The sequence below is a fragment of the Lysinibacillus sp. NPDC094177 genome (genome assembly GCF_050279145.1).
Classification (GTDB): Bacteria; Bacillota; Bacilli; order Bacillales_A; family Planococcaceae; genus Lysinibacillus.
Window position 1 is genome coordinate 115343 of the sequence record NZ_JBNNTW010000001.1, and the last position, 44867, is coordinate 160209.

At 38.7% G+C, this 44867-nt stretch carries 40 protein-coding genes, 1 pseudogene and 2 riboswitches; of the genes and pseudogenes, 10 read left to right on the forward strand and 31 right to left on the reverse strand.

Annotation, left to right across the window (positions count from 1 at the left end):
* The first annotated feature begins 596 nt into the window (after positions 1-596).
* Together proC and namA are read left to right on the forward strand one after the other, a co-directional pair.
* Complete coding sequence (gene proC / locus ACQKNC_RS00585) at positions 597-1403, forward strand: pyrroline-5-carboxylate reductase (protein WP_427422972.1); 807 nt, start codon at positions 597-599, stop codon at positions 1401-1403.
* A gap of 195 nt (positions 1404-1598) precedes the next feature.
* Positions 1599-2609: an NADPH dehydrogenase NamA gene (gene namA, locus ACQKNC_RS00590; protein ID WP_427422973.1), complete on the forward strand. Its 1011-nt coding sequence runs from the start codon at positions 1599-1601 to the stop codon at positions 2607-2609.
* Between the two features lie 165 nt (positions 2610-2774).
* Here the strand turns inward: namA and ACQKNC_RS00595 are convergent.
* Together ACQKNC_RS00595 and ACQKNC_RS00600 are read right to left on the reverse strand one after the other, a co-directional pair.
* Positions 2775-2966 (reverse strand): annotated as a pseudogene (locus ACQKNC_RS00595) (Imm51 family immunity protein); the annotation flags it as partial.
* A gap of 36 nt (positions 2967-3002) precedes the next feature.
* Entirely contained in the window at positions 3003-3884 is an 882-nt protein-coding gene (locus tag ACQKNC_RS00600; protein WP_427422974.1) for a LysR family transcriptional regulator, read from the reverse strand.
* Positions 3885-4007: 123 nt separating this feature from the next.
* Between ACQKNC_RS00600 and ACQKNC_RS00605 the strand changes: the two genes are divergently transcribed.
* Positions 4008-5039 carry a DUF2332 domain-containing protein gene (locus ACQKNC_RS00605; RefSeq protein ID WP_427422975.1) on the forward strand — a complete coding sequence of 344 codons (1032 nt, stop codon included), beginning with the start codon at positions 4008-4010 and terminating at the stop codon, positions 5037-5039.
* A gap of 257 nt (positions 5040-5296) precedes the next feature.
* Here ACQKNC_RS00605 and gcvPB read toward each other — a convergent pair whose 3' ends face one another.
* Genes gcvPB through ACQKNC_RS00620 form a run of 3 tightly spaced genes read right to left on the reverse strand, consistent with a single transcriptional unit; the run spans position 5297 to position 9085 of the window.
* A complete protein-coding gene (gene gcvPB / locus ACQKNC_RS00610) occupies positions 5297-6871 on the reverse strand; it encodes an aminomethyl-transferring glycine dehydrogenase subunit GcvPB (RefSeq protein ID WP_427422976.1) in 1575 nt (524 codons plus the stop codon).
* Positions 6872-6892: 21 nt separating this feature from the next.
* A complete protein-coding gene (gene gcvPA, locus ACQKNC_RS00615) occupies positions 6893-8284 on the reverse strand; it encodes an aminomethyl-transferring glycine dehydrogenase subunit GcvPA (RefSeq protein ID WP_427422977.1) in 1392 nt (463 codons plus the stop codon).
* Between the two features lie 24 nt (positions 8285-8308).
* Entirely contained in the window at positions 8309-9085 is a 777-nt protein-coding gene (locus tag ACQKNC_RS00620; RefSeq protein WP_427422978.1) for an SDR family NAD(P)-dependent oxidoreductase, read from the reverse strand.
* A 183-nt stretch (positions 9086-9268) separates the two neighbouring features.
* On the opposite strand from ACQKNC_RS00620, the gene ACQKNC_RS00625 reads away from it, so the two are divergent.
* On the forward strand, positions 9269-10651 hold the full coding sequence (locus ACQKNC_RS00625) for a sigma-54 interaction domain-containing protein (RefSeq protein WP_427422979.1): 1383 nt from the start codon (positions 9269-9271) through the stop codon (positions 10649-10651).
* Between the two features lie 516 nt (positions 10652-11167).
* Here ACQKNC_RS00625 and ACQKNC_RS00630 read toward each other — a convergent pair.
* From ACQKNC_RS00630 to cdaS, 4 genes are all read right to left on the reverse strand, one after another.
* A complete protein-coding gene (locus tag ACQKNC_RS00630) occupies positions 11168-12223 on the reverse strand; it encodes an LLM class flavin-dependent oxidoreductase (protein ID WP_427422980.1) in 1056 nt (351 codons plus the stop codon).
* Positions 12224-12236: 13 nt separating this feature from the next.
* Positions 12237-13178, reverse strand: a complete 942-nt coding sequence (locus tag ACQKNC_RS00635; protein WP_427422981.1) for a ring-cleaving dioxygenase — start codon at positions 13176-13178, stop codon at positions 12237-12239.
* A 53-nt stretch (positions 13179-13231) separates the two neighbouring features.
* Positions 13232-13675, reverse strand: coding sequence for a MarR family winged helix-turn-helix transcriptional regulator (locus ACQKNC_RS00640; RefSeq protein ID WP_427422982.1), 444 nt, complete (start codon positions 13673-13675; stop codon positions 13232-13234).
* 98 nt (positions 13676-13773) lie between these two features.
* Positions 13774-14394, reverse strand: coding sequence for a sporulation-specific diadenylate cyclase CdaS (gene cdaS, locus ACQKNC_RS00645; protein ID WP_427422983.1), 621 nt, complete (start codon positions 14392-14394; stop codon positions 13774-13776).
* A 267-nt stretch (positions 14395-14661) separates the two neighbouring features.
* Here cdaS and ACQKNC_RS00650 point away from each other — a divergent pair, with 267 nt between their 5' ends.
* On the forward strand, positions 14662-15102 hold the full coding sequence (locus ACQKNC_RS00650) for a hypothetical protein (RefSeq protein ID WP_427422984.1): 441 nt from the start codon (positions 14662-14664) through the stop codon (positions 15100-15102).
* A gap of 31 nt (positions 15103-15133) precedes the next feature.
* Here the strand turns inward: ACQKNC_RS00650 and ACQKNC_RS00655 are convergent, their stop codons facing one another.
* The 20 genes from ACQKNC_RS00655 to ACQKNC_RS00750 all read right to left on the reverse strand — a co-directional run bounded on the left by ACQKNC_RS00655 (position 15134) and on the right by ACQKNC_RS00750 (position 34786).
* Positions 15134-15364: an acyl-phosphate glycerol 3-phosphate acyltransferase gene (locus tag ACQKNC_RS00655; protein WP_427422985.1), complete on the reverse strand. Its 231-nt coding sequence runs from the start codon at positions 15362-15364 to the stop codon at positions 15134-15136.
* Positions 15365-15461: 97 nt separating this feature from the next.
* Positions 15462-17456, reverse strand: a complete 1995-nt coding sequence (locus ACQKNC_RS00660; RefSeq protein ID WP_427422986.1) for a methyl-accepting chemotaxis protein — start codon at positions 17454-17456, stop codon at positions 15462-15464.
* Positions 17457-17810: 354 nt separating this feature from the next.
* Positions 17811-18743 carry a ribonuclease Z gene (rnz, locus tag ACQKNC_RS00665; RefSeq protein WP_427422987.1) on the reverse strand — a complete coding sequence of 311 codons (933 nt, stop codon included), beginning with the start codon at positions 18741-18743 and terminating at the stop codon, positions 17811-17813.
* A 99-nt stretch (positions 18744-18842) separates the two neighbouring features.
* A complete protein-coding gene (locus ACQKNC_RS00670) occupies positions 18843-19679 on the reverse strand; it encodes a class I SAM-dependent methyltransferase (protein ID WP_427422988.1) in 837 nt (278 codons plus the stop codon).
* Positions 19676-21175, reverse strand: a complete 1500-nt coding sequence (locus ACQKNC_RS00675) for a cobyric acid synthase (RefSeq protein ID WP_427422989.1) — start codon at positions 21173-21175, stop codon at positions 19676-19678. Before ACQKNC_RS00675 ends, ACQKNC_RS00670 begins: the two co-directional genes overlap by 4 nt.
* Positions 21176-21523: 348 nt before the next feature.
* Entirely contained in the window at positions 21524-22060 is a 537-nt protein-coding gene (locus tag ACQKNC_RS00680) for a cob(I)yrinic acid a,c-diamide adenosyltransferase (protein ID WP_427422990.1), read from the reverse strand.
* 14 nt (positions 22061-22074) lie between these two features.
* Positions 22075-22635: a nitroreductase family protein gene (locus ACQKNC_RS00685; RefSeq protein WP_427422991.1), complete on the reverse strand. Its 561-nt coding sequence runs from the start codon at positions 22633-22635 to the stop codon at positions 22075-22077.
* Positions 22636-22673: 38 nt separating this feature from the next.
* Complete coding sequence (gene cobA, locus ACQKNC_RS00690; RefSeq protein ID WP_427422992.1) at positions 22674-23441, reverse strand: uroporphyrinogen-III C-methyltransferase; 768 nt, start codon at positions 23439-23441, stop codon at positions 22674-22676.
* Positions 23438-24076 carry a precorrin-2 dehydrogenase/sirohydrochlorin ferrochelatase family protein gene (locus ACQKNC_RS00695; protein WP_427422993.1) on the reverse strand — a complete coding sequence of 213 codons (639 nt, stop codon included), beginning with the start codon at positions 24074-24076 and terminating at the stop codon, positions 23438-23440. The genes cobA and ACQKNC_RS00695 overlap by 4 nt, the downstream gene beginning before the upstream one ends.
* The gene (locus ACQKNC_RS00700) at positions 24069-25436 is read right to left on the reverse strand and encodes a cobyrinate a,c-diamide synthase (protein WP_427422994.1); all 1368 of its coding nucleotides are present in this window, start codon (positions 25434-25436) and stop codon (positions 24069-24071) included. Before ACQKNC_RS00700 ends, ACQKNC_RS00695 begins: the two co-directional genes overlap by 8 nt.
* Positions 25437-25447: 11 nt before the next feature.
* Positions 25448-26569 carry a cobalt-precorrin 5A hydrolase gene (locus tag ACQKNC_RS00705; protein ID WP_427422995.1) on the reverse strand — a complete coding sequence of 374 codons (1122 nt, stop codon included), beginning with the start codon at positions 26567-26569 and terminating at the stop codon, positions 25448-25450.
* The gene (gene cobM, locus ACQKNC_RS00710; RefSeq protein ID WP_337989697.1) at positions 26562-27347 is read right to left on the reverse strand and encodes a precorrin-4 C(11)-methyltransferase; all 786 of its coding nucleotides are present in this window, start codon (positions 27345-27347) and stop codon (positions 26562-26564) included. Before cobM ends, ACQKNC_RS00705 begins: the two co-directional genes overlap by 8 nt.
* Positions 27347-28054, reverse strand: a complete 708-nt coding sequence (cobI, locus tag ACQKNC_RS00715) for a precorrin-2 C(20)-methyltransferase (RefSeq protein ID WP_427422996.1) — start codon at positions 28052-28054, stop codon at positions 27347-27349. The genes cobM and cobI overlap by 1 nt, the downstream gene beginning before the upstream one ends.
* Entirely contained in the window at positions 28047-29267 is a 1221-nt protein-coding gene (gene cbiE, locus ACQKNC_RS00720; RefSeq protein WP_427422997.1) for a precorrin-6y C5,15-methyltransferase (decarboxylating) subunit CbiE, read from the reverse strand. Before cbiE ends, cobI begins: the two co-directional genes overlap by 8 nt.
* Entirely contained in the window at positions 29224-30357 is a 1134-nt protein-coding gene (locus ACQKNC_RS00725) for a cobalt-precorrin-5B (C(1))-methyltransferase (protein WP_427422998.1), read from the reverse strand. Before ACQKNC_RS00725 ends, cbiE begins: the two co-directional genes overlap by 44 nt.
* Positions 30357-31016: a precorrin-8X methylmutase gene (locus ACQKNC_RS00730; protein ID WP_197143136.1), complete on the reverse strand. Its 660-nt coding sequence runs from the start codon at positions 31014-31016 to the stop codon at positions 30357-30359. Before ACQKNC_RS00730 ends, ACQKNC_RS00725 begins: the two co-directional genes overlap by 1 nt.
* Before the next feature lie 12 nt (positions 31017-31028).
* A complete protein-coding gene (cobK, locus tag ACQKNC_RS00735; protein WP_427422999.1) occupies positions 31029-31790 on the reverse strand; it encodes a precorrin-6A reductase in 762 nt (253 codons plus the stop codon).
* Positions 31787-32725 carry a sirohydrochlorin chelatase gene (locus tag ACQKNC_RS00740; protein ID WP_427423000.1) on the reverse strand — a complete coding sequence of 313 codons (939 nt, stop codon included), beginning with the start codon at positions 32723-32725 and terminating at the stop codon, positions 31787-31789. Before ACQKNC_RS00740 ends, cobK begins: the two co-directional genes overlap by 4 nt.
* Before the next feature lie 14 nt (positions 32726-32739).
* Positions 32740-34410 carry a precorrin-3B C(17)-methyltransferase gene (gene cobJ / locus ACQKNC_RS00745; protein WP_427423001.1) on the reverse strand — a complete coding sequence of 557 codons (1671 nt, stop codon included), beginning with the start codon at positions 34408-34410 and terminating at the stop codon, positions 32740-32742.
* Between the two features lie 4 nt (positions 34411-34414).
* Positions 34415-34786: a (2Fe-2S) ferredoxin domain-containing protein gene (locus ACQKNC_RS00750; protein ID WP_134019700.1), complete on the reverse strand. Its 372-nt coding sequence runs from the start codon at positions 34784-34786 to the stop codon at positions 34415-34417.
* 138 nt (positions 34787-34924) lie between these two features.
* Positions 34925-35109: riboswitch (cobalamin riboswitch) on the reverse strand.
* 420 nt (positions 35110-35529) lie between these two features.
* Positions 35530-35714: riboswitch (cobalamin riboswitch) on the forward strand.
* Positions 35715-36031: 317 nt separating this feature from the next.
* Between ACQKNC_RS00750 and ACQKNC_RS00755 the strand changes: the two genes are divergently transcribed.
* From ACQKNC_RS00755 to ACQKNC_RS00775, 5 genes are all read left to right on the forward strand, one after another.
* On the forward strand, positions 36032-36778 hold the full coding sequence (locus tag ACQKNC_RS00755) for an energy-coupling factor ABC transporter permease (protein ID WP_427423002.1): 747 nt from the start codon (positions 36032-36034) through the stop codon (positions 36776-36778).
* Position 36779: 1 nt separating this feature from the next.
* Positions 36780-37052, forward strand: coding sequence for an energy-coupling factor ABC transporter substrate-binding protein (locus tag ACQKNC_RS00760; RefSeq protein ID WP_049664351.1), 273 nt, complete (start codon positions 36780-36782; stop codon positions 37050-37052).
* Between the two features lie 5 nt (positions 37053-37057).
* Positions 37058-37831 carry a cobalt ECF transporter T component CbiQ gene (gene cbiQ / locus ACQKNC_RS00765; RefSeq protein WP_427423003.1) on the forward strand — a complete coding sequence of 258 codons (774 nt, stop codon included), beginning with the start codon at positions 37058-37060 and terminating at the stop codon, positions 37829-37831.
* A complete protein-coding gene (locus ACQKNC_RS00770) occupies positions 37828-38664 on the forward strand; it encodes an energy-coupling factor ABC transporter ATP-binding protein (protein WP_427423004.1) in 837 nt (278 codons plus the stop codon). Before cbiQ ends, ACQKNC_RS00770 begins: the two co-directional genes overlap by 4 nt.
* Positions 38665-38920: 256 nt before the next feature.
* Positions 38921-42418, forward strand: coding sequence for a S8 family peptidase (locus tag ACQKNC_RS00775; RefSeq protein WP_427423005.1), 3498 nt, complete (start codon positions 38921-38923; stop codon positions 42416-42418).
* Between the two features lie 374 nt (positions 42419-42792).
* Here ACQKNC_RS00775 and ACQKNC_RS00780 read toward each other — a convergent pair whose 3' ends face one another.
* Positions 42793-43920, reverse strand: a complete 1128-nt coding sequence (locus ACQKNC_RS00780; protein WP_427423006.1) for a DUF4261 domain-containing protein — start codon at positions 43918-43920, stop codon at positions 42793-42795.
* Between the two features lie 306 nt (positions 43921-44226).
* Positions 44227-44673, reverse strand: a complete 447-nt coding sequence (locus tag ACQKNC_RS00785) for a YfmQ family protein (RefSeq protein ID WP_427423007.1) — start codon at positions 44671-44673, stop codon at positions 44227-44229.
* Positions 44674-44867 lie beyond the last annotated feature (194 nt).

Below are 44867 nucleotides of genomic sequence, written 5' to 3' on the forward strand. Positions count from 1 at the left end.
ATAATCAAATTATTTTTGTGCGTTGATGAAGCCAAGTACGTATTTGGTGAAGGTGTATTAGAGAGTGTTACATTTGCTGAAAGTAACATCACCCGCTCCCATTACCGAACCTACTTCTGAGCAGTTATGAAAACATAACCGTTTCCCTTGCGATAAAAGGGCTGTGAGTTGTGCCAATTGGCAAACAAAGGTGGTACCGCGGAAACAAAAGCGTTTTCGTCCTTCTATATAAGGACGAAAACGCTTTTTTATCTTCATCCAGCAAATCTTTTCTGTGCGAAAGCGAAGCGGCAGCTACAGAAGACTACCACTTTTAAAGATGGTGAGATGAATGCAGATGTGGTTCCTCTTCAGTGAGTGTCCAAACACTTACTGAAATAGAGGAACTCAGTCTAAGAGCGCCACGTCCTGTGGCAATTTATCTGTGCGAAAGCGCAGCGACAGCAACACACGACTGAGTGACCAACATCATGTTGGCCTAAAGCCTCCGGCGGATGTCACGAATTTTCAAAGGAATGAATTGTGCTAGCACAATTCAAAATCCGTACGCAATTACGCCAAGGCGAAATTGATTTTAAGAACTGGAGGTTTTTATCATGAAAAAAATACTATTTATTGGTGCAGGCTCTATGGCAGAGGCATTGATTCAGGGTTGGATTAAACAAAAGGTATTTATAGCACAAGAAATTTACGTCACCAATCGCTCAGACAAAGAACGTTTACACTTTTTACATGACACATATGGTGTGAATTGCAATTTTAGCCATGATATTTATCAGCAGGCTGATTTAATTATTTTAGCGATGAAGCCTAAGGATGCCATTGCAGCGATGCGTGAGTTAAAGCCTAAAATTAAAGAGCAATCAGCTGTTCTTTCTATTTTAGCTGGTATTGCCATTACTACTATTACAGAACATTTAGGTGCTCGTCCAGTCGCACGCGTTATGCCTAACACCTCTGCCACTATTGGGATGTCTGCAAGTGGGATTGCCTTTAATGATAAAGTGACAGCAGAACAACGCTCCATTTTCTTACAGCTCTTAGAGGCAGTTGGTTCAGTTATCGAGGTAGATGAGGATCAATTACATGCTGTAACAGCGCTCTCTGGGAGTGGCCCAGCTTATATTTATTATTTAATGGAAGCATTTGAACGGGTTGGGACGATGGTGGGTCTCTCGAAGGATACAGTACGACTATTAATGACGCAAACACTTGCTGGTACTGCGGAAATGCTGAAGCAATCCGTCGATGAACCTGATGTATTACGTCATAAAGTAACAAGTCCAGGCGGTACAACAGAAGCTGGCATTAAGGCTCTAGAACAATATCAATTTAATGAAGCCATTGAAGCATGTATTAAAGAAGCAGAAGCTCGATCTCGTTCACTTGCAAATAGTAAATAATGTGTGCAAAATAAAGTGAAACTTTAATCAGTAGGGCTTTCTTCATCCCACTGATTTATTAGTTGAACGAATCGGGCTTTTACGGGCAATTTATCTCCCATCTAACTTCTTTGCTTTTGCTAAATTTTGAGGTAGACGTATTACTGCCCGTTATAGAGGGAAAAAGTATATCACTAGGCATTAGGGGGCTTTCAGTTGACTAAATTATTTGAACCGTATCAATTACAAAATATCTCTTTAAAAAATCGCGTTGTTATGGCACCGATGTGTATGTACTCGGCACAGGATGATGGACTTGTTACTCCATTCCACCAAGTCCATTATGCAACGCGGGCTGCAGGGCAAGTTGGTTTAATCATTGTCGAAGCTACTGGTGTTGTACCAGAGGGTCGTATATCTAGTAACGATCTAGGAATTTGGGATGACGCTCATATCGAAGGTTTAAGTCAATTAGTTCAAGGAATGAAGGCATACGGAGCAAAAACCGGCATACAGCTTGCACACGCTGGACGAAAAGCAACTGTAGATGGAGAAATATTTGCTCCATCAGCCATTGCATTTAGCGATACTTATAAAACGCCAACTGAGATGACATTAGAAGACATTGAATATGTTGTTGAAGCATTTAAACAAGCAGCTGTCCGTGCAGCAAAAGCAGGCTTTGATGTTCTTGAAATCCACGGGGCACATGGCTATTTAATTAGTGAATTTTTATCACCAGCAACGAATAAACGCAATGACCAATTCGGTGGCTCTCAAGAAAATCGTTATCGATTATTACGTCAAGTCATAGATGCTATACGTAGTGTTTGGGAAGGTCCTTTGCTTGTTCGTGTTTCCGCTGAAGACTACGCAGAAGATGGTACAACATTGGATGACTTTATCGTCTTCAGTCGTTGGATGAAATCACAGGGTATCAATTTAGTGGATGTTTCTACAGGTGGTGTCGTGCAAGCACATATTAATGTTTTTCCTGGCTACCAAGTGCCTCATGCTGAAGCGATTAAGCATGGTGCCGATATTCCAACTGGAGCAGTCGGCCTTATTACGACAGCCATTCAAGCAGAGGAAATTTTACAAAACAATCGCGCTGACTTAATTTTCCTAGCACGCGTTCTCCTGCGCGAGCCATATTGGCCACTACATGCTTCCAAGCAATTAGGAGAAGACGTTAAACCACCAGTGCAATACGTACGCGGCTGGTAGAAATAACGATATACTGACAATTCATCAAAAAAAAACAGCTTGTTGATTTATGCTAACAAGCTGTTTTCATTTTAATAAAGAGGATTTTGTTTATTTCTTCATCACTTGCCTTCATTAGCGCATGTTTCGCCCTATAAAATCTTAAACAATATGAAAATAATACCTTTAATCCAATTCTGCACGAGAAAATAAATCCGTAATAGTAGATTCATCTTCACATGTATTTTTAAATGAAATAGCAAATTTCTCTAACGCTTTTTTATCTGAGGAATAAGCACAAAACATACTAGCTTCGGAATCAAAATTGACAATACCTTTTAATTCGGGCATTTTTCCAAGAAAGACAATCGCCAAAGATTCCCAATCATAAACCTAATTACATTTATAAAAATTTCACAAATAATCCCTCGTCTGAAATAGACTTAATAATTTTTCTGGAACCTGTACTGACTCCTTATAAAAAAGGTAGACAGGAACGCCAGGCAATGCAATTTCATCGAAAGGAACGATATTAAATCGCCCTTCCATACGCTCCCTTCTAACAATCATCCGTGGCAAGAATGATATACCGAGCCCGTCTTTTATTAAGCGCTTGACAACATAAGATTGAGATATGGAAACTTGCTTCGTAACTACATATTTTTCCTGTATTTTATGTAATAAATCCCCCCAAATGGTCGGATGATGGTGCGTAAATAATGTGTAGGTTTGAAATAATTCCTCATAATCAATATAAGCCCCTGTCTCATCATCAAAAGCATCCAGTGGAATAACCAATTCTAAAGGACTCTCTACAAGAAGCTCTTGACGCCAATGTCGATAACGAGTTGGGAATAAGGAAATACCAATTTGTGCCTTATCACTATTTATTAAATCTTCAATTTTTGCTGAATCCTCCACTAGAATAGATATTTCGATAGAAGGATTTTCATTGATAAACTGATAAATAACATGGGGCAATATCGTTTCCACCATTAAAGGGGTCATAGCTATAACTAGCTTTTCTTCAATTCCTTTTGTTGCTAACTGAAAACGTTCAAAACTTTTTTCCCATTGATGGATAATTTGCTGAGCTTCTATCAGAAAGAGCTGTCCTGCCTCTGTTAATTGCACACGATTTTTTTCACGTTTAAATAATTTTACATTCAAAAATTGTTCTAACTGATGAATATGAACTGTGATACTTGGCTGCGATAAATGTAGTTTTTCTGCTGCTAATCTAAAATTACAATATTTAGCTGCTACTATAAAAGACTGTATCCATTTATAATCCAAAACCTCACCTCTATCATTAATGTTATTAATCAACTTCATTAACTATATTTAATTTACTAAATTATCCAATAATAATAAACTCTAAATTAGATAGATAAATTTTTCACAAAGGGGAGAAATAAAATGTTAGCTCAATTAAGTAAACAATTCCGTACTTTTGCAAAAAATGAATGTGAAAACTCAAGTCCACTGTATGAACATTTAGCAACTAAGATTGCTGATGATGAAGAAATATTAAAAATTGCGACATTTATACCTCAAGGACAACCTGTACCTAATTTATTATTAGCTGGGGTTCAATATTTGCTATCATTATCAAAAGACGAATTAGTTTATTTTTATCCATCCTTAATAACAACACCAAAGCCAATAAATGATGTGTATCCTGTTTTTAAGGCTTTCATCTTGTCCCATTCAGAAGAATTGAAGACTTTATTTCAAGAAAAACTAGTCCAAACTAATGAAATTCGCCGTTGTTCTTACCTATATCCGATGATGACAGAAATTTATGAACGCCATCAAAAGCCATTAGCTTTCATAGAAATTGGTGCAAGTGCAGGGCTTCAACTTGGACTGGATCAATACAATTACTGCTATAATCAAGAGCTTCACATAAACAATTCTAATAGGGATTTTGTTTTGTCCTCAGAAAATCGAGGACAACCGCTCCCAACTTCCATTACAAATTCTCCAGTTGTTTGTAAGCGAGTTGGTATCGATTTAAATCCTATTGATATTCATAATGAGGAAGAGCTCCGATGGCTCGAAGCATTAATTTGGCCAGAGCATCAAGAACGAAGACTTTTGTTAAATCAAGCACTCCCTATTTTTAAAGAGCTCGATTTAGAGCTGATAAAAGGCGATGCCATTAAACTAATAAAAGAAATTAGTAGTGAAATAAATGAAGATGCGATGTTAGTTGTTTATCATACACATGTGGCCAATCAAATCCCAATGGAATTACGCCTTGAACTAATTGAACAATTAAAAGAGATCAGCATGGAACGACCTCTCTACCATTGTTATAACAATTTATTTGATATGCAACTGCATCAAGATTTTATTAATCAAGGAGATATAACATCCATCCGTAGTATGGAACGTCCTGATGGTCATGCGCGGTGGTTCAAATGGGCCAATCAAAAAGTAATTTAAAAGTCACGCAATAACCTGACTAGAACTAGTATACAGTAAAATAAGCACCATTAAGTTCAAAAAACCCCAATATATTTCATCGGTATTTTTACTATTTTTCTAAAGAATAAAAGCTGATTTCCTCTATATATTGTGGAAACCAGCTTTTATATTAATTCGTCCATATCATTTCACTGCTAAACAATCTACTCCAATTAAGATATTTTATTCACCAACTACCTCCTCTAAAGCTATAGATTTATAACTAAAAAGATAATTTATTGCAGGATATTAACTTCTTGGGTCTTTTTTTGATAGAGACGCCACGAAAGACACCATTTATCTGGGTTATCCAAGTAATCTTGTTCATCTAGCTGATGGATTGTGCTATTATATGGGGCATTCTTAACAATTTCCGGTGTTTCATATGCTTCTCTAGAAATTTGCTCAAGTGCCGCAATATATTCATCCAAATCTGCCTTGGAGTAAGACTCTGTCGGCTCCAGTGTGAATGGCTGCGGGACGATATAAGGATGATGGCTTGTCCAATAGTGTAAGCCAAAATCGATCATTCTTCGTTGGACGTCTTCGGTCGTTATACCTGTCTCTTGTGTCAACTGTTTCCAGCTATACCGTACTTGCTCTAAGCGTTGCCCTTTTACATAAGGTGCACTTGCTCCTCGAATTTTCTGAACACGGCTATATAGATAGTTATTATTTAACACAGCAGTCTGTGCCACAGCTTTTAAACCAGCCGGACCTAAGGACCTAATCCAAGCATACGATCGTAGAATAGTTTGTGCTACGCCATGAAATACCCTTACCTTGCCAATAGAATGTGTCAAAGCATCATTTAAATAATAACCCTCTTTATTTTTCTCAACGATTGGGCCAGGTAAGTATTCTTTTAGCTCTTTCGTAACACCTAATGCTCCAGTTGCTGGTCCACCACACATATGTGGTGCTGCAAATGTTTTATGCAAATTGAAAAAGCACATATCAAATCCAGCTTCTTTCGCTCTTGTTATGCCTAATAAGCCATTTGCATTGGCCTGATCGTAATAACAAATACCACCTGCTTCATGGACAAGTTTTGTAAATTCTCTAATCTTAGGATTATAAATCCCTGTATCTTCTGGATTTGCTACAACAAAACCTGCAGTCCGTTCAGAAAGTACTTCCTTCAATTTATCAACATCCGGGAAGCCATCTTTGTCAGGATATAAGGTAATGATTTTATATCCTTTTACTGCAGCTGTAGCAGCTTGCGATGGATGTGAAAAAATCGTTGTAATAATTTCATCACGTTGATCCCCTTCTCCTCGTGCTTCATGATATTTCCGTACGATAGATGCCATCGCAAATAAGGCTTGCGTTCCTCCACTTGGCTGAAATGAAAAAAAATCTAATCCTGATATTTCTCGCATAGCTAAATCTAAATTATGAATAATTTCAAGCATTCCTTGCACAGTACTGATATCCTGTAATGGATGTAACTCCATTATTTTATGATTTCGAATTAATAGCTCATTTATTTTAGGAATGTATTTCATCGTACATGTACCTTGGCCAATTTCTACATTGAAATCTGAGCCTAGTGTTTCTTGTGATAATCTAACATAATGGCGTAACACACGAGCTTGCGCTATTTCGGGAAGATTCACCTTATCAGCACGTAACATGTTGTGAGGAAGTCTAGAGAGTCCATCACCAACTGCCTCTACTACCTCTTCTGAAGCTAAAGGAATTTCTACCCCTCTTTCTCCAGCTTGATGTAATTCAAATATAATGGGCTCGTTCCATTTCGCTTGATGAAAATCTACTTTCGTCTCAAATCTTTTTATTTTTTTCACAGTTATTTTCTCTCCTCTCAACTATTGTTGCTCTACAATTGCCCTAATTGCGGATACTAAATAATCTAAATCTTCTTTTGTATGCACTTCAGTTACGCAATATAATGCACTTTGTCCGTACTCTGGGAACTCCTCTGATAAATCCTTCCCACCAAAGATATTTCTTTTTAATAATTCTTTATTAATTTGTGCTACTGTTAAGCCTGTATCATTAAAATCAACAACAAATTCTTTAAAGAATGTAGAAACAATACGCGATCCATTTACTCCCTCAATCTGATTTAACTGTTGCACTGCATATTGACTATTTTGCATAATTGTTTGTCCTACTTCATACATCCCGTCAGGCCCCAACAAAGAAAGATATACACCAGCAGTAATGCCCCATAATGCCGTCTGTGTACCAACTGATTCTTTTCCTTTTTCGCGTAAAGCAAAGGATGTCCGTTCATATGCTACATCACCAAACCCATACTCTCCTTCTTTTTTTGTAGGGACAATCCCAAATAATCTTGAAGGATATTCATTAATAAAGACTTCATCATCTTGTGTAGCAATGAACCCTGCTTGACCTCCACTATAATTCATATGCATGCCTAGAGGCTGTAAATCCCCACACACAATATCAGCACCATAGTGACTTGGCGGTACTAAAATACCTAACGAAATAGGATCTACCCCAACGACAATTAATACACCGTGTTCTTTAGCCAATTTAAAAATTTCTTGTCCTTGAGTTTCTATAAATCCTAAATATGATGGATTTTCAAAATAAATGGCAGCCACTTCATCGGATAATTTACTTTTTAAATCTTCCAAATCTAATAACCCGGTAACAATGTCAAACGCCACTCCACTAAACGACAATTGAGGAGTACCATAATTTGTTATAATTTTTCTTCTTTCTGGTGATACAGTATTCGCAAGTAACACTTTATTTCTATTAGTAATTCGGCTAGCCATTCGAATGGACGTCGAAGCAGCTTGACCCCAATCAAAGGTTGGAACACTTACAACATCCATATCTACTAACTCAGCCATCAAACTTTGATATTCAAAAAGAGCTTGAAAGCGACCATGATCTTCATAGGGCTCGCCTGCATATGCTGTCAAAAACTCTGACCGTTGATTTACTTCATCACACACTGCCGGTACAAAATGTTGCGAACATCCAGCTCCCAAGAAATTTAAGTATTCAGTTGAACTTATATTCTTATTTAATAATCCTTCAATATGACGTCGTAATTCGTATTCTGTTAATGCCTTTGGAATATTCAAATCATCTTGATACCGAAGTTCTTTAGGAATACATTCAAATAGATTTTCTATCGAATTTACACCGATTTCTTTTAACATTTTTTGTTTTACTTCTGATACCATATTTGGGATATATGGATGGGCTTTTTTAGTCATTCAGTAACCTCCTAAAATTTTTATTTATGCTAATCCTCCACCATCTACGGTCAACGTTGTTCCTGTTACCCAACTAGACAATTCACTCGCAAGGAATAATACACCATTGGCAATATCAGTTGGTGTACCAAGTCGTGCAAGGGGACGATTAATGGCTGAATCCTTCAAAAACGCACGTTCTTCTATATTTAATTGCTCTGCTTCACCTCTCAAAAGAGGTGTATCGGTGTCGCCTGGGCAAATGCAATTCACACGAATATTTTGGTGTCCATGATCAATAGCCATTGCCTTCGTTAAATTCACTACTCCAGCTTTTGCTGCACAGTAGGAGGCCGCCTTATCGCCTCCTTTTAGTCCCCAACCTGAGCCAGTATTGATGATACTGCCACCACCACTTTCACTCATCAGTGGAATCACATATTTAGAAAGTAAAAAAGCGCCTTTCAATGACACATTTATAACTGCATCCCATTCACTCTCCGTTAATTCCACAACCGTTTTACGCCGAATGATACCTGCGTTGTTAAATAACACATCCACATTTTGAAATTGCTCTTTGATATATTTTGCTGCTGTCTCGCAATCTCTTGCATTTGTTACATCACATTTAACAAACCAAGATTGATATCCTTCCATTTGCAATTTGGATGCAGCATCTTTCCCTTTTTCTTCATCAATATCTAGTAACACTACCTTCGCACCGACTTCAGCTAAGCGTTTGGCTGATGCAAAGCCTATTCCAGATGCTCCACCCGTTATAACTGCAACCTTGTCCTGTAATTTAAAATAGTGGTTAATCATTCCATTCCCCTTTCAGTTTGTTACTAACTATATAAGCAAAAACCATGCCAAATTCTTTCCTCAGCTATTTCTTGGCTTCCTTTATATCTGTATGTCCAACAATTGTCATTTACGTCAAAACATTGACATTTTTGAATATTCAGACTTAAAATGATTTTTAATACGTATATGGGGGGATTATTTTTGACATTCTATAACACTATTTCAAAAATAATTGATATTTTTTCTCAATTATTAATGGTTGACATTGCTTTTTTTAGTTCAGAAGGAGAGCTTCTCGTAGCTACAGCCGCTTATAAAGAAAAAAAAGGCATCAAGGTACACCTTCCATATTTTCAAAAATATAAAGCTGAATCATTTATTGATGTTAAAAAGCCCGGACATATGAGTATGTGTAAAGGTTGCCATTTTCAAAATAACTGTCCTTCGAAAGTTGAAATATTAAAAAATCTTATTCAAGATGAAAATCACTACGGTTATCTTAATTTTGTAAGTTTTACGTCTGATGGGGAAACACAATTACTTAGTCAACAAAGTACCTATCAATACTGGTTAACTAAATTAGGAGATGTACTGATTGATTTACAAAAAAGCTTTGGGCATTACAAACCACTAAAAAAACAAACGCTTAAAGCTATCCCTTATATACTTGGAGATAATTTCTCTAACATTCACACGACATTAAAAAATATCAGAAATAGTGCTTCATCAGTTTTCATAACTGGTGAAACAGGAACAGGCAAAAGTCTTTTGGCAAGATACATTCACGAGCATAGCTTGGTGCAAAAAGGAAAATTTATTGAAATTAACTGCGCGAGTATTCCAGAGTCATTGTTTGAAAGTGAATTATTTGGCTATGAAGAAGGATCATTTACTGGTGCACGTAAAAATGGGAAACTAGGTTATTTCGAATTAGCCGATAAAGGAACATTATTTTTAGATGAAATTACCGAGTTGCCTATCCATCTACAAGCTAAACTATTAATGACATTGCAAGATGGCATTATAAGACGAGTCGGTAGTACAAGCTTTAAAAAAGTAAATATTAGAATAATCGCAGCCACCAATCGTCCTTTAGAGGAATTAGTGAAAAAGGGGGATTTTCGTACGGATTTATATTATCGTTTAAATGTTATTCCTATTTCCCTACCACCCTTAAGGAATCGAAAAGAAGATTTGCACGATTTAGTGAATACTTTAATGGACAAGCTGCAGAATCGTACTGGTAAATTTATTCGAAGTTATAGCTCTACCTACTTTGAACTGCTCCAAAGTTATCATTGGCCAGGGAATATAAGAGAGTTAGAAAATGTTATTGAATACAGCATGATTATGGAGAACTCGATGGAGCTTTCAATCACTAGCTTGCCACCTTATATTTTAGAAAGCGCTCAACATAAGCCTCAACAAAATCCTGCTAATTCACTGAAACAAGCAGAGAAGGAACTGATCCTTCAAAAGTTAAATGAATATGGCTCTGATCGTGCTGGCAAGCAAAAAGTTGCTGATGATTTAGGCATAAGTGTTCGTTCATTGTATAGAAAGATTCAAACCTACGCTATTTGAATTGACAGTCACTTAACTTTAGTTAATTCAATAAAAAACTAGTATTATACTTTGTCAAGAGTGATGATTAGGAAAAAATAGGTTTATTATTGAGCGATAAAAGGATTTTTTTGTTGCTATTTCACTATTATTTTCCCATTTTAACTGATTGTAGAGTAGGGCTACTCGACTCCCGTAGGAAAGCGAGACAGACGAGCCCCTGTACGGAGCGAATGTTTTCTGTGCGAAAGCGTAGCGGCAGCGGCAACAAAGCGAGTAGCCCGTAGCGGAAATCAGAGCCTTCAAATTAATTAGGGTGGATAAAATTGGTTAGTCAACACACCTGATACTTTGTGTTATTAAATCACTAGAAAACCCCCTCACCTACTAATCTACTATTAATTAATGTAAGTGAGGGGTTCCAATACATTGATGTGAAATTGACATCATACGCTGAATTCAACAGCAACACCAGGCACAAAACAGGTCCACATCTCGTATATTTATACATGTATTAGGGGCTACGTAAACAAGCTTTTATTTCGCAGTATATTTTTTAATGGTAGGTAAAATATCGTTCCCTATAATTTCAATATTTTTCATTAATTTATTAAATGGCACACCGCCAAAATCAATTTGTGCCATAAATCGCTGCATGCCAAAAAGCTCATATTGATACAGTAATTTTTCAATAATTTGTTCCTTACTTCCGACCATTAAGGCGTCATGTGTATCCGTCGCCTCCGCAAATTGTTGCTTTGGATAACCCCCGCCACGAATTGCTTGGAAGCCTCCATTTAAATGTGGATACATCCCTTCTAGTGCCTCTTTCGTTGTATCTGCAACATAGAATAGGCTAGTTGTAGCAATCGGTAACTCTTTTGGATCAAAGCCACTTCGATCTGCTGCTTCTCTATAAGCATCTACCGATGGCTTAAAGTTAACAGCAGGACCACCTAATGTCGTTAACATCATTGGAATGCCCATATAGCCTGCTTTAATGGCACTGGCAGGTGGTCCGCCGACAGCACGCCAAATTGGCAACGATCCAGTTTTAGGTTGTGGCAAAATTTGCGCATTGTGAAGTGGTGCACGGAATTGTCCTTCCCAAGTGACAAGGTCGTTGTCATTTATTTTTTTCAGCAGCTCTAATTTTTCTTCAAAAATGTCTTCATAATCCTTTAAATCAACGCCTAGTAATTGATATGCACCAACTCGAGAGCCACGCCCTGCAACTATTTCCGCACGTCCATCTGAAATTAAATCAATCGTCGCAAAATCTTCATATACGCGTACTGGATCAGAAACACTTAGTACCGTCGCGGAGCTTGCTAATTTAATTTTTGATGTAGCTTGTGCGATCGCTCCTAAAACAACTGTGTGTGCCTGTGTCGTAAAGTATGATTGATGACTTTCGCCAACAGCAAAGACATCAATACCTGCTTGTTCAGCTAGCTTACTTGCTTCAATTAACTCTTGGATTCGTTGCTGAGCTGATATACGTTCACCTGTTAGTGGATTTGGAATATGATCCCCTAATGAATACATACCAAATTCGATGCCTTTCGATTGATCAATACGGTATTTTTCCATGATTAAATCCTCCTTAATCTAGTGGCTCTAGAATAGCTTCGATTTCTGCACGTCTTTCTTCTAAAAATGGTGGAAGATCAAGTTCTTTGCCTAAATCCTCTATTGCCGAATCCACTGTAAAACCTGGGCCATCTGTCGCCATTTCAAATAAAATTCCATTACGGTCTCTAAAATAAAGACTTTGGAAGTAAAAACGATCCACTACGCCTGTACTATCTAAGCCTCGCTCCTTAATTTTGGCATCCCATTCCTGCAATTCCGGGGCGTTTGCAACACGTAGCGCAAGATGATGTATACTACCGCGACCAGGTTTCTCACTTGGACCTTCTAATTCTTTAACAACGATTTCTCCAAGTACTTCACCAGGAATAGATTGCAATACTGCTTCTTTTTCACTTTCTTCAACAGCTGTGTAATTAAATAGCTCTTTCAATAAGCTTACTGTCCGTTGTAAGTAACGAACTGTAATTTCAACTGTACCCATTCCTAAAATACGATGTTCTGCAGGGATATCAGAGCCATCCCATGGTTGCCAATGAGCTGGTGTTTCGTGGCCATGATTGTTTAAAAGCACCATTCGTAACCCTTCATGATCCTCAAAAAACAATGCATCTTTACCTGCATAAGTTGTAATTTCACTATGTTCAACCTCTAATTCATGAAAACGATTTTTCCAATATTGCAGACTGTCATAGCTTGGCACTAGTAGTCCAATACGAGTAATCGCATTAGTTCCTCGAACAGTCCGTCCTGCTACGGGCATTTCAAAAAATGTTAATTCTGTACCTGCAGCTCCTGTTAAGTCGCCATAAAATAAGTGATACATAGAAGGCGAATCTTGGTTAACTGTTTTTTTCACACGACGTAGGCCGAGAATTTTTGTATAAAAATCATTATTACGTTTGCCGTTTTTTGTTAGCATCGATATATGATGATGTCCGCTTAATTTGTTCATGAATGTTTCCTCCTCATTTTCACTTGACTAAGCAAGTGATGTTGTAAAAAAAATCACGCAGGCGGTAATTTCTTTTCACGACTATGCTTCTCTAATTTTGACATTAATGTATTTAAAGTTCTCAGTTCTTCTTCTGTCAATACTTCTTCAAAGAATGAAGATTGAAAGTGAAGCTGACTTGGTGTTGCCGAATCAATCATCTGCTCGCCTTTAGCTGTCAGTGAGATTGTTTTGGTCTTCCAATCTTGCTTGCGTTCAATAAGTCCCTCTTTTTCAAGACGAGCAAGCATCCGAGACATACCACCTTGCGTCACTGTCACTTTCTCTGCTAGCTGTGATTGGGTTAACGGTGCATATGTCTTTATTTGTATTAGGACATCAAATTGTGCAGTCGTTAAGTCAAAGCGCTTTAAAAACTCATTGGATAGCTGGTTACTTTGATTTGTAAAGCGCATCATCCGAATCCATGTCAGTGATCCGAGCGTGTGTTTTCGCATCGCTTCCTCCTCCTCTCATTCATCACTTTACCATGCAAGTGATGAATGAGCAAGAAAAATATCTCGAATTCGAGATATTTTTCAGTGTGAAGCTCACACTATATAACGCCATGCGTCGTAATTGGATATAAGTTTCCTTTAAAGGCAAAAGAAATTTTCCCTGTTTCTTCAGACACAACCATGACAAGCGCATCACATACTTCACTTAACCCTAATGCTGCTCGATGTCTTGTGCCTAATTTCTTTTCCCCCACATCTCTCTCTGACAGTGGCAGCACATTTGCAGCTGACTGAATTAGATTTTCGCTTATTATAACTGCGCCATCATGAAGTGGATTTCCAGGAAAAAAAATAGATTCTAATAAGGAATGCGTTACTTCTGCTCCAATATGAATACCAGGCTGTATAAGGGATGCCAGAGAATCCTCCCGTTCAATCACAATTAGTCCACCATGTCTCCTCTTAGACATATTTTGTACACTATGCGAAAGCTCAGGATATTTTTTAGTAAACGGGGAAAGATAACAATTTAAATAAAATGTTGCAGCTTTCATTTCAATCATTACAAATTTCTCTTTAATTTTTTCAAAATTCCCAAGAAGACAGTTTGCATCAGTATCCATTGCTTCTACACTTTGTTGTAATGAAATTATGACCTTCAGAAGCTCTTCCTTTAATGTTTGTTTCATTGGTGAAAAATCGCAATTTGTTGGATCCACAAATACACCCCTCTCTATCAATTTCGCCTTGGCGTAAACATCCTTTTATCATCCCTTTGAAACTCCGTGACATCCACCAAATTGTGAAACCTCTTCTTCTCTGTAGTTTCCCTAGATGGAATTATTTTATTCGTTTTGTATTAGTTTATTAATCTAATACAGTTTTTTTCTTTTATGCACACACTTTTAATATGTTTTTTAAATCTTTTTAACGTTTCCAATTTTTTCTTTTATAATAAAATAAAATCTTTACCTATGGAGGCGCTGATGAAAAGAATAACATTGCTAACGCCAATACTTATACTTATGTTTTCGTCCTCTGCTCAAGCACTATCTTGGGCTTATCCTTTTGTCGTTTGGAAAGGAAAAGTTTATGAAGTTAAACAAGAAGAATTAATTGAAGATCATAAAATTGGTGAAATTATTGGGGAAGTAAAGACCAAACCTAATGATATGACTGGAAAATATTACGGAGATACCTCAAATTATTACCCAAAAGGAACAAAATATTATGAAATAAAAGGGACAGCAACTTCCACAGCAATTGCAATAAAAGAAGATAATCACTGGGTGAAAGCTGTTTTTATTCATAAAGCACCTTTTCACATAATGAATGTAATCTCTAACATTTACTTCATAGTAATAGTGGCACTAATTGTAATTGGTGTTATATTCAGATCTAAAAAGTTCAAAAAGTGTACCCATTAGTTTATCTAATGAATACACTTTTTATTTTAGCTTACATTTGTCCAGCACGAATTTTCTTGACGATATTGAATGTCGTGTAGGCAGCAGCCGGTGCAAGCACTACAATAAAAATAAGCCAAACCGTTAAGTTGTCCGTAGCCTTTAATGTGTCATAATTTGAGAAAACGAAAACAATTAGTCCAACTAGTAATAAATAGCTCAGCACATTTGGAAAAATAACGATTAAACGTAATAGTGCTGGTGGCATTTTTTGCTGATTCATATCAACCACTCCCCTTTATTCAATTATACGAAAATCTACTATTAACCGCATTATATTTCTTTAATATTCCAAATATCTGTTTTCACTATCTATTATTTTAGACTTTATATTTGCCTGCTGATTGTTGTAAATTGTCTGCTGTTGTATTTAACATACCAATAATCGATGTCATTTCATTCATACTTACTGCTTGATTTTTAGCCTTTTGCGCGACATCGGCGACACTTGCTGAAGTCTGTTTTGCCAATAATGATACATCTTCCATTGTAGCCGTGACTTCCTCTGTGCTGGCTGCGATTTCCTCTGTCGTACTCGATACTAAATCTACTTGATCTGCTATTACTTGGACATCATTGTTAATGCCTTCAAAAGATTGCTGTGCTTCATGAACAATAGATCGACCAGTATTTAATACATCAGCAGTAGAATAAATGACTGATACAATGTTAGCTGTCTCTCTTTGTACATTCATCACAACCTGAGAAATGCGCTCAGCCGCTAGTTTTGAATCCTCTGCCAATTTACGAACTTCCTCTGCCACTACGGCAAATCCTTTACCCGCTTCACCAGCACGTGCCGCTTCAATAGATGCATTTAGCGCTAATAGGTTTGTTTGTTCAGAAATTCCAGAAATTACATTTGTAAACTCACCAATCATGCTAGATAATTTTTCTAATTCCTGTGTACTTACTACAGAAAGATTTGTCTTTTCATGAACTTCTACTAATTGCTTTTGTAACTTGTTCATAATTTGTAAGCCATTATTAGCATTTTCTTCTGTATTGCGAGAAATGGTAGAAATCTCAACAATGGATTCGGAAATATGATGGATACTGCGTGCCAATTCTTCCATTGAAAGTGCACTGTCTTCTGTATTTTGCTGTTGCGCAAAAGATGCTTGAGCAACCTGACTAGATTCTTCCTGAATGATTTCTGATGAACCAAGTGTTTGATGAGCATTTTCTTGAATTATGTAAGTTGCATCCTTAATTTGGCTAGCTTCCTGCTTCAATTCACGCATTATGAATTGAAAGTTTTCCATCATTCCGTTAAATGATACTACTAATTGACCAATCTCATCCTTAGAGTTTACGTTTATTCGCTTTGTTAAATCTGCTTCGCCTTTACTAATGTCCTCAAGTGAATCGCGTACACTTACAATTCGGGAGACCTGTTTAGAAATAGAAAATCCAGTAATGAAGAAAATGACACACACAACGATTAATGAAGCAATAATTGTTCCCATCAAAATATTTGAAAGTACTTTATTTGAAACAACGATAGCTAAATATGTACCATTTGATAACGGTTTTATGTATTGCGTAACACGTGTTCCATCATAGCGTCCCGAAAACTCAGATGCTTCTTGAGTTGAAAATTTAGCTGGTAAAAAACCAATATCCGCTAGATTTCTTTCTGCTGTAGCTGCTATTGTTTCGCCTTTGTCATTCACAACTGCTGCATAAAGGACCGTTGAGGATAATGATTTGTTAAGCTGATCAATGTAATATTCACTACCGATACTAGCCTCTAAATCTAATAGCTGCTGCCCTTGTCGAGCAACCTGTACAATTTGAGGTGTTGCTGGATTCCAACTACTTACCCCAACGAACTTGAAAAATTTATCGTCTACATCACGTATTTGCGCCTTCTGTACAATTTCTTTTGCACGTCCATCTAATAGCTGCATATATTCTGCTGCTTGTCCGTCTGGATTAGAACCGAAGTTAAAATCAACTGTAGGTGCTACAGAAGTAACAGTGGTATTACCTTTATCATCCGTACTCCATATTTCATCAATGCCTCCGCGTTCAGCAATCGCCTTCAAATCTTCATATGTAGCGCCTTTATCGATAATATAAGAAGCCATTACTGATTCAGCAATCATTTCCTTTTCCATTATTTCTTCCGCTTTTTCTCTTGAATGAATAGCACCTTCCATCCCAATTACAATGGAATTAGCGAGTGCCTCCCCGTTATTCTTTACACTATTATATGTTGTTTGATAAATATAAATAGAAAATGCAGCGATAATAAATACGACAATGCACATGATTTCTAGAAGCATTTTCCATTTCATTGTTTTCCCCATCTCGACAATCCCCCCTGAAATATACGTTTATTTCCATTTCATAATACAGTATCAATTTAAAATGTTTCATTACTTTTTTATTAAATTTAATATAATAATTAAAAAGTTGTCACAAATTTGTAATAATTATTCTGTTTTCAAAATGAGGATAAAAGACCTAGATAGAAAAGACTATACACAAAGAAGTTTTATAAAAGCGAAATAAAGACAATTGAGTAACAAAATAAGACGTTTTTAAACAAAATCTTAATAATTTACGAATCAATTTTTATAGTCTTATAGTTCTACTTATAATAAAAGAACCTTTAAAATGACGAATCATCTAAAAGGTTCTTTTCCATCGATAATGTTATTTTAAAATAATTTATTGTTATGCCATGTAAATACTAATTGATCGGATGTTAAGCAAGTCTGCGGAAAAATCTCCTGTGCTTCTGTTAAGAATTGAGGTAAATCATATGGTAAAAAACGGGCACTTAAATGGTTCAGAAGTAAATAGTTTGCTCCCGCTTGTTGTGCCACCTTTGCCGCTTCGACATTTGTAGAGTGTCCATAGTTCGCTGCTAATTCTGTCGTAGAGCCGTCAAAGGTCGCTTCATGAATAACGATATCTGCTCCAGTAGCTAATGAAACAGCCTCTGGACAATATTTTGTATCCCCTAAAATAGTAAGCGTAAAGCCTTTTTTCGGAGGAGCGACAACATCTTTCGCATAAACAATGGTGCCATCCGCAAGTTCAATATTTTTTCCAGCTTTTAATTGTCCTAGTAAAGGACCTTTTGGAACACCAAGAGCCTGTGCTTTTTCCATTAACAGTTCGCCAGGCAAATCCTTTTGCTCAATACGGTAGCCAAAACACGGAACTACATGTCGCAATTCAGTTGCACTTACTGTAAAATGTTCATCCTCATAAATAATCCCTTCATGGACTTCAACAAATTGTAACGGATATGTTAAATGGGTCTTTGACAAGGCTAAAGTTTGCTCGATCCATTGCTGTAAACCTTGTGGGCCAAATATCGTTAATAGCTCATCCCCACCTTGAAATGAACGAGAGCTTAAAAAACCAGGTAAACCGAAAATATGGTCACCATGTAAATGTGTAATGAAAATTTTCGTTACTTTACGTGGCTTTAAAGATGTATGCAAAATTTGATGTTGGGTCGCCTCTCCACAATCAAAAAGCCACATTTCCCCCACTTCATCTAACAGCTTTACCATTAGGGCACTTGTATTTCGGTCCTTTGAAGGCATTCCTGCGCCTGTTCCTAAAAAATGTAGTTGCACATATGCCACCTCACTTCTATATCTATATCGCTTTATTGTACCCTATCACTCCCAATAAAAAAAACCTTTGGTCACTAGTTTTGTCCAAAGGTTGCATAATTATTTCGGCTCCCATGATACGAGTGCCGCATGGAAATCATGACGATAATAATAGCGCCCGTTCTTTTCCTCAATAAACGGCAAGAGCGACTCCTCGACATGTGCTCTATTAAAATCAGTATTTAATATTTTTTTACTTTGTGTTGTTATAAGCTGCTCATAGCTTTCATATTCATACACTCGTTCTAATGGGATGATTTTGCACTCTGCATAAATATCCATTTCATATAGCAAATTTAAAAATTCTATATAATCTCTTCGTGGAAATTTAATATCGTAGCCATACTTGTTGTACAAAATTTCATAATGGGGTTGAATCGGTCCTGTTGTCATGCCAATAATTGCACGCTTTTTAGCTAGACGATTCATATGGTAAAGTGCTGATTTGATTTCATACATACGATAAAAGCAATTGACACCAATCACGATATCATGAGCTTCTACCTCATTCTCAGCAAGACTTTCCCATTTTGCATGAATATAAGAAACATGTTGCTTATCCTCCATGCACGTTTCTAAATAGCTAAGAATACTTTCTGAGCTATCTACACAAGTTAGCATTCGCACCTGATCAGCAAGTGGAAACGTATAATTACCCCAGCCTGGACCAATTTCTAATACCGAGTCCTCTGGTTGTACACTTTTTTTAATTTCTTGAAAAATTCTTGCAGCGTAAGGATCTGTTTGTCCAGTCTTTTTACGTGCAATAGACTGCGACCAAAACTGCTCCTCTAGTTGATCATTGACCATTCGTTCTGGCATTTGGCCATGCCAATCCTTCATACCTTCCTGCCATAATGCCTCATAATTAATAGCTAACGGTCCTTTTCTTGTCATACAGATACCTCTATATTCATTATTTCGTATACTTTTTTCATATCGAGATTAGCGCGCACATGCTTTGCCAGCATATTGTAAGCGTCCTCTCGACGTTCTGCGTCACTTTTTACATCACTTGGTAAAGCTGTGAGCCCCTTTTTCACGCGAATGTCATTGACAAGCTGTCTTGTAAAAGTGCGATTATGGAATAAGCCATGGAAATATGTTCCGATAATTTGATTATCAGCACTTACCGCTCCATCCACTCGCCCATCTGCAAGTTGTAAAAATGGTGACACTTCGTTACGCAAAATCTTTGTACGTCCAAGATGAATTTCATAGCCAGTATACGTATCTTGTCCTCTTGTTCCTGTCATTTGAACCGTTTTTTTATCACCAACAAAAACAGTTTCCATTGGCAATAACCCTAGACCTTGTGCAGAATCACCATTCCCTTCAACTGCATCAGGGTCTAATAACGTTTCACCGAGCATTTGGAAACCACCACAAATTCCAATAATTTTTGTGCCTCGTTGACGTAAATTAGTTATCGCTTGATCAAAGCCTTGCTCCTTTAACCATGCTAAATCATCCATTGTACTTTTTGTTCCAGGAAGTATAAGTAAGTCAGGCGTACCAAGCTCATTCACATGACCAATTAGTCGTACACCAACCTCTGGCTCATCGAAAAATGGATCAACATCAGTAAAGTTGGAAATGCGCGGCAAACGAATCATCGCTACGTCCACTGAGAATTCCCCAGGCTTTGGCTTTTTAAAGCGTAAGGAAGATAGTGCTAGTGAATCCTCAGCCTCAATATTGACATCTACATACGGCACAACACCAAGTACAGGAATGCCAGTTTCTCGCTCTACCCATTCAATACCATCATCAAGTAATTCACGCATCCCTCTAAATTTATTAATGATTAGCCCTTTTACACGTGCCCGTTCCGCATCATCAAGTAATGCGAGTGTTCCAACAATCGATGCAAATACGCCACCTCGGTCGATATCAGCAACTAGAACAACAGCTGCATCTGCTAGATGAGCCATGCGCATATTTGCAATATCACGATCCTTTAAATTGATCTCTGCAGGGCTGCCTGCTCCTTCAAGTACAATAACATCATATGTATTTTGTAAAGTTCGTACTGACTTTTCAACGATCGGCATCGCTTCTTGTACGAATTGATTACGATAGCTTTTAGCGTCCATATTTAAAAAATGCTTGCCATGAACAATCACTTCCGAAACCATATCCTGCTTCGGTTTAAGCAATATAGGATTCATATCCGTAGTTGCGACAACGCGTGCCGCCTCTGCTTGTACACCCTGAGCACGGCCGATCTCTCCACCATCATGAGTGACAAATGAATTCAAGGCCATATTTTGCGATTTAAAAGGTACTACCTTTAGCCCATCATCCGAAAGAATACGGCATAGCGCAGTACAAATCATACTTTTCCCAACATCAGAAGCCGTTCCTTGAATCATAATAGATTTTGCTGGCATAGTCTTTTCCCTCCCTTATTTATAGTTGAAGCGTATGTATTCTGCTCGAGTTCGCGGGTACTTCCCCCTGTTGCGCAGGTATTCTTCCCCGTGCCGCGGATATTCACCGTCGCGCGGGTATTACGCTCCGTTCCGCGGGTATTTACCCTCGTCGCGCGGGTATTCTGCTCCGGGCCGCGGGTATTTACCCCTGTCATGCGGGTATTCTTCCCCGTGCCGCGGATATTCACCGTCGCGCGCTGGTATTACGCTCCGTTCCGCGGATATTCTGCCCCATGCCGCGGATACTCACCGTCGCGCGCTGGTATTACGCTCCGTTCCGCGGGTATTCACTTTATTAATAGCTGCTTAGAATTCAAGGCCTTTAACAGCTGGAATTCCTTCGTCATAATAATGCTTTATCGCATCAATGTTCGATACTAAATCTGCCATCGCAATAAGCGCTGGATTTGCGCTTCGTCCGGTAACTACTAAATGCATTGTCGATGGACGCTGTTGAATGGCTTCAATGACTTCGGCTAATGGGAGCACATCATCGATTGGAAATTTTGTAATAGCAAGCGCATTGTTGAGCTCGTCTAATACGAGTAAATCAATACTGTCGTCTTGCAGAGCAGCCTTTGTTTTTTTCCATGCCTTTGCTAACGCAGCACGATGCTCTTCTGGTGTTTTTGTCCAAGTGAAGCCGATTCCCATTTGCTCCATTTCTACGCCTAGCTTACGAAGAGCAATTTGCTCTCCGTATGTACGCTCTGGTGATTTAATAAATTGCATATAGCGTACATTTAGGCCTCGACCGACTGCACGCAGCGTGACGCCTAGAGAAGCTGTTGTTTTGCCCTTCCCTTCGCCTGTATAAACTAAAAACAAGCCTTTTCTAGCCATTGTTCAAGCCTCCCTTAAAGCCATGTTGTTTTTTCTTCAAATGGGGTACGTTTCTTGTCTTTAAGCTCCTGCTCTTCTGGATAGCCAATAAAAATAGTGCCTACTACTTTTTGTGATTCATTCGCTCCGATAAATGCATGCATTCTTGCATCATGAACAAGCCCTACTCCACGTGTACGCCATACAAAGCCAAGTCCTAGCTCCTCCGCAGCAAGCCACATGGACATGATCGCACTACATACAGCAAAAACATTATCCTCTGTCGCATCAGTATCGTCTTCCACAATATCTGCCGTAACAACAATGGTAACAGGCGTTGTTTGCACAACTTTTAATGAACTTTCTACTAAATTTGGCTTCGTCGGGAATCGCTCCTGTAAATAAGCACTTGCCATTTCCTCATAGCGTTTCATCGCATCGCCTTGAATTACATAAAAATGCCAAGGCTCACGCATACGGTCATTTGGAGCATAAGTCGCTGCTTGTAAAATTTTCTCGATTTTTTCTTTTTCAACAGGCTGTGTTGTGTAATTGCGAATCGCTCGACGATTTTTTAAAGCCTCAATTACCGTCATGTTGTTTCCTCCCTATGCTCAAATAAGTCTTATTATCTTTATGAAAAGGTAAGTCCTTGCTCTTCAAACCATTGAATTTTCTCACGTACTTTGACGACATCGCCAACGACAATCATAGAAGGATTATGATAGCCTTCACGTTCAATAATGCTAGCAATTTCCTCAAGTTGCCCTGTAATGGTACGCTGTTGTTCTGTTGTTCCCCACTCAATCACTGCTACTGGGGTAGTTGGCTTACGACCATTTTCGATGAGCTTTTTAGAGATATAAGCAATATTGCCAACACTCATATAGAAGGCAACTGTATCGATACCTGTTGCAAGTGCAGACCAATTTAAAAAGTCCTGTCCCTTTTCCTCACGACCATGCCCTGTTACTAGAGCAAAGCTTGTCGCAAAGTCTCGGTGTGTTACAGGAATACCTGCATATGCTGGCGCAGCAATTCCTGCAGTAATACCAGGGACGATTTCATAAGCAATACCATGATTTTTTAAGATTTCGGCTTCCTCTGCACCGCGACCAAAAACAAATGGATCGCCACCCTTTAAACGTGTAACAACTTTTCCTTCCTGCGCTTTTTCGACAAGTAATGTATGAATCTCATCTTGAATGAGGTGATGCTTACCAGGTAATTTACCACAGTACACAAGCTCAGCATCTTTTTTCGCATACTCTAACAATTTAGGATTCACAAGACGGTCATACGCAATGACATCAGCCTTTTGAATACATTCTAGCCCATACACTGTAATGAGCTTTGGATCTCCTGGTCCAGCTCCAACCAAATATACTATTCCGTCTTTCATCGCGCTTCTCCCATCAGTAATTGTTGTAAATAAGCCTCACGTCTATCAATCTCTCCACTACGTGTCCATTCTAGTAAGCTGGGTTCAAGTAATGCTTGTAAAGCTGCACGTCTTTGCTGACCTTTCTCAAACTTAGCAGCAATCATTAAACGCGCTTGTTGTAGGAAGCATACATAGTCATCATAAACGTCATCAAATTGCTCTTCGAGGTCCGCTTTGATTTTACGCGCTAATGCTGGACTTGCACCTGACGTTGATACCGTTAAAACTAATGGACCACGGCGCACTGTCGCTGGCGTAATAAAGTCACTCTCCGCCTGTGCATCTGCCCGATTGATCAGCTGCCAATGCTGCGCTGCCTCTTGTACAGCTTCATTTACTGCCGTATCATTTGTTGCCGCAATGATGAGTATTGCATCATCTAAATCACGTGATTCAAATGCTTTTTCACGCCATGTAATTTGACCTGATTCAGCAAGTGGCAGTAATGAGTCATCTAGGGTTGGACTAACAACAACAATATTTGCTTTAGCCGGAAGCAGTGAAGCGACCTTCTGTGTTGCTACGTGACCTCCACCAACAATTACTACAGTTTTATATTCAACATTAATATGAATAGGAAAATAATTAGTCATGATTTTTCACCTTCTTACAAGCTGTTAACCAATTGTCAACAAGCTTTGGGTTAGATACAAAATGAAAATGCGTATAGCCAGCCACTAGATTTCCTGCTTGGTAGCCCTCTTGTTTGTTACCAAATCGCCCTTTCGTTTGGTAAGCCGGTGTGTTATGTGTGCCGCTATACTTTGAATAATGGAATTCATGTCCCTTTGCTTCTTCATCCGTACCAATTAAGAAATTATCTTGTGTGCCAAAAATTTCACGGTAACCAAGAGCCGCTAATTTTGTTTGCATTACTACTTCACCTGGAACAACACCAACCATATCATAACGATCACCGTCACTATTCGTAATGGCCTCCGTCAAATACATAAAGCCCCCACACTCAGCTAATGTCGGTAACCCTTTGGCTATTGCTTCACGAATAGACTTCTTCACGTCGGAATTTTTCGCCAATATTTCAGCAAATTCTTCTGGGAAGCCCCCGCCTATATACAATCCATCCGCTTCAGCTGGAACAGGTTCATTCGCAAGTGGTGAGAAAAATTCTAGTGTTGCTCCCTTTGCACGTAACAGTGCCAAATTTTCTTCATAATAGAAGTTAAACGCAGCATCCTTTGCTACAGCAATGCAAATATCCTGAGACGGTTCTTCCACAAATAGTTGCCCTGATTCTTGTAAAACAGGAGCTTTTGTTAATTCAAGCAATTGATCTAAATCAATAGTCTCTTCCATTAAAGAGCCTAGCTTATCAAAAAATGTATCGAGTTCGCCTCGTTCGATTGCAGGGACTAATCCTAAATGGCGACTAGGAATATCAATCCCTTCCTCACGCTTTAAATATCCGATGACAGGAATACCACACTCCTGCTCTATAGCAGCCTTCGCGATTTCATAATGGCCGACACTTCCGACTTGGTTAGCAATGACGCCAACGATATTCGGTTTATCTGACAACATTTGGAAACCTTTTACAACTGCCGCTACACTTCGTGCCATACTCGCACAATTGACAATTAAAATAACAGGGCTCTCTGTGACAACACTAATGTCTGCTGCAGAGCCAGCATCCGATAACGGACTTTTTCCATCATAAAAGCCCATAACTCCTTCAATAATGGAAACATCAGCATCTTTACTTGCGCGCGCGACAATATCACGCACTGCTTCATGTGAAAACATCCAGCTATCGATATTGCGTGATACACGTCCTGTAACAGCAGTATGATAAGTAGGGTCAATATAATCGGGACCACATTTAAAGCCCTGCACAATTTTGCCCTTTTCTTGTAATGCTTTCATGAGTCCAATAGTAAAGGTTGTTTTACCAACACCACTGCCAGTACCAGCTAATACAAAGCGATTCGTTTGCATAGGCTTCCTCCTTAAAATGTTAATCTAGCAACAGAGATTGTAGCATTGCCCGATTTTTTCTTTTCTAGCACAAGCGACTCCACCTGCGCATAACGCATTGCTGAAGGCTCACTTACCCCGTATGCTCCTGTATATTTAAATACGGTTTCCGAAGGTGATGGGAAATCAATTTCATTTAATTCTGTCGGTGAATATGTAACAAATTCCCAATCGTATTTCTTTGTTATTTCTAGGAAGCATTGCTCGTCCTTCTTTAAATCAATCGTGCATAGCGCTTTGACACTTTTTTTCGAAAGCTTCAGCTCTGCAAGTGTTTCATCAATGACTTGCTCAATTTCTTCCACAGATGTCCCACGATTACAGCCCATGCCAAGCACAACCGATTTCGGTCGATAAATAACACCATTTTCAAGAAGCACTTCTTCTTCTGGGTCAATAATGCGGTCAGTAATCAGCAATGTCGCGTGTGGTTTCGCTTCAATCGCAGCATATGTTGACGGATAAATTTTAATTTGCTCTGGCATCGCTGTATCACGCATCCACCAGTCTCGTTCCCCTGTTTCCTGAACGATTGCGACGTGCTCCTCGTTGACAACAGAGGCACTTACAGGTGTCAGTTTATCGGCACTATCCCATACCCAGCCAAAACGTGCTCCAAATAAATCAACCGGAATGGTCTTTTGCACATCTGAGGCTGTCGTAATAATTGGATTTGCTCCAAGTGCTGCAGCTACTTCATGTGTCAGCTCATTGGCACCACCTAAATGACCTGATAAGACGCTAATCACATTTTCACCACGGTCGTCAATGACTACAACGCCAGGATCTGTCTTCTTATCCTTTAATATCGGTGCAATCATGCGTACAACTGCACCGAGTGAGATGATTATAATCAAGCCTTTATATTGCTTAAAAAGAGTAGGCAGCAGTAAACGCACAGTACCTGTAAACATCTGAATATGCTTTTCTGCTTCATCACCCTGCTCAAATTTACTCATGTAATATAAGTCGCTCGCAGCAAAAGTATGCTGCAAACGACGTCCAATTTGTACACCGTGCTTTGTGATGGCTACAACTGCATAAGGATTTCGTTGATCAACCTCTGGCAGTACGCCCTCTTGTAACTCAATCACTTGTCTTCACACCTTTTCTAAAACCATGTGTAAAGGTAGCATCATATAATTTTGAACGATATTGATCCTTATCATGAATATTCGGATCTAATGCCCAGCCAGCTAAAATCATCGCATGTTTACGAATACCGTTGACACGCATTGCTTCATCTAATTCAATTAATGTTGTACGTACGATTTTTTGATCTGGCCAAGAAGCGCGTTGAATAACAGCTACTGGTGTATCATCAGCCCAGCCAGCATTTTGCAATTCTTTAACTATTTTTTTTGTTAACGTTGCGCTCAGGAATAATGCAATTGTACAGTGATGACTCGCTAAATCGCGTAGCTTTTCAAATTCTGGTACAGGTGTACGTCCTTCGGCACGTGTTAAAATAAGTGTTTGTGTTAAGTCAGGAATTGTTAATTCTGCTCCGATTGCCGCTGCGGAAGCGAAAACAGAGCTAACACCAGGAATAACCTCGTAGCCAATACCTTCTTTTTTTAATAGTGCCACCTGCTCCATGATTGCTCCATACATTGCAGGGTCTCCTGTATGCATACGAGCTACTACTTTCCCCGCATTGACACGATCTACCATGACCGCTACCATTTCCTCTAAATGCATACCTGCCGTACGAATAACCTCTGCATCTGGTCGTGCCTTTGCAATAAGGTCCTCACTTACTAAAGAATCTGTATACATAACAACGTCCGCTGTTTGTAGCATATGTAAGCCTTTAACTGTAATTAAATCTGGATCACCAGGACCAGCGCCGACAATATATATTTTCTTCATTATTTACGCACCACCATTAACGTTAAATATTCTAAATCTACACCATCTAGCTCACGCACATCCCAAATAATTTCCTCGTCAGATGTTACCTTTGTTACGACTGATGCCTTATCAAGTAAATCTAAGTCACGTAATACCTCAAGCATTAAATCAATTACCTTTGCTACTTTTATAAACACCACTGCATCGTGACTTTCAATCGCTTCACGCATTGCATCATAGTCATCATGGGCAGGTATAATAGCAACACGGTCATCGCCATCTGCCAGTGCAATTCCAAGTCGTGATGCTGAACCATTGAACGAAGAAATTCCAGGAACTGTTTGAATTTCAACTTCAGGGTGCATGTCCTGCATAAGCTTCATCATATGGATGAACGTACTATATAATAATGGGTCTCCTTCTGTTACGAATGCGACGTCCTTACCTTCTTTTAATTTTTCATAGACAAGTTCAACTGATTTCGTCCATTCGCGTTCTAATACAGCCTCATCCTTTGTCATTGGAAATACTAAGCCAAGCATATCTTTTTCCTCTGGGTTGATGTAGACATCTACGATACGATGTGCATAGCTTTTACTACCTTTTAGTTTTTTCGGATACGCAATAACGGGCGATTCCTGAATAACACGGAATGCCTTAACTGTAATTAACTCTGGATCGCCAGGACCTACGCCCAAGCCATATAAAATACCAAGATTACTCATGATTTTCTTCCTTTCGATATGCAGAAATAATGTAAATAGGATTTAATGGGACAAAACGCGTCATATCTAATATTGGTTTACTGCGCGCAAGCTGTGCCTGCAATATGTCCACAGCAAAGCCACAAGACTTAAACGCTTCGACTGCCTTATATAAATTTTCAATGGTTGCAGCATTCAATACAATACGACCATTTGGCTTTAAGCGTGTACAGCACAATTGTAATAACTCCACCATTTCTCCACCTGTACCGCCGATAAAAATCGCATCCGGATCAGGGAAGTTTTCAAGTCCTGCTGGCGCTTTACTATGAATAGCTGTAATATCTACACGGAACTTTTGCTGATTTTGCAGGCAATTTTCTAAATCAGGAGCGTTTTTCTCCACTGCAAATATTTGACCTTCTGGCGCAAGCTTGCCCGCCTCAATGGCCATTGAACCCGTACATGTACCAACGTCCCAAATGATGCTATCTTTTTGTAGCTGCATTGCTTGTAAACTTAAAACACGAATTTCTTTTTTCGTAATAAGCCCTTTGTCTGGCTTACGCTGTGAGAATTCTTCATCATCAATACCGAGTGCATAGCGTTTCGGTACTGAGGTTTGCTGTAGAATGACAACATTTAAAGGAGAAAAATTAGCCATTTCTAATTCATCAAGCGAATACCAACCGAATTTTTCATTTGTGCCTTGTAAATTTTCTGCAACAAATGCATTGTATTCTGTCATGCCAAAATGCTTTAAATAACGTGCCAGCGCATTTGGGTTATTCTCTTCATCTGTTAAAAGTGCAACTTTCTTTTTACCATCAATACGTTGGGCTAAGCCTTTCATGGAACGCCCATGAATACTTGTTACATAAGCATCTTGCCAGCTTTCCCCCATCTTCGAAAAAGCAAGTTGAACTGAGCTCATATATGGAAAAACCTCAATGTCTAGCTTCTTCGCTAAATAACCACCGATTCCGTAAAATAATGGATCACCAGATGCTAAGATTACTGTATTTCTTGATTCTGCAGATAATCTTTCAACAAGCGCTGAAAGACCACCTTTAATCAAAACTTTTTCACCAGTAAAGTTCGGGAAAAATTCTAGAACACGCTCCCCACCAACAAGTACCTCACAGTCTTCAATCCACTGCACATATTGCGGTAGCAAACTTTCTTGTCCGTTATCCCCGATCCCAATCAATTTCATCGATCGATGCAATGTCATCAGCCCTTCCTAATAATTGTCCCTGCATCGAATAGATCGATGTAGAAAGCGTTAAACCGCACTTAATGTGATGTAATGATGAATAACAGCAAGCTTCACATAAGTGGTTGAAGAATGCATCATAGCCCTTTTCCGCCATAATTTCTCCGACCTGTGAAGCAGTGTTTGCCTCTCGTACGTTTGTAACGGTTTCTTCATCCGCACCTATATCCACTGCTAATTGGGCTAAAAAGTTAAAATCAATAGGAGCACTTTTGGAGTGCACCATCATGACACCCTGTGCCACCTTCGAGAATTTCCCCATCATACCGACAAGTGATACTTGCTTCATACCAAGTCGCTTACAATGTTTTAATGTAAAGCCTACAAAATCGCCCATTTCTATAAACGCTTCCTCTGGCAAATGAGGGTACTGTGCCATCGCATACTTTTCACTTCGGCCGCCAGTCGTAACAACTAAATGCTCACAACCAGCCTCTTTTGCAACACTAATTGCTTGGACAATACTAGCCATATAAGCGGAACTCGAAAAAGGCACGACGGTTCCCCTTGTGCCTAAAATGGAGATGCCTCCAATAATACCAAGTCTCCCATTTAACGTTTTTTTAGCAATTTCCTCACCTTTAGGGACGGAAATAACTACGTTAACGCCTCGTTTAATTTGAAATTCATCAAGTACGCCTTGTACAGTACTATGAATCATCTTCCGTGGTACTGGATTGATAGCTGCTTCTCCAACAGGTACCGGTAAGCCAGGCTTTGTTACGCGCCCGACACCAATTCCACCGTCCAGATGAATGCCTGGTATATCCGACCAGCTTACTGTGCCGATAATGAGTGCTTTATGTGTTGCGTCCGGGTCATCACCAGCATCTTTAATCGTTTCACAGCTGACAGTATCATGCTGAAATGTACACTTTTCTATCGTAAAGGTCGCATCTCGCCCAATCGGCAAATGAATGGTACTAGTTTCTTGCTCTTCATTTGTAATTAAGGCAAGTAATGCGGCCTTCGTTACTGCAGTCGCACAGGCTCCCGTTGTATAACCGTGACGCATGTCCTTGGGATCCTTTTTAGGCTTCCGCTCCATTATTTTTTCGCCTGTTCATCCGCTAAAAGTGAGACAGCATTCAATGCGGCAACCGTCACTGTACTACCGCCTTTACGACCAACATTTGTAATATAAGGAATACCTTCTAGTTTTAAAAGCTCTTCCTTCGATTCCGCAGCTGATACAAAGCCAACTGGCATACCGATAATTAAATCTGGTTTCGCTAAGCCTTCTTTAATTAAACGAATTAATTCAAGCAATGCTGTTGGTGCATTCCCAATTGCATAAATGCCACCTTCATGTAATTTAGCAGCCTTTTGCATAGAAATAATCGCACGTGTCGTGTTTTGTTTTTTCGCCTCAATCGATACGTCTTCATCTGCAATGTAGCAGTGTAAATCGCCACCGTGCTTTTGGAAGCGTTTCTTCCCTGAACCACTTTCAATCATTTGCACATCTGCAATGACATGTCGACCAGCAAGGATTGATTTGATACCAGCTTCAATTGCTCCTGGTGTAATAATAACGCTACGGCCTAGTTCAAAGTCAGCAGAAGCATGAATGATACGGCGTACAATTTTCCACTCGTCTTCAGAGAAATTATGCTCGCCCATTTCCTCTGCAATAATAGAGAAACTGTAATCGTAAATTTTATCTGGGTCTACTGTTAATGGTTTGAAATCTGTTTTAAAGTCCATTTGTATTGCCTCCTAAAGTGTGTTTTGTACAGCTTGTAATACATCTTCAAATGTAGAATATTGCTGTCCGTATTTTATATTTGGTCTTGCAATTAAAATTGTTTCGATGCCACATGCAAGAGCAGCCTCTAGCTTTTCATCCACCGAACCAACTTTGCCGCTTTCTTTCGTAATCATCAATGTCACATCATATTGACGAAATAGGGCTTCATTTAATTCCTTTGAAAAAGGTCCCTGTATCGCAACAATATCTCTTTGTGCCACACCAAGTGCTTCGCATTTTTCCATATTATCGAGCCGAGGAAGCATACGTGCAATTACTCGTGTATTTTCTAAACCATGTAACACCTTTGTAAAAGTTGCTAGCGTTTTACTGCCCGTCGTTAGCATAATGACTCCTCGTTTTTCCGCTGCTAAATGGGCAGCCTCCTCATAATCTTTCACAACCGTAATTAGTGAATCGGCATAATGCTCATGTGCACGTTCATAGCGAATATACGGAACATTCGCTTGCTCAGCTGCCGCCATCGCATTTTTTGAAGCTTCTTCAGCAAATGGATGAGAGGCATCTACAACTAAACGGTACCCTCGCTCTGTGATAATCGTCGCCATTTCCTCCGCCGTTAATCGACCGACTAAATGAGGAAGGCCTACTTCTGCAAGGCTTGAAGCGGCTGATTCAGTAACGACCGTAGCTGTCACAGCATAACCCGCTGACTGTATTTCAAGTGCTAGATTCCTAGCATCGCTCGTCCCTGCTAACATGAAAATCATTTTACTGGCTCCTCTTCATGGTGGTGATGATGGTTATGGTCATGGTCATGGTCATGGTCGTGATCATGATCGTGGTGTAGGTGGCCATGGTCATGATCGTGGTCATGATGGTGATGATGATGCGCATGTCCATGCGCTGCCGCATAAGCACGATAATTTTCTAAATCTTGCATACCCGTTGATGTACCATTTACAGCTTGCTCAATGCGCTCTAATAGCACATTTTGTAAACGCTCATGATAGCCAAAATAGTTGGCAATTTGAATATCACAGTCAACATATTTTTCGTTAAATTGCTTACACATACCATTCATACGTTCCATTAGGATACCTGTGAATAAAAAGTACGGTAGCATAATGATTTTTTTAGCACCAAGTTTCACACAGCGCTCAATTCCTTCTTCAACACGTGGATCTGTAACACCCATAAAAGCGCTTTCCACATACTGAACCGGTAGTTTTTCCCATAATAGGCGTGTAATTTTATAAAAATCACCATTTGCATATGGGTCACTGCCGCCTCGTGCAATTAATAAAATGGCAGTATCCTGATGTTCTTCTTCAGCATTAAAGCCGATTTCTGCTAAACGGTCTTCTAAAATAGCGAATATTTCGTCATGGATACCGATTGTTTGTCCATAAGTGAACGTTATATTTGGATAATGCTCACGTGCATGTTCGATTTCTGCTGGAATATGTAGTTTTGAATGTCCAGCATGAAGAAGAATAATCGGAATTACATGCACCTCTGTAGCACCTTTCTTCACACAGTTCGTAATACCTTCTTCAATGTTTGGCGAAGCGAACTCTAAAAAACATGTTTCTACTAAAAAGCTATCATCAATGCGAGGTGTCATTTGCTCGATAAACGTGCGTACCTCATCATTTCCTGCAGCTAAACGGCTCCCGTGGCCGACAAATAAAATTGCTTTCATCTCATTACTCCTCACTAGTCGCCGCATGGAGCTGGCTCTACTTTTATTTTTGAAGACATATCCTGATACGTAAAATGTAGGATCTTTTTCACACGCTTGAAGTATTTAAACAAACGTTCATTTGGATGCGCATTTGCTTTATATTCTTCGATAATGTCGGTGATAAGTGGTATGAGCTGTTCAGGCTCTAGCCCCTCAACAACTGGCTGGGCCGCATGTGCTGTACGACCAACCGGCTTAGCACCAATAAAAACATCAAATTTACTTTTACGATAAACAATTCCAATATCATCGAATACCGCTCGATAACACGCCATACCGCAGCCGTTAAAGCCAATATTTAATGTTTTCGGTAACGACATACCACCGAGCTTTGCTTGAATCTCTTCCGCATACGGAATCGAATCGTACTTTTCTCCGTAACAGAAGTCACAAGCCTTTAACGATAACACGTCGCCAAGTGGTGCTAGTAAAAAGCCAACTTCACGAAGCTTTGCGGTAATCTCTTCAGGTTCAGACGTTGGAATTTTCAAATGAATTTGATGGTCAGGTGTATACTCCATCGTTCCTTCCTCACCAACTACCTCAGCTAACGTCATCATTTGTTGAGGAGTAAAAAACTTATTGGCTACTCCTGGACTAACAGCTAATTCAAAAACGGATTCGATTTTTTGTTGAACGAGCTTAGGTGTTACTTTCACAGCGCTCGTTCCCTTCACCATTGCAAGAGCAGCTGTCGCCAATTCAAGTGACGATTTTTTAGGCTTTGGTTGTGGTGTAATAGCTAAACTGGGCTTAATACGATTGGCATTAGGATCAGTCGCAAAATCATTACGCGCTGCTCCTGTTTCTTGATTCATTGCCCATGGTTCATTTTCTTCCTTAAGTCGTTGATGTGGTCGTAACGGTTGTTTTTCTTCACCGAGTGTATATTTACGCTGATAACCACGTGGTGTAATCATTTTATTGTCGTAGAAGAATGTTGTTGAATTCCCGATAATAACTGTAGTTAACATGCCGATATCATGTTCAAGCATTTCTGCTAAAGTCGTCATCGTAATTTCCTGACGGTCACGATACGCGCTTTTCACTAGTCCAACCGGCGTATCAGGTGAACGATATTCTAATAAAATTCGTTGTGCCTCAACGATTTGTCTCGTACGTCGCCCACTTTTGGGGTTATAAAGAGCAATAACAAAATCCGCCATTGCTGCCGCTTCTACTCGCTTTGCAATTAAATTCCAAGGCGTTAAGTGATCACTTAAACTAATGGTACAGGCGTCATGCATAATCGGAGCACCTAGTAAACTTGCACACGAATTAATAGCAGAAATACCTGGAACAATTTCTACCTCGACACCAGTTGCTTCCGTCCAACCTAGCTCGATTAAAACCTCATACACTAATCCTGCCATTCCATATACACCAGCATCACCGCTGGAAATAACCGATACAACACTTCCAGCCTCCGCTTGACGCACAGCTTCCTGTGCTCGCGAAACTTCCTCTGTCATACCAGTACTAATAATCGACTTTGCGCTAACTAAATCCTGAATAAGTTCAACATAAGTTTTATAGCCTATGATCATATCACTTTGTTGTAGTGCCTCCACAGCACGATTCGTAATATGTTTAAAATCTCCAGGCCCAAAGCCAACTACGAAAATCTTACCTTTTTGCGCCATTTTGTTACCCCTCTTTCACCTTTTCAATACCTTTTATGGCTGTTGTCTGTGCTGTACGTTGTAACGAACCTTCACGCAATGTAAAGACATGCTCATTATGTAACGATTCATGATTTAAATCTTGCACAAGTGCCTTCGCATGCTCCGTTGTCGGCACGCGATACCAATTCCCCTGAGGATAAGCAATGACAACACAAGCATCCTTACACCTACCATTACATCGAGTCCTCGTTGTATGTATTTCTTTATCAAGTGCCAGCAACTGTATTTCATCACGGATTGCCTGTGTAATGTCCTCCGCATCTTTTTTCATACAGCTACTACCATTACAAATAAAAAGATGTGTTTTCATCCCCTCTAAATTCCAAGTTGTCATAGTCGTTCTCCCCTCATTTGCTTTTAGGAAAAAGAAAAACCTTTACTCTAGACGAAGAGTAAAGGTTTAGTAGAAGCCAATTAAAAACGAATATATAAGGGTACTCGCTTTCGCTTCAACTTCTCCCTCCGAAAAGTTTGCATGCAGCATCACATAAGCAGGTTTCCTGACTTAAGCTTCTTTTTACTTTCGCACCTTCCCATTTTTTATATGGTGGCCTTTGCGATTTCATCAGCTATTACAGTAGCGGGGGCTGTATCGGATTTTCACCGAATTCCCTATTATCTTGAAAATATTCAAGCACTTATGGACGTTTTATATGAATTTAGTTTTAACTTCTTTCAGCAAGTATCCAAACATCCGCTGAAAGAAGTTAAAGCCTCCGGCGGATGTCACAAAATCGGAAAGGAGTTCAATAAAGGATGTTAGCCTAAGATCATCGCATCCATGCGATAACGGCTAACTGACCTGCATCACGCAGGCCTAAGCACAAAGCCGATTCCGGACGCAATTATGCGGCGGCATAATTGATTTTGATAAAACTGTTTCTATCATAGCTTATTTTTTTAAAATTTCAATATTTCTTTCTTAATTTGTGACATTTTTATTAATTATTTTTAGAAAAATGTGACATCCATTTTCTATTTATCCGAATTTTCGACATAGAGACTAAATTAAAAATTTTTTCACAAAAAGTATAGCATATTTATGGAAAACCATGTTACACTTTGTCGTGAAATCTCACAACTTCATCTTTTTTCGGTGCGAATTGTTCAGCATTTCGCTTAAAAGGGAAGCCGGTTCAAATCCGGCGCGGTCCCGCCACTGTACTAGGGAGTTTTATAGATAATGTCACTGTCCAAAGGATGGGAAGGCCTATAAAACGTTGAACTAAAGCCAGGAGACCTGCCGAAAAATATGTGATCGTTTCAACCTACGAGGATGGGTGTGCGGCTTAGCAGATTAGAACTTATTTACTTTTTTAGCTATGCACTTTTCCCCCAAAGGGAGAAGTGCTTTTTTTCATTCAGAAGAGACTCCATCTCAAGGTAGTAGATGAGTACAGATATGGTTCCAACTGGACCAAAACACCTACTGAATGAAAAAAACTCCGGCGGATGTCACGGATTTTGAAAGGAATGAATTGTGCTTGCACAATTCAAAATTCGGACGCAATTACGCCAAGGCGAAATTATATTGATCGCATACTAATTCGAATAATTTTAATGTGAGGAGGAGAGATTTTTGAAACTCTCAGGTTGGAAGCTTAGTTATTTCTTATTGGCATTTTTATTCGTGCCAGATCGTGCATTTGCGATGCATATTATGGAGGGCTTTTTGCCAATCGAATGGGCAATTTTTTGGTGGGTCGTATCAATTCCATTTATTATTTTAGGATTACGTTCTATTCGAAAAACAATTGATGAAAATCCTGAAACAAAAATGATATTAGGTCTTTCGGGTGCCTTTGCCTTTGTGCTATCAGCTTTAAAAATACCTTCTGTAACAGGAAGTTGCTCACACCCAACAGGAGTTGGGCTTGGGACAGTTCTTTTTGGACCATTAGCGATGAGTGTTATCGGGACAATCGTATTATTATTCCAAGCTTTACTTTTAGCTCATGGTGGACTTACAACTTTAGGTGCTAATGCCTTTTCTATGGCAATTGCTGGTCCTATTATTGCTTATTATGTTTTTAAGGGCTCTCAAAAAATGGGGTTATCATTTTCAGTAGCTGTATTCTTAGCAGCGATGCTTGGTGATTTAGGTACATATGTTGTCACTTCTGTACAATTAGCACTTGCCTTCCCTTCTGAGGTCGGAGGCTTTATGGCTTCATTCACAAAGTTTGCTGGTATTTTTGCATTAACGCAAATTCCTCTTGCTGTTAGTGAAGGAATTTTAACAGTGATCGTTATGAACTTCCTGAAAAAATACAATGTCAGTGAATTAAAAGCTTTACGTGTTTTTTCAGCAAAGGAGGCTCACTAACATGAAAAAAAACTTACTGCTCTTAGCAATTGTTGTGTTACTAGCAATCGTTCCCCTATTTATTCAAAAAGGTGCAGAATTCGGAGGTGCTGATGGCGAAGCGGAAGCAGCGATTAGTGAAATAGATGCAAGCTACGAGCCATGGTTTGAAAGCTTATGGGAGCCACCAAGTGGTGAAATTGAAAGCTTATTATTCGCACTACAAGCTGCTATTGGCGCTGGATTTATCGGCTATTTCATCGGCTTAATGCGCGGCAAACATAAAGAAGGTTAAACGCTATGTTACTCATTGATAAGTATGCTTATATGAACAAACTAGCGACTGTTCATCCGCTAGAAAAAATGACGTTATCCCTTGGACTACTTTTATTGTCGCTTATCATGAGAGATGAACGAATATCACTCATTACATTTATTGTGATGAGTGCTTTTATCATTTTAGGCGCAAAAATCCCTACAAAATATTATGCAAAATTACTATTGCTACCTGGATTCTTTTTACTATCAAGTTTAGTATCAATTTTAATTTCTATAACCCAATCAACTAGCACGCTACCAACGCACATTTGGTCATTTTCACTTAATAGTTGGACGATTTTTATCGGCAGTGCGAGCCTCGTGACAGCACAACAGCTTTTTTTCATCGTTCTTGGCAGTATCAGCTGTTTGTATTTTTTAATTCTTACGACTTCAGTCCAATCTATTTGTTACGTCCTACGACAATGGCGACTTCCTACTCTATTTGTAGAGTTAGTAGAGCTAACGTATCGGTTTATTTTTATCTTTTTAGACAGTATGCAAAAAATTCATCTTGCCCAGCAGGCTCGTCTAGGATACAGCTCCCCTATGCAGTGGCTTCGTTCAGTATCAATGCTGATTGCAGCATTACTTGCTGAGATGTTCCAACGAAGTCGTGAGTTAAACAATGCGATGGAAGCACGTGGTGGCGAAACTGTCTATTGGCAGGAGAATGTTCCCTATAGCATGAAAAACTGGCTAGGTATTTCTGCTATTTTTATACTCCTCATCATTTATGGAGGTTTTTTCCGATGATAGACTTATATTTTGAATTAACACATTTATCCTACGCTTATGCAGATGGAACTCATGCCTTAACAGATATTACACTTCAGATTCCTAAGGGGAAAAAAATCGCTTTACTTGGTCATAATGGGGCTGGAAAATCAACATTATTTCAACACCTGAATGGAATTTTGAAACCTACTGCTGGAAGTATATCATTTTGTGGCAAAGAACTTAATTATAGTAGAAAAGCATTAAAAGAATTACGTCAACAGGTTGGTATTGTATTTCAGGATGCTGACAACCAGCTTTTTTCTGGTACAGTGAAGCAAGATATTGCATTCGGACCATTAAATCTTGGCTGGACAACTGAAAAAATTGAAGAAAAAATTACATGGGCTGTCGCTCAAACCGAAGTTGAAGCATTGTTAGATAAACCCATACATTTTTTAAGTGTTGGACAGAAAAAACGTGTCGCTATGGCAGGAGTACTTGCAATGGAACCATCCATTTTATTATTAGATGAACCGACAGCTGGACTAGATAATTATTATAGTGCACAAGTTTTACAGTATTTAGCTACGTTAGAGAACGGTGAAAGAACAATTTTACTTGCAACCCATGATATCCCATTAGCCTATGAATGGGCAGATCAAATAATCGTGATGGAAGCTGGGAGAATTATTTATAATGGGGATCCAGTTGAAATGTTCTATCAAGCGGATCTACTTGAGAAAGCTCATCTTGAACGCCCATGGGTCTTTGAAATGGCCATTGCCTTACAAAATAAAAATCTATTTGAGAAAAACATCAAAATGCCTCGTTCGAAGGAAGATTTACACAAACTTATTGAGCAGCTGTAAGACAATTTTTGGCCCTAGTTGATACTTTTCAATTGTGACTGAACCATCTCCTACGCTAATTTCACAAAGCTGAAGAATGGTAGAAATTGCCTGTATTATCTCCCTTCTACATATTTTTATCATCTGTAAAATATAATGGAAAAATATAGAATGGTACACTTGGGAATATATATAATAATTTACGAAACTTTTCTATTACTCATTCGTATTAGTATAGATGACCCAAATATTTAAGACATCTAAGGAGGGAAAACAGTTGAAGAACTGGAAGAAGAATTCAATCGCTTTAGTAGCATCTGCAGCACTAATGGTTCCTACTACCTCTGCCTTCGCTGAAGCACCACAAAAAACAGCAAAGAACCAAGAGTTAGTGAAACTAGCTAGCAATAAGGAACAAACATTCAAAAATCAAAAAGAATGGATTAGTAAGGACACTATTATCGTCAAGCATTCCAATCTTGATAAGAATGTGCACAAAAAAATTGGCGCAAAAGTGATCCGCTCTATTCCTTCACTAGGTTACGATGTTATCCAACTTAACAAAGGAACAAATTTAGAAAAAGCAGTTTCATATTATGCTAAGCAAAAAGGGGTTAAAAGTGTATCCCCAAGCTATGTGTATCATTCCTTTGGTACAGAAGCAGATCCAAAGAAACAGGACATGTACCATTTAAGTCTACTTCAAATTGATAAAGCACTGGAATTAGCAGGCGACAAAGATGTAAAAGTAGCCGTTATCGATGCTGGTGTAGATTTTAAACATCCTGATTTAAAATCTCAAGTGCTTCCACCATATAATGCAGCAGCACCTGCCAATACTTCTTATCCTAGTGAGCACGGAACACATGTAGCAGGAATTATTGGTGCGACAAAAGATAATGGTCTTGGAGGACATGGGATTAATCCAAAAGCTAAGCTACTTCCAATTGATGTATTCAACGGGAAAATTGGCGCTAATGATTTCGTCATTGCACAAGGAATACTTTACGCGATCGATCAAGGCGCTGATGTTATCAATATGAGCCTTGGTGGCTATGGAGAATCTCCTTTAATGCAGGAAGCCGTTCAGAAAGCGATCGATAAAGGTATTACCATCGTAGCTGCTGCTGGAAATGAATCGACAGATAATTACTCCTTCCCTGCTTCTTATGAAGGCGTTATTAGTGTAGGCTCTACGAATGATAGAAACAAACTATCAAGCTATTCAAACTATGGTCCATCAGTTGATCTAGTAGCTCCAGGTGAAGAGGTTTATAGTACAGTTCATGATGATAAAAAAGGATCATCCTTTGTAAAAATGAGTGGAACATCGATGGCATCTCCTGTTGTTGCAGGTGTGGCATCCCTACTAAAATCAAAATATCCAGATTTAAAGCCTTATGAAATAGAAGCTATTCTCGAAATGACTGCTAAGGATTTAGGTGACAAGGGCTATGATCTTACGTATGGACATGGCCTTGTAGATCCTGTGAAAGCTTTACAGTTTAATATTAATAATCTACCTAAACAGTATTCAGAAACAAAAGAAGAACGTCTGAAAAATGCAAAAGTTCTTAAAAAGGATACTGTAAATACTGAAAAAGGTGAATTCAAGCAGCCGGACGAAAAGAAATGGTACAAGGTTGATCTAGACGCAAATGAATATGCTCAACTGACATTAAAAGGTGCAAACAAATATGATTATGCATTTGATTTGTACTTCTACCCTGAAGGTCACACCGAAGAAGTTGAACCAATTAATGTCAATGATGTTCGTGTAGGCAAGCAAGAAGGATACCTATATAAAGCAGATCAAAAAGGAACTCTACTTATTGGAGTTAAGGATCACAATGGTAGCTATAGCTTAAAGGGCGAGTCTAACTACACCTTCACAGCTCAAACGACTAGTAAATTACCAATTGATTCATTAGATAAGGATCATATGGAGAAGATTGAAAAATTCCCATTCAGTACAGCGGGGAAAAACTATACCCTACTTTCTGAAGATCATCTGGGTGACCAAGATTATTTTACATTTTCAGTGAATGAACCAACTACATTGAAATTTGATTTATCTGGTATTCCAGGTGTTACAGCATCCATGGAGCTTTATCGAAAAGAAGACTTAGTTCATGTACCGACAGAGGAAGGCGATGCTGAAGGATTAGATGAGGCATTCCCAATCCGAGCATCTTATGGTATGGATAAAGGCGATGGAGTAAACTTAGTTGTCGATGCTATGCCAGATGAAGAGTATGTAATAAGCGTATCTAATAAAAACAGTATCAAGTTTTCACTTGATATGTTCTTTAGCGGCGGTATTAAAACTGAAGAAACTATTAGTGAATCAATCATTCCTTACACATTAAAAGGTGAAGTCGTAACCCTTCCTAAAGATGAAGACGGCCTTTCAATAAATGGAGGAATGCCAGAAAACAACGTACAAAAGGATATTTTACCTTTAACTGAATATAATACAAAAAAACTTAATCAACTAAATGATTTTATGGATATGTTCATGAATCCAGGTGGTATGGAACAACCGGAAAACGTTGACCAAATTATGGACCAAGCGATTCGTTTTGAAGTAGGTCAAGACCAAAAAGCATACTTCCAAACTGAAGATGATGAAGATTACTTCACATTTACTGCTAAAGAAGATGCCATATATGGTATCCAAATTCAAAAAGGTATGAACCAATCACCGGCTGGTACTATATTTGAATATGATGAGGAAACAAAAGGATTAATCCCAGTTTCTTCTTTAACTAATGATATGGGGCTACTTAGTTTAATTCTTGGATCAGCAAGTGATTCAAACGATGCTAAGACAATTGCATTGAAAAAGGACAAAACCTATGTTGTAAAAGTAATGAATCTTGGTGACCGTTCCGCTGAACCATATACACTTAAAACAAGTAAAATGGCAGCTATTCCAGAAGACGATAATAGAAATAATAATTCACCAATAGCGGCTAAAACGATTCGACCAGGTGTCACTAACAAAGATCATCTTATTTATCAAGATGATACTGATTTCTACTACTATAAACAAAAGGGCAAAGATGAAGTCATGAGTCTTCTTGTTTCTTCTGTACCATTTACGAAAGAACAATTAGATCAATTACCTAAAGAACTTCAAAAAGACCTTAAGTTTACAGGCTCCATTATTGAAGATACAAATGGTAATATGGAAATCGATCCAGAAGAAATGGCAACAGAAATTCCATTTGGACAAGCTGAAGACATCCTTCAATTACTACTTGGTCTTGGAGGAACAACAGATGTGAATACTTCTTTTAAAGCCAAAAAAGAACACGGTTATTTTATTGTTCTAAACGGAAGTAATGTTGGACAAGTATCAATCCAACCATATACGTTAACTTTGTTTGATCATAAAAATGTAGATGAAGATGCAGATTCCAAGTTAGTTAACGGTATACCTACAAAACCAACTGTACTTACGAAAAAAGACGCTAAATGGGTAGCTACTCAATATCTAAATGCCGGTGTTCCATTTGGCGATAAAGACTATTTTGAATTTAAAAACGACAGCAAACGCGATGTGTACTTCTCTCTTCAAACAGAGAAAGCACTAGATGGCGTCATCCGTATTATTGATGCAAAAGGAAAAACAGTAGAAACATTAGATCTTTACGGAGCTGGAGATGCTGAAATAGGTACAGTCGAACTGGATAAAGGAACTTACTATATTGAAGTAAGTGAATATTACGGCAAAGCTAGTACTCAACCATATACACTTGAAATCAAATAAGATTTAAATCCCCTTGGACTGAAAAAATGAACTTAGTAATAGAATCGAATTTTCGGTTGAAGGTAGAGTTAAAGGATTATCCCCTAGATGATGAAAATCTAGGGGATTTTTTTAATTTCTATAAAATGATCCTTGAGATGAAAAATGTTGGGGAATAAAAAATTGTATCCTCATTATTTTAAATGGATTGGAAGATCAGGATACTGTAAAAGGCATTTTAATTGGCAATAGCATTTCAAAATACTATGAAACTGACATATAAAAGATGGTATTACTCCCCTCACTTCCGGTTGGGAATTCGCTATTAGTTAAGCAGAGTATTTTTGATTATGCGCTTAAAAAAGACACCTGCTACGGTGCCTTTTGGAATGAGACTAGTATTGGATTTTGAGAGTATCCCCATCGACATAAACTCCCTCGGAACGGGAAATCGGCAGCTTTTGTTCTGCTGAGAAGCCGATCGTTTCTCCATCCCTTAAAGTGACATTCTCTTCTACAATATATCCGGAAATCGCAATTAAAAAATCACGCAGCTCGGCAGGAGATTCTTGACTGTCCAGAATTTCAATTTCATCCTTGCCAAAGGCTTTTAACCCATTGGTATAGCCATCTACCCCTGTTTCCGTTCCGACCAGGCCGAAATAAACCAGATTCAGTAAAGGGAACATGTCGTCATCCTTCATGACTTCAGCCATATCCAGATAAAGTTCAGGCTGAAATACGGTGCCGCATGTATAGATTCCTATTGCGTTAGGTAGCTTTAAGCAACTGGCCGCCAGCTTGGTGTATAGCCTGCCGCTGTCCAGCGGGGAGCCGGAGCGGGTAAATGCAGCCAGGATGATTTGAGCTACATGCGTTTGAGTGACCTCCACTGCTTCCTTCCACAGGTAGTTTCCCTGTGCATAATGCTCAGCCTCACCATCTGGTATGGGAGCATCGACAAAACTAACCGCTAACATGCAGTCGTCCACTTCAAAGACCAGGGTTCCTTCATTTGTTTCTTCGGCGTTTTCCTCATCCGCTGCCGACGAGCAGGAAATGTTCCAATCATTCAAAAGGTTGGCTTTTATCTGATTAATATCGCATTCTGCAGAGTTAAGCAGAACGAATCCGTTAAAAATACCAGATCCATTGTCTTGCGTTTCCGACTCGTCCTCCATGGATTGGGTAGCCTCATATGCTGCAGCCTGCTGCATCCAGTATTCTCGGATTAATTCTACCATCTTTACAGCTTCATGCTCTGCAGTCGCAGGGTCATAGGGTTGCATCTCGCTGAATATATGGCCGCAATGCTCAGTATCAGACGGGTCCTCATAACCTCCACATACGCCAAGGAGCCATTTTCCGAACAATGATTTTTTATACCTGAAAATGTAGTAGTGCATATCATGTAAATCAAATTCTCCTGCAATTTCTATTTTCTTGGGTTCTTGCCCAAGTTCGTGTTCATCTGCTAGCCAGTCGATCATTGATTGCATTGCTGCTTGTTGTTGATTTGTCATTAATTTCTCTCCTTTATAAATGTATTATTCTACCATTATTATACCAACTTTTATGTAAAGAAAAAGTGAAGCAAGAATTATTCCTCTTATGATAGATTATTCCTATTTCTAATATAGGAAGTCGATCATCAAGTATTGAGTGCTAGGATGAGTAGCAATATAATCTCGACTTTTTGATCATAAAAAAAATCCTCCATTCAATCTAACAGGTAGATAATTTCAGTACTGTAAACACGTAATTTTCAGGGTAATAAAAAAGGGATTCTGTGTCAGTGACAGAATCCCTAATTTTTCGATAACCTATTTTCAATGGTTTGCATTTGTAGTCGAAATAGTAAATTTTTGTAGATATTCAGAACTAAGACTATATGAAATAATTTTCTCCTTGCACTTCTTGACTACATCAACGTGATTGTCGTAACTAAAAACAAAGAAATTAACATCTTTTTTGCCTCTTTTTACGGTGATGACAAATGGAGTAACATTTGTCTCTGGCTGTAAAAATAATTTTTCATTACCTGGGAATATATAGTGTTTTTTTAAAAATGAAGCTTCATTAAAATAGTCTGTAAATCTATTTTTTTCTTCCTCTTCTAAATTATTTCCATTAAAAGTTACAGTAACATCTTTTGAATCAAGTTTTTTATGAAGTTCAAATTTACTTACCCCCCATGCCACAGCTATACTGGGAGGGCTCATTAACAATTTAATAATAGATCCAATCACTACCGTAATAATCAAACCTGTTGTCATACCATACCAACTCTTTCAAAAATATTATCATTTTAGTATCATTTACTATATTACTATATTATTACCTACATTGCACATTGTTTCATAAAAAATCAGGTGTGTTGACTAACCATTTTTATACATCCAATTAATTCGAAGAGGCTGATTTCCGCTACGGGCTACTCGCTTTGTTGCTGTCGCTTCGCTTTCGCACA

Bases quoted from the DNA above. Each gene is read 5' to 3' on its own strand.
- gcvPA (WP_427422977.1), bottom strand. From the start codon at position 8,284: ATGACTAAAAAAGCCCATCCATATATCCCAAATATGGTATCAGAAGTA.
- ACQKNC_RS00605 (WP_427422975.1), top strand. From the start codon at position 4,008: ATGTTAGCTCAATTAAGTAAACAATTCCGTACTTTTGCAAAAAATGAA.
- ACQKNC_RS00675 (WP_427422989.1), bottom strand. From the start codon at position 21,175: ATGCCAGCAAAATCTATTATGATTCAAGGAACGGCTTCTGATGTTGGG.
- ACQKNC_RS00630 (WP_427422980.1), bottom strand. From the start codon at position 12,223: ATGGAAAAATACCGTATTGATCAATCGAAAGGCATCGAATTTGGTATG.
- cobA (WP_427422992.1), bottom strand. From the start codon at position 23,441: ATGAAAGACGGAATAGTATATTTGGTTGGAGCTGGACCAGGAGATCCA.
- ACQKNC_RS00740 (WP_427423000.1), bottom strand. From the start codon at position 32,725: ATGAAAGCAATTTTATTTGTCGGCCACGGGAGCCGTTTAGCTGCAGGA.
- ACQKNC_RS00785 (WP_427423007.1), bottom strand. From the start codon at position 44,673: ATGACAACAGGTTTGATTATTACGGTAGTGATTGGATCTATTATTAAA.
- ACQKNC_RS00695 (WP_427422993.1), bottom strand. From the start codon at position 24,076: ATGACTAATTATTTTCCTATTCATATTAATGTTGAATATAAAACTGTA.
- ACQKNC_RS00730 (WP_197143136.1), bottom strand. From the start codon at position 31,016: ATGGACTTTAAAACAGATTTCAAACCATTAACAGTAGACCCAGATAAA.
- ACQKNC_RS00770 (WP_427423004.1), top strand. From the start codon at position 37,828: ATGATAGACTTATATTTTGAATTAACACATTTATCCTACGCTTATGCA.
- ACQKNC_RS00650 (WP_427422984.1), top strand. From the start codon at position 14,662: ATGAAAAGAATAACATTGCTAACGCCAATACTTATACTTATGTTTTCG.
- proC (WP_427422972.1), top strand. From the start codon at position 597: ATGAAAAAAATACTATTTATTGGTGCAGGCTCTATGGCAGAGGCATTG.
- cobM (WP_337989697.1), bottom strand. From the start codon at position 27,347: ATGAAGAAAATATATATTGTCGGCGCTGGTCCTGGTGATCCAGATTTA.
- ACQKNC_RS00670 (WP_427422988.1), bottom strand. From the start codon at position 19,679: ATGACAAGAAAAGGACCGTTAGCTATTAATTATGAGGCATTATGGCAG.
- cobI (WP_427422996.1), bottom strand. From the start codon at position 28,054: ATGAGTAATCTTGGTATTTTATATGGCTTGGGCGTAGGTCCTGGCGAT.
- cbiQ (WP_427423003.1), top strand. From the start codon at position 37,058: ATGTTACTCATTGATAAGTATGCTTATATGAACAAACTAGCGACTGTT.
- ACQKNC_RS00620 (WP_427422978.1), bottom strand. From the start codon at position 9,085: ATGATTAACCACTATTTTAAATTACAGGACAAGGTTGCAGTTATAACG.
- ACQKNC_RS00680 (WP_427422990.1), bottom strand. From the start codon at position 22,060: ATGGCTAGAAAAGGCTTGTTTTTAGTTTATACAGGCGAAGGGAAGGGC.
- ACQKNC_RS00760 (WP_049664351.1), top strand. From the start codon at position 36,780: ATGAAAAAAAACTTACTGCTCTTAGCAATTGTTGTGTTACTAGCAATC.
- cobJ (WP_427423001.1), bottom strand. From the start codon at position 34,410: ATGGCGCAAAAAGGTAAGATTTTCGTAGTTGGCTTTGGGCCTGGAGAT.
- cbiE (WP_427422997.1), bottom strand. From the start codon at position 29,267: ATGACATTGCATCGATCGATGAAATTGATTGGGATCGGGGATAACGGA.
- ACQKNC_RS00780 (WP_427423006.1), bottom strand. From the start codon at position 43,920: ATGACAAATCAACAACAAGCAGCAATGCAATCAATGATCGACTGGCTA.
- ACQKNC_RS00750 (WP_134019700.1), bottom strand. From the start codon at position 34,786: ATGACAACTTGGAATTTAGAGGGGATGAAAACACATCTTTTTATTTGT.
- ACQKNC_RS00655 (WP_427422985.1), bottom strand. From the start codon at position 15,364: ATGAATCAGCAAAAAATGCCACCAGCACTATTACGTTTAATCGTTATT.
- ACQKNC_RS00640 (WP_427422982.1), bottom strand. From the start codon at position 13,675: ATGCGAAAACACACGCTCGGATCACTGACATGGATTCGGATGATGCGC.
- ACQKNC_RS00685 (WP_427422991.1), bottom strand. From the start codon at position 22,635: ATGACGGTAATTGAGGCTTTAAAAAATCGTCGAGCGATTCGCAATTAC.
- ACQKNC_RS00725 (WP_427422998.1), bottom strand. From the start codon at position 30,357: ATGGAGCGGAAGCCTAAAAAGGATCCCAAGGACATGCGTCACGGTTAT.
- ACQKNC_RS00700 (WP_427422994.1), bottom strand. From the start codon at position 25,436: ATGCAAACGAATCGCTTTGTATTAGCTGGTACTGGCAGTGGTGTTGGT.
- ACQKNC_RS00635 (WP_427422981.1), bottom strand. From the start codon at position 13,178: ATGAACAAATTAAGCGGACATCATCATATATCGATGCTAACAAAAAAC.
- ACQKNC_RS00660 (WP_427422986.1), bottom strand. From the start codon at position 17,456: ATGGGGAAAACAATGAAATGGAAAATGCTTCTAGAAATCATGTGCATT.
- cobK (WP_427422999.1), bottom strand. From the start codon at position 31,790: ATGATTTTCATGTTAGCAGGGACGAGCGATGCTAGGAATCTAGCACTT.